The sequence below is a fragment of the Streptomyces ferrugineus genome (assembly GCF_015160855.1).
In the GTDB taxonomy this organism is placed as follows: Bacteria; Actinomycetota; Actinomycetes; order Streptomycetales; family Streptomycetaceae; genus Streptomyces; species Streptomyces ferrugineus.
Window position 1 is genome coordinate 6498240 of sequence record NZ_CP063373.1, and the last position, 57671, is coordinate 6555910.

Here is a 57671-nt window from a genome sequence, read left to right on the forward strand (position 1 = left end):
CAAGGCCGACGCCGCCCGATCCAGGATCTCTCCGGCGACGGTGCGCGCCGTCCAAGAGGCGCTGGCCTTGGCGGCGGCCGGCTCATGAAGCCCGTCGGCGCAGCTCCGCACGGAACGCCGCCGGTGTCAGCTCCGTGTGCTGATGAAAGAACTTGGAGAAGTTCGCGGCATCCGGAAATCCCACCGCCGCCCCTACCCGCCCTATCGGCATGTCCGTGTGGGCGAGCAGTCTCTTCGCCTCCAGGATCACGCGCTTGTCGATGAAGCCCTTGGGCGTCTGGCCGGTAGCGGCACGGACCGCGCGGACAAGGGTGCGGCGCGAGTAGCCGAGCTGGTCGGCGTACGCGCTGACGCTGTGGTTCGTGGCGAAGCCCTTCTCCACCGCGTCCCGGAACAGGGTGAAGGTCGTGTCGGCCCGTTGGCGGGCGGCTTCCGCCGAGCTCGCGGCGAGGTGGGCCAGGCGCAGCAGAAACGCCGTCAGCGAGTGGCGCAGCACCGCGGTGTGCAGGCTCAGGGGCAGGGTCGTGGTGTCCTCGTACTCGCGTTGGAGTTGGGCCAGTGCCGAGCGGAGCGCGGTGAGCTGGGCTGCGTCGGGGTGGAGCAGGGGTGGGAGGTCGTAGCGGTAGAGGCCGGTGGCCTCGACCGTGGCACGGGGCAGGAAGCCGGGCTGCATGGTCAGGACGGTGCCCTGGTACTCGCTGGTCCGTGAGAAGCGGTGCACCTGTCCGGGGCGGATCCACAGCAGGTCGCCGGCGCTCGCCTCGTACTCCGTGAAGTCGATCATGTGGCGTACGGGGCCCTCGCCGAAGAGCATCACGACGTGGAAGTCGATGCGGTGCACGCGCTCCAGCGGCGCGTCGGTGGCGTGCCAGGTGCGGCCCGTGCCCATCTGGCCGACCTGCATGCCGACGCCCAGGACGCTCAGATCGACCGGGAAGGGGAACGTCCGGATCGCGTCGCCGCCGCCTTCAGCCGTTGTGTCCGCCATGTCCGTCTCGTGTCGTCTCAGTCGTGCGGGGTTCACGCTCAGTCGTGCGCGGCGTTCGCCGTGGTGTCCCACTTTCACCACAGCCTGGCACACACCGACCTTCCCTCTCAAAAGTCAGACTTTTACTTTTGAACGCGTTGGACCAGCCACTTCGCTCCGATCAAGGACTTTTTGAAGATGAGCACGCAGACACCGGACAGCTTCGAATGGACCGAACTCGACCGGCGTGCCGTCGACACGGCTCGTCTGCTCGCGGCCGATGCGGTACAGCGGGTGGGCAACGGTCACCCGGGCACCGCGATGAGCCTGGCGCCGGCCGCGTACACGATCTTTCAGAAGGTGATGCGTCACGATCCCGCCGATCCCGAGTGGACCGGTCGGGATCGTTTGGTTCTCTCCCCCGGCCACACCTCGCTGACCCTCTACACCCAGCTGTTCCTCGCCGGGTACGAGGTGGAGCTCGACGACCTCAAGTCGTTCCGGACCCATGGCTCGAAGACACCGGGTCACCCCGAGTACGGGCACACCGCGGGCGTCGAGACCACCACCGGCCCGCTCGGCCAGGGTGTCGCCAACGCCGTCGGCATGGCGATGGCCGCCCGCTACGAGCGCGGCCTGTTCGACCCGGACGCCCCCGAGGGCGAGTCCCCGTTCGACCACACCATCTGGGCGATCGTCTCCGACGGCGACCTTCAGGAGGGCGTCTCCGCCGAGGCCTCCTCCCTCGCCGGCCACCAGAAGCTCGGCAACCTCGTCTTCCTCTACGACGACAACCACATCTCCATCGAGGGCGACACCGCGACCGCGTTCTCCGAGGACGTGCTGAAGCGGTACGAGGCGTACGGCTGGCATGTGCAGCGGATCGAGCCCGCGCTGGGCGGCGACATCGACGTCCACGCGCTGTACGCGGCGCTCAAGGCGGCGCAGGCCGAGACCGGGCGCCCCTCGATCATCGCGATGCGCACGATCATCGCCTGGCCCGCCCCGAACGCCCAGAACACCGAGGCCTCCCACGGCTCCGCCCTCGGCGCCGACGAGATCGCCGCGACCAAGCGCCTCCTCGGCTTCGACCCCGAGCAGACCTTCGAGGTCGCCGACGAGGTCCTCGCCCACACCCGCCGCGCCCTGGACCGGGGCGCCGAGGCCCACGCCGCCTGGGACAAGCAGCTCGGCACCTGGCGCGCCGCCGACCCCGGGCGCGCCAGGCTGTTCGACCGGATCGTCGCCGGTCAGCTGCCCGAGGGGTGGCAGGACGCGCTGCCGGTCTTCGAGGAGGGCAAGGCCCTCGCCACGCGCGCGGCCTCCGGCAAGGTGCTGCAGGCACTGGGTGCGGTGCTCCCCGAGCTGTGGGGCGGCTCCGCCGACCTCGCCGGCTCCAACAACACCACCATCGACAAGACGAGTTCGTTCCTGCCGAAGGGCAACCCGCTGCCCGGGGCCGACCCGTACGGCCGTACCGTCCACTTCGGCATCCGCGAGTTCTCGATGGCCGCCGAGATGAACGGCATCGCCCTGCACGGCAACACGCGTGTCTACGGCGGCACCTTCCTGGTGTTCTCCGACTACATGCGCAACGCCGTGCGCATGTCCGCGCTGATGCAGCTGCCGGTGACGTACGTCTGGACGCACGACTCGATCGGCCTCGGCGAGGACGGCCCGACCCACCAGCCGGTCGAACACCTGGCCGCCCTGCGTGCCATCCCGGGCCTGAACGTCGTCCGTCCCGCCGACGCCAACGAGACCGCGATCGCCTGGGCCGAGATCCTCAGGCGGCACTCCACCGACCCGGCCCCGCACGGCCTCGCGCTCACCCGCCAGGGTGTGCCGACGTACGCGCCCAACCCGGACGCGGCGAAGGGCGGTTACGTCCTTCAGGACTCCTCCACCGAGACCCCCGAGGTCGTCCTCGTCGCCACCGGTTCCGAGGTCCAGCTCGCCGTCGCCGCGCGCGAGCGGTTGGAGGCCGAGGGGATCGGTACCCGGGTGGTGTCCATGCCGTCCGTGGAGTGGTTCGAGCAGCAGCCGCGGGCGTACCGCGAGAGCGTGCTGCCGCCGGCCGTGAAGGCGCGGGTCGCCGTCGAGGCCGGGATCGGGCTCACCTGGTACCGGTTCGTGGGCGACGCCGGACGCATCGTCTCCCTCGAGCACTTCGGCGCCTCCGCCAACGCCGGGACCCTGTTCGCCGAGTACGGCTTCACCGCCGACAACGTCGCCGCCGCGGCCCGGGAATCCCTGGCCGCCGCGCGTGGTTGATCCAGCCGCCAGAAAGAAGATGATCACTGTGACCACCGAAGCGACCGCCACCGCGGGCACCCTCGAGCACCTCTCCGACGAGGGCGTCTCGATCTGGCTGGACGACCTGTCGCGCAAGCGGATCGAGTCGGGCAACCTCGCCGGACTCATCGCGAACAAGCACGTCGTGGGCGTCACCACCAACCCCTCCATCTTCCAGGCCGCCATCGGCTCCGGCGAGGGCTACGAGGAGCAGCTCGCCGACCTGGCGGTGCGGGGCGTCACGGTCGACGAGGCCGTGCGCATGATGACCACCGCCGACGTGCGTGCCGCCGCCGACATCCTGCGGCCCGTGTACGACGCCACCGACGGCCGGGACGGCCGGGTCTCCATCGAGGTCAACCCGCGTCTGGCCCACGAGACGGCGGCCACGATCGCCGAGGCCCGCCAGCTCGCCTGGCTGGTCGACCGGCCCAACGTGATGATCAAGATTCCGGCGACCAGGGCCGGACTGCCCGCCATCACCGAGGTCATCGGCCAGGGCATCAGCGTCAATGTCACGCTGATCTTCTCCCTGGAGCGCTACCGCGAGGTCATGGACGCCTACCTGTCCGGTCTGGAGAAGGCCGCCGCGAAGGGCCTGGACCTGTCCGCCATCCACTCCGTGGCGTCCTTCTTCGTCTCCCGCGTCGACACCGAGATCGACAAGCGGCTGACAGCGATCGGCACGGGCGAGGCGCTCGCCCTCAAGGGCAGGGCCGCGCTCGCCAACGCCCGCCTCGCCTACGAGGCGTACGAAGAGGTCTTCGAGGGCGACCGCTGGATCGCCCTCACCGGTGCCCGCGCCAACAAGCAGCGTCCGCTGTGGGCCTCGACCGGTGTGAAGGACCCGGCCTACAAGGCCACCCTGTACGTGGACGAACTGGTCGCCCCCGGCACCGTCAACACGATGCCCGAGGCCACCCTGAACGCCACCGCCGACCAGGGCGAGATCACCGGCGACACGGTGACCGGCGGCTATGCGCAGGCCCGCGCCGACCTGGCCGCGGTGGAGACGCTCGGCATCTCCTACGACGAGGTGGTCACCCGTCTGGAGGACGAGGGCGTCGCCAAGTTCGAGGTGGCGTGGCAGGACCTGTTGAACGCCGTGAAGAAGTCGCTCAGCAGCAAGCAAGGGAGCTGACGCAGCATGACCTCCGACTGGGACAACCCCCTCCGCGACCCCCGGGACCGCCGTCTGCCCCGTATCGCGGGCCCGTCCGGGCTCGTCATCTTCGGCGTCACCGGCGACCTGTCCCGCAAGAAGCTGATGCCGGCCGTGTACGACCTCGCCAACCGCGGATTGCTGCCACCGGGCTTCTCGCTCGTCGGGTTCGCCCGGCGGGACTGGGAGGACGAGGACTTCGCGCAGATCGTGCACGACTCGGTGCGTGAGCATGCCCGTACGGAGTTCCGCGAGGAGGTCTGGCAGCAGCTCTCCGAGGGCATGCGGTTCATCCCGGGCGACTTCGACGACGACACGGCGTTCGACCGGCTGCGCCGGACGGTCGAGGAGCTGGACAAGGCGCGCGGGACGAGCGGCAACTACGCCTTCTATCTCTCGGTGCCGCCGAAGTTCTTCCCGAAGGTCGTGCGGCAGCTCAAGAAGCACGGCCTGGCGGACGCCCCCGAGGGGTCCTGGCGGCGGGCGGTCATCGAGAAGCCGTTCGGGCGCGACCTGGCGAGCGCCCGGGAGCTGAACGCGATCGTGCACGACGTGTTCGACCCGGAGCAGGTCTTCCGCATCGACCACTACCTGGGCAAGGAGACCGTCCAGAACATCCTGGCGCTGCGGTTCGCCAACCAGATGTTCGAGCCGATCTGGAACCGGTCGTACGTCGACCATGTGCAGATCACGATGGCCGAGGACATCGGCATCGGCGGCCGGGCGGGCTACTACGACGGCATCGGCTCAGCGCGTGACGTCATCCAGAACCACCTCCTGCAGCTGATGGCGCTCACCGCCATGGAGGAGCCGGCCGCCTTCGACGCCGGGTCGCTGCTCACCGAGAAGCTCAAGGTGCTCAAGGCGGTCAAGCTGCCGGAGGACCTGGGCGCGCACACCGTGCGCGGACAGTACGCGGCGGCCTGGCAGGGCGGCGAGAAGGTGCTCGGGTACCTCGACGAGGACGGCATCGCCCCGGACTCCAGGACCGACACGTACGCCGCCGTCAAACTGAACGTCGACAACCGGCGCTGGGCGGGCGTGCCGTTCTATCTGCGCACCGGCAAGCGGCTGGGGCGGCGGGTGACGGAGATCGCGGTCGTCTTCCAGCGGGCGCCGCACTCCCCGTTCGACTCCACCGCCACCGAGGAGCTGGGCCAGAACGCGATCGTGATCCGCGTCCAGCCCGACGAGGGCGTCACGGTGCGGTTCGGCTCCAAGGTGCCGGGCACCTCGATGGAGATCCGGGACGTGACGATGGACTTCGCCTACGGCGAGTCGTTCACGGAGTCCTCGCCCGAGGCGTACGAGCGGTTGATCCTGGACGTCCTCCTCGGGGACGCCAATCTGTTCCCCCGTCACCAGGAGGTGGAAGAGTCCTGGAAGATCCTCGACCCGATCGAGGACTACTGGGACACGCACGGCAGGCCGGCGCGGTACGCGTCCGGCAGCTGGGGGCCCGAGGAGGCCGACGAGATGCTCGCACGAGACGGACGGAGCTGGCGCAGGCCATGAAGATCGACCTGACCGACACCACTGCAAGCAAGATCAACAAGGCGCTGGTGCAGGGCCGCCACGCCATCGGCACCCCGGCCGTGGGCATGGTCCTGACGATGATCATCGTCACGGACGAGGAGAACGCGTACGACGCCATCAAGGCGGCCGAGGAAGCCTCGCACGAGCACCCCTCGCGCACCCTGGTCGTCATCAAGCGGCACGCCCGCACCCCGCGCGAGCGCACCCGCTCCCATCTCGACGCCGAGGTGCGGGTGGGCGCCGACGCCGGCACCGGCGAGACGGTCGTGCTGCGGACCTACGGCGAGGTGTCCGACCACGCCGACTCGGTGGTGCTGCCGCTGCTGCTGCCGGACGCCCCGGTCGTCGTGTGGTGGCCGGTGGACGCGCCGGAGAACCCCGCGAAGGACCCGCTGGGGGCGCTGGCGCAGCGCCGGATCACCGACCTGTACGCCACCGAGACCCCGCTGGCCGACCTTGACCTGCGGGCCCGCTCCTACGCGCCCGGCGACACCGACCTGGCCTGGACCCGGCTCACCCCCTGGCGCTCCATGCTCGCCGCGGCCCTGGACCAGGCCCGGGTGCCGATCACCTCGGCGGTCGTGGAGGCCGAGGCCGACAACCCGGCCGCCGAGCTGCTGGCCCGCTGGCTGGAGGCCCGCCTGCACGTCACCGCCGAGCGGGTCGTCACCGCCGGACCGGTGGTCACGGGCGTGCGCCTGGGCACCGAGAACGGCGAGATCGTCATCGACCGCCCGGAGGGCCCGCTGGCCACGCTGCACCTGCCGGGCCAGCCGTCGCGCACCCTCGCGCTGAAGGTCCGCACCACCTCCGAACTCATCGCCGAGGAGCTCAGGCGCCTCGACCAGGACGAGATGTACGCCATCGCCCTGCGGGGCGAGGGCACCAAGGAGACCCCCTCTCATGTCTGAGAACGCCCGGCTCACCCGGCGCCCCGAGTGGACCGCCCTGGAGGACCACCGCGCGGACGTGCTCCAGCGCCCGCGGCTGCGTGAGCTGTTCGCCACCGACCCCACCCGCGCCGAGCGGTACGTGGTGCGCGTGGGCGATCTGCGGATCGACTACTCCAAGCACCTGATCAACGACGAGACACTCGCCCTGCTCGCTGAACTGGCCGTCGCCACCGATGTGTTCGCACTGCGCGACGCCATGTTCCGCGGCGACAGGATCAACGTCACCGAGGACCGGTCGGTGCTGCACACCGCGCTGCGGGCGCCGCGGGAGGCGGTGATCGAGGTGGACGGCGAGAACGTCGTGCCCGAGGTCCACGCGGTGCTGGACAAGATGAGCGCCTTCGCCGACCGCGTCCGCTCCGGCGAGTGGACCGGCCACACCGGCCGCCGTATCCGCAATGTCGTGAACATCGGCATCGGCGGCTCCGACCTCGGTCCGGCGATGGCGTACGAGGCGCTCCGCCCCTTCACGGCACGGGACTTGACGTTCCGGTTCGTCTCCAACGTCGACGGCTCCGACCTGCACGAGGCGGTGCGTGACCTCGATCCGGCTCAGACGCTGTTCATCGTCGCGTCCAAGACGTTCACCACGATCGAGACCATCACCAACGCCACATCGGCGCGCTCCTGGCTGCTGGCCGGGCTGGGCGGCGAGGAGAAGGCGGTCGCACGGCACTTCGTCGCGCTGTCGACGAACGCCGAGAAGGTGACGGAGTTCGGGATCGACCCGGACAACATGTTCGAGTTCTGGGACTGGGTCGGCGGGCGGTACTCGTACGACTCGGCCATCGGGCTCTCGCTCATGATCGCCATCGGGCCGGACCGCTTCCGGGAGATGCTCGACGGCTTCCACACCGTCGACGAGCACTTCAGGACCGCCCCCGCCAAGGACAACGCCCCGCTGATCATGGGCCTGCTCGGCATCTGGTACAGCAACTTCCTGGGCGCCGAGTCACACGCGGTGCTGCCGTACTCGCACTACCTGTCGAAGTTCACGGCGTATCTCCAGCAGCTGGACATGGAGTCCAACGGCAAGTCGGTGGACCGCGACGGCCGGATCGTGGGCTGGACGACCGGTCCGGTGGTGTGGGGCACGCCCGGCACCAACGGGCAGCACGCCTACTACCAGCTGATCCACCAGGGCACCCGGCTGATCCCCGCCGACCTGATCGGCTTCGCCCGCCCGGCCGCCGAGCTGAGCGACGAGCTCAAGGCGCAGCACGACCTGCTGATGGCGAACCTGTTCGCCCAGGGCCAGGCGCTCGCCTTCGGCAAGACCGCGGACGAGGTGCGCGCGGAGGGCGTGCCCGAGGAGCAGGTCCCGCACCGCACCTTCCTGGGCAACCACCCCACCACCACGATCCTCGCCCCCGAACTGACCCCGTCGGTCCTCGGCCAGCTCGTCGCGCTCTACGAGCACAAGGTCTTCGTGCAGGGCGCCGTCTGGCACATCGATTCCTTCGACCAGTGGGGCGTGGAGCTGGGCAAGGTCCTCGCCAAGCGCGTCGAACCCGCCCTCTCCCAAGGGGCCGAGGTCCCCGGTCTCGACCCGTCCACCGCCGCCCTCGTGGCCGCCTACCGCTCGCTCAAGAACGCATCGGACGCGCTGGGCGTCCAGGAGGAAGTGAACTGACATGCAGATCGGCCTTGTTGGTCTCGGCAAGATGGGCGGCAACATGCGCGAGCGTCTGCGCAACGCCGGCCACACCGTCGTCGGCTACGACACCAACCCGGAACTGTCCGACGTGGCGAGCCTGGCCGACCTCGTTGACCGGCTCGACGCGCCGCGCACGGTCTGGGTCATGGTCCCGGCCGGCGGTCCCACCCAGCTCGTGATCGACCAGCTGGGCAGCCTGCTCAAGCCCTACGACACGGTGGTCGACGGCGGCAACTCCCGCTGGACGGACGACGAGAAGCACGCCAAGGAGCTGAGCGCGCACGGCATCGGCTTCGTCGACGCGGGCGTGTCCGGCGGCGTGTGGGGGCTGCAGAACGGCTACGCGCTGATGGTCGGCGGTGAGAAGGAGCACGTCGACCGGCTGAAGCCGATCTTCGAGGCGCTCAAGCCGGAGGGGCCGTACGGCTATGTCCACGCGGGCAAGGTGGGCGCCGGGCACTTCGCGAAGATGGTCCACAACGGCATCGAGTACGCCATGATGCAGGCCTACGCCGAGGGCTGGGAGCTGCTGGAGAAGGTCGACTCGGTGGACAACGTCCGCGAGGTCTTCCGCTCCTGGCAGGACGGCACGGTCATCCGGTCCTGGCTGCTGGACCTCGCGGTGAGCGCGCTGGACGAGGACGAGCACCTGGAGAAGCTGAAGGGCTACGCACAGGACTCCGGCGAGGGCAGGTGGACCGTCGAGGCGGCCATCGACCACGCGGTGCCGCTCCCGGCGATCACCACCTCCCTCTTCGCGCGGTTCGCGTCCCGCCAGGACGACTCCCCGCAGATGAAGATGATCGCGGCGCTGCGCAACCAGTTCGGCGGCCACGCCGTCGAGTCGAAGGAGTAGCCCGCCGTGGGGGATCTCCTTCTGGTCCGCCACGGTGAGACGGAGTGGAGCAGGTCGGGCCGGCACACCAGCCGGACCGACCTGCCCCTCACCCGGTCCGGCGAGGAACAGGCCAAGTCCCTCGCCCCGCTCCTGTCCGGCCGGACCTTCGCCCTCGCCCTGACCAGCCCCCTGCGGCGGGCGGTGCGCACCGCCGAACTGGCGGGCGTGACCGGCGCCGTACCGGACCCGGACCTGCGCGAGTGGGACTACGGCGGCTACGAGGGCGTCACCACCGCCGACATCCACCGCACCCGCCCCGACTGGTACCTGTGGACCGACGGAGCGCCGCCCGGTCCGGACGGTCACCCGGGCGAGTCGCCGGCCGAGGTGGGGGCGCGCGCCGACCGGGTGCTGACCCGGGTGGCCGCCGCACTGCCCGACGGCGATGTGATCCTCGTGGCGCACGGCCACTTCCTGCGGGTCGTGACGGCCCGCCGACTGGGGCTGGCCCCGGCGGACGGGCGGCTGTTCCAGCTGGCGACGGGTACGGTGAGCCGTCTTTCGACGGAGCACGGATGGCCCGTCGTCGCCGAATGGAACCTCCGGGCATAGCCGGTTGACATCGTGAAAACAGGCCCGCCAGAGTTGCGGCCGATGGAGATCAACGATCTGACACCGGCCGAACTGAGGGTGTGGCAGGCCTTTCCCAAGGGGGAGGCCGTGGACTTCCGCGACGCGGCAGACCAACGGACCGTACGTGCCGCGGTGTTGAGGGCCCTGCTGCTCGACGGCCCGGTGGTGAGCGGTGAGGTGGCCGCCCTCAAGGTGGCGGGCGCGCGCGTCACCGGCGTACTGGACCTGCGGTATGCGACGGTCGAGAGCGTCGTGCGGCTGAGCCACTGCCACTTCGAGGACGTTCCGGACCTCTCCGGCGCCCAACTGAAGTACCTCAACCTGTCCGGGTCCCGCCTGCCCGGTCTGGCGTCGGCGCGGATCCGGGTCGACGGCGGACTGCGACTGACGGACTGCCGGTTCACCGGGCCGGTACGGCTCGGCGGTGCGCAGATCGCCGGGGCGCTGTATCTGGAGGGCGCCGAGATCACCGCGCCCGAGGGGACCGCGGATCCGGTGCTCCAGCTCCACCAGGCGACCGTCGGGGAGGACCTGTGCGCGTCCCGGCTGCGCACGCGCGGCGAGAGTCGGCTCGACGGCGCCACGATCAGCGGCTCGCTCCGGCTGGAGGACGCCGACCTGCGTCATCCCGGCGGTTTCGTCCTCAACGCCGAGGCCCTGGAGGTGGGCGCCAACGTCCTCGGCAGACGGCTGAGCTCCCAGGGCCGCATCGACATGCGCGGCGCCCGCATACCCGGCCGGCTCGACCTGCTGAGCAGCCGGCTGTCCAACCCGGGCGGCACCGCGATGCGCGCGAGCAGCTGTGTCATCGGTGAGGTGTGGCTGCGCAGGGGTCCGCGGATCGAGGGCATGCTCAACCTGCGCCGCTCCCAGATCGAGCACCTCAACCTGGAGCCGGAGATGCTCCCGGACCAGGTCCGCATCCTCGACCTGACCTACACCTCGCTCACCCCGCATGTGCCGCCCGAGCAGCGGCTGCCCATGCTGGAGCGGGACGAGGGCAGGTTCGACCCGCACGGATACGAGCAGTTGACGGCGTCCTACCGCCGCACCGGCGACGACCACGCCGCCCGCCTGGTCCAGCTCGCCAAGCAGCGCCGCCATCGCACCACACTGCCCTGGTACGGCCGACTGTGGGGGCGGGTCCAGGACGCCACCGTCGGCTACGGCTTCCGGCCGATGCGCGCGCTGGGCTGGCTGCTGTCGCTGCTCGCCGTCGGCTCGGTCACGTTCGCGCTGCACGCGCCCGCGCCGCTGAAGCCGGACGAGGCACCGCACTTCAACCCGGTCTTCTACACCCTCGACCTGCTGCTGCCGGTGATCTCCTTCGGACAGGAGCCGGCGTTCGCCCCGGACGGCGGGCAGCAGTGGCTGTCGTACGTCCTGGTACTGGCCGGCTGGATCCTGGCCACCACGGTCATCGCCGGCGTCACCCGCACGGTCAGCCGCCAGTGACGGCCCTCGCGGTGTGCTGCGCGGCCAGCCGCACCGGTGCGTTCCGGGCGCCGTAGCCCCGGTAGCCGTCCCGCTGCACCAGCTCGAAGAAGACACGGCCGACGGTCAGGGTGTAGCAGTGCCGGAACTCGCCGTGTGCGTCACGGTCGTAGAGGATGCCGAGTTCGCGGTACGTCTCCAGCTCGCCGTCCGCGAACTCGTGCCGCGCCGCCAGGTCGTCGTAGTAGTTGGCGGGGATCGGCAGCAGCCGCCCGCCCGCCTCCCGGAACCGGCGGGCGGCCGCGACGACGTCGTCGGTGGCCAGCGCGATGTGCTGGGCGTGCGCGGTGTCGTCGGTGGGCGCGGCCCCGACGCCGAGGGCGATGCGGACGCTGCCGTCGGGGTTGGTGACGGCGCGGCTGCGCATCAGGCCGTACGGGTCGGCGACGTCCACGCTCTCCTGGGCGTGCAGGCCGAGGACGCTGCGGTGGAAGAGGGCGGCCTCGTCGTAGTGGTGCCAGGGCTGGGTGAGGGCGAGGTGGTCGATCCGGTGGATGCCGGCGGCCGCGGGCTCGTGCGCGATGTCGGCGAAGTCGGCGCGCCAGTCGGGCAGTTCGGGCCGGTCCGTGGCGCAGAAGAAGAGTTCCGTGCCGTCGGGTGCGGCGACGGCGTCGAGCGGGGCGTCCCCGGTGGCGCGGCGGCGGGGCAGGACGGGTGCCAGGAGGGCCTCGGCGCGGCGGGCGGCGCCGGTCGGGTCCGGCGATTCGAGGCCGATCGCGGCGAGGTTGGTGCCGTCCCGGCGGGCGGCGCCCGAGGTGTTGAGAAGGACCCGGGCCGCGCCCTGCTGCCAGAGGTCGACCGGTTTGCCGCGGTGGCGTGCGGTGCGGGCGAAGCCCAGGGCGCCGAGCACGGCCGCGACCGGTTCGGCGTCGGGCGTGAGAAGTTCGGCGAAGGCGACGCCGGTGGGCACGACGGGCGCGGGCGGGTCGGCGACACCGAGTTGCTCCTGGAGGACCAGCAGGGAGCGGTGGGCGTCCACGGCCGTCGGGCCGGCGTCGGCCTGGCGGAAGACGTCGTTGAAGACCTCCAGGGAGAGCGGGCCGTCGTATCCCGTGTGCAGGACATGGCGGACGAGTCCGGCGACGTCGAAGCCGCCCTGGCCCGGGAAGCATCGGTAGTGGCGGCTCCACTGGAGGACGTCCATCGCGAGCAGCGGGGCGTCGGCGAGCTGGAGGAAGAAGATCTTCTCGCCGGGGATGTCCTGGATGCCCTTGGGGTCGGAGCCCCGGGAGAGGATGTGGAAGCTGTCCAGGCAGGTGCCGAGCGCGGGGTGGTCGGCGGCCTCGACGATGCGCCAGGCGTGGGTGTACGTGTTGACGTGCCGTCCCCAGGCGAGCGCCTCGTAGGCCACCCGGATCCCGGACTCCTGGGCCAGTTCGGCGAGTTGGCGCAGCTGGTGCGCGGCGAGCGCGTCGTCGTCCACGGCGAGCGGATGGACGCTGGAGCAGACGAGCACGGTGTCCGCGCCGAGCCTGCGCATCAGCTCGAACTTGTGCCGGGCGCGCCGCAGATTGCGGGCGAACGCCTCGGCGGGCACGGCCTCGATGTCCCGCATCGGCTGGTAGAGGTCGATGGTGAGGCCGAGGTCGGCGCAGCGGGCGCGGATCTCCTCGGGGGTCAGCGGGCTCGCGAGCAGATCGTTCTCGAAGATCTCCACACCGTCGAAGCCGGCCCGGGAGGCGGCCGTGAGCTTCTCGGTGAGGGATCCGCTGAGGGAGACGGTGGCGATGGACGTACGCATGCCGGTACCTCTTCCTACCTCGGGGTTCCTACGGCTCCGGCCAGTTCGGCGATGTCCGCGAGCATGCGCGCGCCGTCCGGCTCCCGGCCCGTGAACAGGCGGAAGGCGTCGGCCGCCTGGAACACGGCCATCCCACCGCCGTCCAGGGCGGCGCAGCCGGCGGCTCGGGCGCTGCGCAGCAGCTCGGTCTCCAGCGGGCGGTAGACGACCTCGGCGACCCACAGCCGCGGGTGCAGCAGTTCGGCCGGCAGGGGCAGGCCGGGGTGGGCCGCCATGCCGGTCGGGGTCGCGTGCACGAGACCGTCGGCCCGGCCCAGCAGCGCGGGCAGCGCGTCCGGGGTGGCGCCCACCGCGCGGCCGGGGCCGAAGTGCCGGTTCAGCGCGGCGGCGAGAGCGACGGCCCGTTCGCTCAGCGCGTCGACGACGGTGACCCGCTCGGCGCCGAGCGTGAGCATGGCGTGCGCGACGGCCGCGCCCGCTCCCCCGGCGCCGAGCTGCACGACCCGCTCCAGCGGCACGTCGGGCAGCCCGCGCGCGAAGGACGCGGCGAATCCGGTGACGTCCGTGTTGTGGCCGACGGCCCGGCCGTCCTCGAAGACGACGGTGTTGACCGCGCCCAGCGCCTGGGCCTGCGGGGCGAGCTCGTCGAGGTGCGCGATGACGAGCTGCTTGCAGGGGTGGGTGATGTTCAGCCCGTCGAAGCCCAGGTCGCGGGCGGCCCGCACCAAGTCGCCCACCGCCTCGGGCGGGACGCCGAGCGCGTCGATGTCGATGAGCCGGTACAGACAGCGCAGACCCTGCCGGTCGGCCTCCCGCTCGTGCAGCGCCGGGCTGAGCGAGGGGCCGATGCCGGCACCGATCAGCCCGACGAGATACGAGTCCTTGGTGTCCTTGGCCACCGGGGGACCTCCTGAAGGCTGACTAATGTACGAACCGGTGAGTTACTAATAGCAGGCGGACCTGGGCTTGTGAAGGCCCGTCCCGGCACACGAGGCGAGCGGCCTTCTACAATCACCGGCATGACCAGCGTCGAAGAGCCGGCACGCGCGAACGGGCGGATCCGTGACGCCGCCCGCACCAAGGCCGAGATCCTCGACGTCGCGACGCAGGAGTTCGCCCGCGCCGGTTACGACGGCGCCCGCGTGGACGAGATCGCCGCCCGCACCCGCACCACGAAGCGGATGATCTACTACTACTTCGGCGGCAAGGAACAGCTGTTCACGGCCGTGCTGGAGCGGGCGTACGCCGTGATCCGGGAGGCCGAGCAGGAGCTCGACGTCGAGCATCTGGACCCGGTCGCGGCCATCCGCCGGCTGGCCGAGCTGACCTTCGACCACCATGAGCAGCACCCGGACTTCATCCGCCTGGTCAGCATCGAGAACATCCACGGCGCCCAGCACATCGCCGCCTCCGAGAAGCTCGGCAGGATCGGCTCGCCGGCCCTGGACGTGATCCGCCGGATCCTGGAGTCGGGGCAGCGGTCGGGCCTGTTCACGGCCGACGTCGACGCCGTCGACCTGCACGCGATGATCAGCGCCTACTGCTTCTTCCGGGTCTCCAACCGGCCCACCTTCGGCGCCCTGTTCGGCCGTGACCTGGTGGACCCGGCCCGGCGCGAGCACTACCGCGCGATGCTCGGCGACATGGTGATCGCGTATCTGACCGCGGAACGCACCGCGGACTGAAGTCGTACGACACCAGCTCTTGACACCCGGGAAACGTGAGCGCACGATCCCTAGCCATCCGCCACTAACTATCCAGTGGGTTAATTAGCCGCGATGGGAGCACCCCTGTGTCCGTCCCCGACACCCATGCCGGCCAGCCGAGGAAGGCGGCCATGGCTGCCTGGATCGGCAGCGCCCTGGAGTACTACGACTTCTTCATCTACGGCAGCGCGGCCGCGCTGATCTTCCCCGAGGTCTTCTTCGACGAGTCCGACCCGGCCACGGCCACCCTGCTGTCGCTGGCCACGTTCGGTGTGGCGTACGCCGCCCGGCCGATCGGCGCGCTGTTCCTCGGTCACTTCGGTGACCGGCTGGGCCGTAAGAAGATCATGGTCTTCACGCTGATCCTGATGGGCGTGTCGACGTTCCTGATCGGCTGTCTGCCCACCCGCGACCAGGTCGGCACCCTCGCCCCCGCGCTGCTGGTGCTGTGCCGGGTCCTCCAGGGCGTCTCAGCGGCCGGCGAGCAGGCCAGCGCCAACTCGATGACCCTGGAACACGCGCCACCGCACCGGCGCGGCTTCTTCACCAGCTTCACGCTGAGCGGCACCCAGGGCGGGCAGCTCCTGGCCACCCTGGTCTTCATCCCGATCGCCGCGCTGCCGGAGGAGCAGCTGATGGCGTGGGGCTGGCGGGTGCCGTTCTGGATGAGCGTCGCGGTGGCCGTCGTCGGCTATGTCATCCGCCGCAAACTGCAGGAGACACCGGCCTTCGAGCAGCAGGCCGCCACCGAGGGGGTCGCCAAGCTGCCGCTGGCGCTGCTGATGCGGGAGCACTGGGCGAACGTGCTGCGGGTGGTCGCGGGTGCGCTGGTGGCCTCGGTCAGCACGATCTTCACGGTGTGGGCGCTGTCGTACGCCACCAGCGACTCGGTCGGGATGGACAGGTCCGCCATGCTGTGGGTGGGGGCCCTCGCCAACCTGGTCGCGCTCGGCGCGATCCCGCTGTGGGCGACGCTGTCGGACCGCATCGGCCGTCGCCCGGTGTTTCTGATCGGCGCGGCCGGCAGCGCGGTGACGATGTTCCTGTACCTGTGGGCGATCTCCACCGGCTCCTACCCGCTGACCCTGCTGCTTGGCATCGTCGCCTTCGGTGTGGTCTACAGCGCCGCGAACGGCGTGTGGCCCTCCTTCTACGGCGAGATGTTCTCCACCCGGGTCCGGCTGTCCGGCATGGCCATCGGCACCCAGATCGGCTTCGCGGTCGCCGGATTCGCGGTCACCTTCGCCGCGCGGATCGCCGGCCCGAACGGCGACGACTGGTCGGCGGTGGCGCTGTTCACGGCCGCGCTGTGCGTGCCGCCGGTCGTGGCGGCCCTCTCCGCCCGCGAGACGGCGAAGGTACCGACGGAACGGCTCGGCGAGCGCGTGGCCCGGGAGGCGGCCGAACGGCAGACGGTGACGGCCTGAACCGGCACGGAATCCCCCTAGGGGGTGTGGTGAGAGTCCCGTGCGGTGCCCGCGCCCGCCGCGGCAGCGGCTGCTGTCACAGCCGGTGCGGTGAGGGTGCGTGCCGACCGCGACACAAGCCGCTGCCGCGGCGGGCGCGAGTGCTGTGCGGGACTCTCACCACACCCCTTGGTCCCCGGACGCCGTGACGGCTCCGGGGACCGGGTGTGTCAGCCCGAGACCAGCAGGTCCGTCCAGGTCCGGGCGATCCGGTCCAGCGAGAAGCCCTCCCGCACCTGACTGCGGGCCAGCTCCGCGGCGGACCTCCAGTCGTGCTCGTCCAGCACGGCTATCGCCTCGGCGATCGCCTCGGGGCTGTCATGGATCCACCGCCGGTCATAGATCTCGTCCGCGCCGGGCCACGGCAGCAGCGAAGGCACCGCACCGGAGGCCATGCCCTCGGCGGGCGCGAGGTGGAAGCTCTCGTCGTCGCTGGTGGACAGCACATGTCCGACCCGGCGCAGCCAGCCCGCCACGTCCGGCCCGAAGGTGTCGAAGACGACGGCGCCTTCGAGCAGCGGCGAGGTCTGCATCCGGCGCAGCACGGCGTCGTAGTGCGCGCGTTCCTCGGGCTTGTTCCAGATCCACCAGTACTCCCAGGGCGGCTTGGACTTGACCGACAGATGCCAGCGCGGGTCGTGGGCGCGCAGCGCCTCCAGTACGTCGAGGCCGAGGTCGAGGCGTTTGCGGCTGGGCGCGATGCCGATCATGCCGAGGCGGTGGTGGGCGCCCGGCGCCTTGGGGCGGTCGAGCTGGTCGGTGTCGACCCAGTTGGGCACGACGACGACCTTCGAGGCGGGCCAGCCGGTGTGCTCGCGGGTGCGGCGGGCGTAGTACGGGCTGACGCACACCACGCGGTCGACGGCGTCGATGTCGACCTGGCGGGGCCACGGGGCGTCCAGTTCGAAGCGGTGCAGCCGTACGATCAGCCGGCTGCCGCGCCGCTTGTGGCGGCTGTACCAGACGGCGGCCGGTCCGCACCACTCGACGACCACCACGTCGGCCCAGTCGGCGAGTTCACGACTGGCGTCCGGGTCGTGCCGGGCCAGCGCGGGCCAGGCGTCGACCCGGACTTCGAGGCCGGGCAGCGAGCGGAAGTGGTCGAGCAGGCGGGTGAGGAACTTCAGGTCGTGCCCGGCGACACCGACGCGCAGGGGCCGCTGCCGGCCCGCCACGCCGGTGGGCGGGGCGGGGAAGGCGCGGTCGAGGTGGGCGCGCCAGCGGGCGGCCGCTCCGTCGAGGGTGTACTGCCGGGCGGCCTCGCGGCAGCGGTCGGCGGCGAGGCGCCGTGCCTCCGGCTCGCGAACCGCTCGCGCCACGGCGTCTGCGGCGTCGTCGAGTGCGGCGCGTCCCGGCACGAACAGCGGGTAGTCGGTGCCGAGCAGCGCCTCGTGCGCCGGAGTGCGGTTGAGTACGACGGGCAGGCCCAGGGCGCCGAACTCAAGGACCTTGGTGGACAGTTCGAGGCTGGAGTCGAGCACCGGGTCGCGCCAGCCGAGGCCCAGGTCGCAGTCCGCGGCGATGCGCATGGCGTCCTCGCGGGGCTGTCCGCCGTGGTGGTGGACGCCGGGTGTGCTCGCCAGGGCCCGCGCCATGTCGTCCCGGAAGTCGGGATGGGCCGCGTCGTCGTGGATCTTGTCGCCGACGGTGTGCAGTTCGGCGGGGACGCCGCGCTCGGCGAGCAGCCGCGGCAGCCGGGTCATGGGCAGGGTGTTCCAGCGGGGGGCGAACTTGCCGGTGTAGACGAGCCGCAGCGGCTCGTGCGGTCCGTCCCGCTCCGGCAGCTCGAAGCCCGGCTCGGGCACGGCGGGCGGGCTGAGCACGCACTTGCCGCAGGCCTCGGGCACCCAGGTCTCCAGGAAGCAGCGCAACTCCTCGGTCTGGCACAGCAGTCGGTGCGATGCCTCCGCGATGCGGCCGAGGTCCGCGCGGGCGGCCTCCGTCATCTCGGCGGCCGACTGCGGGATGTCGGTGAGGTAGGCCCAGATCCGCCCGTCGAACACGCCGTCGGCCACGATCCGGGTGACCAGCCGCCGGCCGCGCAGCACCAGCAGGTCGCAGGGCTCGTCCTCGTCGAGCCGGGTGAGCACCTCCGAGGCCTGCACCGGCGACATCGGCCGGTCGGCGAGCCCCGGCAGCAGCCGCTCCTCGTGCGGGCGCACCAGGCCGACCCGGGGCAGCTCGGCCAGCGGATCGGTCAACCGGCCGGTGCGCACGGGCGACTTGAGCACGAGCCTGCTCTCGCAACCCGCCCGGGACAGCGCCTGCACCGTCGACTGGGCCCAGACGGCGGAGCCGTCGATGAGGTTGAGGTCGACGTCGCCGTAGACGAGCGCCCGCAGCGCACGGCTCATGGCGGCTCCTTCCCGCGTCATGACGGCTCCTTTCCGCGCACGGCGAACAGCCGGTGCCCCTGCCCCGCCCAACTGCCGGGCTCGGTACCGGACAGGTGCAGCTCGCGGCGCACCAGCAGCGGACGCAGCGACGGTACGAAGACGTAGTCGTCGGCGGCCGGCGTGTGGCCCACCGCGTCGGCGCCGGAGTACTCCTGGGCGCACATCAGATCGAGCAGCAGGGTGTCCGGCCGGTCCTCGGTGAGGTCCGTCCAGTCGGCGACCCAGGGCGCCAGGGGCCGCCCGAGGCGTACCGTTACGCCGGCGGCGGTGAGTTCGTCCAGTCCCGCCGGATCGGGCACGACGACCTCCACCGGGCGGTGCACCTGGCCGAGCACCTGGCCGACGAGCCGGGCGACATCGGTACGGTCCCGGGGCGCGGCCAGCACCGCGACGCGCCGCACGTCCAGCGGATCCGGGGCACCGGTCAGCCGCGCGAGCCGGGACAGCCGTACCCGGGTGCTGTCCGCGCGGAACACCTCGCGCAGCCGCTCCCTGCCCTGTGCGGCCGGGTCGAGCCGGGCGAGCCGTACTCCGGTGTCGGCGTCGATGACGGCGTCCCAGGCGAGCCGGCCGAGGCCGGGCGCGACGGTGGCGGGAACGTCCCGCCACAGCACGGCCGACCGCCCCAACGCCCTGGTTTCGGCGAGGAGTTCGGCGAGCGTGCGGTCGAGGTCGGGGGCCAGTCCGGTGCCGGTGAGCCACCAGGGTCCGTCGCCGACGCAGGCGCTGAGCTGTACGACCAGGGCGTCGGGGTCGGTGCGTCGCAGCAGCAGCTCGCCGTCGTGCGGCAGCAGGCGGTTGACCACGGCGTCGGCCGCGAAGTCCGCGGCGGTGGCGGGGGTGAGCACACCGGCGACGACGAGGCGGTCGCGCGGTGCCACGGTCAGGGCGCGATGGGCGAGATGGAAGCGGCCGTCGGCCGGTGCCTCCGGCTCGGACCGCGGCTTCGGCGCGTCGGCGGGCGCCGACCCGGTGGTGCGACGCCGGCCGCGCCACAGGCCGTACAGCTCCCCGGGCAGCCGTACCGCACTCCGCTTCGGCGAGCGCGCGGCCGTCACCAGGGCCTTGCCGACCCGCAGCGAGGTCGAGCCCTCCAGCATGGCCACCCGGGCCTGCAGCACATCGACCCGGTCCCGGGCGGCCCGCAGGGCGGCGGCGAGCTGCTCCCTTTCCCGTACGGTCGCGGCGAGCCGCTCGGCGAGTCCGTCCTGCCCGGAGGCCTCCCGGTTGCGCTCCGCCTCCTCGGCGGCCGCTTCGAGATCCAGTACCCGGGCCCGCAGGGAGCGGGACGCGAGGTCGGCGAACACGTACTCGTCGGCGATCCGCAGCGCCGTGGCACGGCCGTCGGAGGGGACGGGCCGGCCGAAGAAGTCGTGCGGCGGCAGGAGTTCGTCGGTGCGGGCGATGACCGCGCCCGCGTGCAGATGGACGTAGTCGAGGGGCGCGGCCCGCAGGACCTGGCAGCGGTGGGCCACCAGATGGTCGAGGAGCCGGTGGTAGGGGAGTTCCGTTCCGGCGTGCCCGAACACGATCAGCCCGCGCGCACCGGGCCGCATCCGTGCCAGTACGGCGCGACACGCGTCCTCGCCGCCGTGCAGCTCGGGGTCGGGCCCGTACGACAGGATCACCAACTCCCCGTCTGCCACGGGTTGTTGGCCGTCCTCGCGCAGGGTGACACCCGGCGGCAGATGCAGATAGGGCTCCAGGCGCAGGCCGCCGCCGGTCGCGTCCACCACCGTGGTGACGGCGTCGAGGTGCGGATGGAGCAGATCGGTCAGGCGCATCAGCGGGTCCTCGTGAAGACGTGGAAGCCGACCCGGTTCTCCCGGAAGCCGTACGGCCTGGAGAGGGTGTGCCGCAGGCCGAGCGGCTCGAGTTCGGCGCGGTAGGCGGTGAGCGGGCGGTGCACGATGTGGGCGCCGCGGGGTGTGCGACGGCCGGTGTCCTCGTCGGTGACGATCAGCCGGCCGGCGACGCGGACGAGGGAGGCGAGGTTGCGCAGCCCGGCCGCCCACTCCTCGTCGTCCGGCACGTGGAACAGGACGTCCACGCAGACCACGGTGTCGTACGGCCAGGCACTGCGCCACTCGTCGAGCGTGGCGACGGCGTAGCGCGGGCCGCCGCCCCGGTCGCGGGCGTGGTCGACGGCGGTCGCACTGGCGTCGAAGGCGTCGACCCGATGGCCGCAGCGGGCCAGGGCGCGCGCGAAGTGGCCCTTGCCGCAGCCGGCGTCGAGCACGAACAGGGGGGCGGTGGGGCTGGACAGGTCGCCGATGAGCGAGAGCAGGGTGCCGAGCCGCTGGGCGTAGAAGAGCTCGTTGCCGGCGCGGTCGAGCCCGATGTGCCCGCCCGAGGTCAGCTCGTCGTGCTCGGCGTGGCGGGCCTCCCAGTACGCCCGCGCGCTGTCGCGCGGCATCGTCCGGTCAGCCATGGCGCTCCAGCCACCCGGTGATCACGCGGGCGATCCGGCCGCCCGCCCGGCCGTCCCACAGGGGCGGTCCCTCCGGGGGCGCCGCTCCCCCGCCGTCCAGCAGCTTGCGCAGCGCGGGCACCAGTTCCCCGTGCCGGACCAGCCGGTTGGTGCCGTGGGTGACCGTGACCGGGCGCTCGGTCGTGGTGCGCAGGGTCAGACACGGCACGCCCAGAACGGTCGTCTCCTCCTGGACGCCGCCCGAGTCGGTGATCACCGCGGCGGCACCGCGCACCAGGCTCATGAACTCGACGTAGCCCAGCGGATCGAGGAGGTGGACGCCCGGCGTGTCCGCCAGGCCCGCCGCGCTCAGCGCCGCCCGGCCGCGCGGGTGCAGCGGTACGACGAGGTCGAGGTGGCGGGCGGCGTCGGCCAGGACGCGGGCGGCGGCCGCGGCGGACTGGGGGTCGTCGACGTTGGCGGGCCGGTGCAGGGTGACGACGCCGTAGCGCTCGGGCAGCCGGTGTGCGGCGCGGGCGCCGGCCGCGTCGAACTGCTCCAGATGGGTGAGCAGGGTGTCGATCATCGGGTTGCCGACGAGGTGGATCCGCTCGGCGGCGACGCCCTCGCGGGCGAGATGGCCGACGGCCTCGGGGCTCGTGGCGAACAGCAGCTCCGCCAACTGGTCGACCAGACGCCGGTTGACCTCCTCCGGCATCGCCATGTCGAAGCTGCGCAGGCCCGCTTCGACATGCGCGACCGGGACGCCGAGCTTGGCGGCGACGAGCGCGGCGGCCAGCGTCGAGTTCACGTCGCCGTACACCGTGACCAGGGCGGGGGCGCGGGCGGCGAGCTCGCCCTCCAGGGCGACCAGGAGGTCGGCGGTCTGGCGGGCGTGGCTGCCGGAGCCCACGCCGAGGTCGGTGTCGGGTCGGGGCAGGCCGAGTTGCCGGAAGAAGATGTCCGACATGCGTGCGTCGTAGTGCTGGCCGGTGTGGACCAGCACCTGGTCGCAGCCTGCCGCGCCGAGGGCGGCGACGACCGGTGCGGCCTTGACGAAGTTCGGCCGGGTGCCGACGACGTGGAGTACGCAGCCGTTCATGGTGCTTCACCGCCTGGGTCCGATGGCTCGGTCAGGAATATCTTTGCCATATGTCCAGAAATGTGCCGCTTGCCCTTAGTCTCGCCGCCTCGGTGGCCGTTGGCGAACTGCGTCAGGATCCGCGGCGGGCGGCGCTGCTCGCGGTGCGGCTGCTGCCGGGAGGCGCGCGGCGCCGGCTGCGGCCGTTCGAACGGCGGGTCGCCGGGCGTGCTCGTGCCGCGGGGCCGGTGGCGACACCGTCCGCCGCCCGGGTGCCCGCACCCACGGGCCGACCGTTCCGTCCCGTGCCCGATCGGGTGCTCCATCTGGTCACCAACGGGCTGCCGTTCCGGCACGCCGGTTACACCGTGCGCACGCAGAAGCTCGCCGAGGCCCAACTGGCGGCCGGGCTCGACCCGCATGTCGTGACGCGGATCGGGTTCCCGGTGACGGCGGGCGTGCTGGACGCCCGCCCCACGCAGTACGTGGGCGGGGTACCGCAGCACCGGCTGCTGCCGCCGCGACTGCCGTACGGGCAGGGCCCGGCGCTGGCGCGCAACGCCGAGCTGGCCGCACGGCTGGTGGAGCGGCTGCGGCCCGCCGTACTGCATGCCGCGTCCGACCACGGCAACGGGCGGGTGGCCCTCGCCCTGCGGGAGACATTCGGACTTCCGGTGGTCTACGAGGTGCGGGGCTTCCTGGAGGAGACGTGGCTGACGCAGGCGCCGGGCCGGGGCCGGGACGACGAGACGTACCGGGCGCGGCGCGCCCTGGAGACGTACTGCATGCGCGAGGCCGATCTGGTGCTGACGCTGGGCGAGGCGATGAAGGCCGAGATCGTGGGCCGGGGGGTGCCGGAGGAACGGGTGCTGATCGCGCCCAACGCCGTGGACGACGACTTCCTGGCCCCGCCGCCGGACGGAGCCGCGCTGCGTGCCCGGCTCGGCATCGCCGCGGACGAGCTCGTCGTGGGCACGGTCGGCAGTCTCACCCCGCTCGAGGGCATCGGCACATTGCTCCATGCGGGTGAAGAGCTACGGCGGCGTGGTGTGCCGCTGCGGTTGCTGATCGTCGGGGACGGGCCGGCGCGTCCGGCGCTCGAGCGACTGGCCGCCCGGCTCGGCCTCGACGACGGGACGGCACTGTTCACCGGTCGCGTGCCGCATTCCCAAGTCCGGGAATTCCACGCCGTGTTGGACGTGTTCGCGGTGCCGCGCACCGACGAGCGGGTCTGCCATCTGGTGACTCCGCTCAAGCCCGTCGAGGCGATGGCGAGCGGTGTTCCGGTGGCGGCCAGTGACGTCGCCGCGCTCCGGGAACTGGTCGAACCGGAGGTGAGCGGGAGGCTGATCAAGGCCGAATCACCACATTCCTGGGCTGATGACCTCGAAATACTCCTTTACAGTCGAAAACGGCGCGCTGAGTGGGGAGCAGCAGCCCGCGCGATGGTCGCGCGTGACCGCACCTGGAAGCGGGTCGCCGCCACAACCCGTGAGGCGTACCGCACCCTTGGCAGCCTTGATGCGGGGTGAGTCCCTATGCAGGTCGAACAGACCGGACCACTCGGGGAAGCAGAACGGCCCGACCACGTGGATCTCGCGGTGATCGGGCTCGGTTACGTCGGACTGCCGCTCGCGCGTGAGGCGGCGTCGATCCGGCTGAAGGTGCTGGGCCTCGACCGCGACCCGCGGGTCGTGGAAGGGCTCAACACCGGGCACTCCCATGTCGACGACGTCTCCGACGAGGACGTCCGCCGGATGCTGGCGGCCGGGTTCGCGGCGTCCACGGACGACGCCTGTCTGGCCCGTGCGCAGGCGGTCGTCATCTGTGTGCCGACCCCGCTCGGCAAGGACGGCGGGCCCGACCTGGGCGCGGTCACCTCGGCCGCGCGGACCGTGGCGCGCCGGCTGCGGCCCGGACAGCTCGTCGTGCTGGAGTCGACCACCTATCCGGGGACGACCGAGGAGGTCGTACGGCCGCTCCTGGAGGAGTCGGGGCTGCGGGCCGGCGTGGACTTCGCGCTGGCGTTCTCGCCCGAGCGCATCGACCCCGGCAATACCGCACACGGCCTGCGCACCACGCCGAAGGTGGTCGGCGGCTGCACCCCGTCCTGTGCGGCGCGGGCGGTCGCCTTCTACGGCAAGCTCGTCGACACCGTCGTCCAGGCGAAGGGCACGCGCGAGGCCGAGATGGCCAAGCTGCTGGAGAACACCTACCGGCATGTGAACATCGCCCTGGTCAACGAACTCGCCGTGATCAGCCACGAGTTGCATGTCGACCTGTGGGACGCCATCCGCTGCGCCGGCACGAAGCCCTTCGGGTTCCAGGCCTTCCGGCCCAGCCCCGGAGTCGGCGGGCACTGCATACCCATCGACCCCAACTACCTGTCGTACAAGGTGCGTTCGTCGCTCGGCTACGAGTTCCGGTTCGTGGAGCTGGCCCAGGAGATCAACCGGCGGATGCCGGAGTACGTGGTGCGCCGCGTCCAGGACCTGCTGAACACCGCGGGCCGGCCGCTGCACGGCTCCCGGGTGCTGCTGCTCGGGGTCACCTACAAGCCGGACGTGGCGGACCAGCGCGAGTCGCCGGCGGTGCCGGTGGCGCGGCTGCTGCGGGAGCGGGACGCCGAGGTCTCCTTCCACGATCCGTATGTGCGGCTGTGGTCGGTGGACGGGGTGAGCGTCCCGCGTGTCCCCGACGTCATGGCGGCGGTGCGCGAGCACGAGCTGACCATCCTGCTGCAGGACCACTCGGCCTACGACCTGCCGGCCCTCGGCGACGCGGCCCGGCTGCTGTTCGACACCCGGGGGCGGATCCTCCGGCCCGGGGTCGAGGTGCTGTGACCGGCCCCTTTCTCGCGGCCGTCGTTCTCGGGGCAGTCGTTCTCGGGGCAGTCGAAAGGTACGTGCTCTGATGCGGATACTCGTCGTCACCGTCGTCCACCACCCCGAGGACGCGCGGATCCTGCACCGGGAGATCGCCGCCCTGCGGCAGCACGGCCACCGGGTCGTGTACGCCGCTCCCTTCGCCGCTCGGGAAGTGGCGCCTCGACCGTACGTCGAGGGCATCGACCTGCCGCGGGCCGCCGGCCGGGACCGCCGGTCGGCGCTGCGCGCGGCCCGCGCCCTGCTGGCCGAGCGGGGACCCCAGGCCGACGTCGTCCTGCTGCACGACCCGGAGCTGCTGCTCGCCCTGCCCGGCACCCTGCGCCGCTGGCGGCGCGACGGGCACGCACCGGTCACCGTGTGGGACGTGCACGAGGACACCGCGGCGGCGCTGGTGATGAAGCGCTGGCTGCCCCGGCCGCTGCGGCCGCCGCTGCGGCTGGCCGTACGGGCGGCGGAGCGGCTGGCGGAGCGGCAGCTGCGGCTGCTCCTGGCCGAGGACGCCTACCAGCGGCGCTTCCGCCGCCCGCACCCCGTGGTCGCCAACCTCGCGACGGTGCCGCCGGAGCCGCCCGAGCCGCCGGGTGACGAGCGGGTCGTCTACCTCGGGCACCTGTCGCGGGCGCGGGGCGCGCCGGAGCTGATCGAGACGGCACGGCTGCTCACCCCGGACTTCCGGGTCGAGGTGATCGGCGGGGCGGACCCCGACATGCGGGGCCCGCTCACCGAGGCCGACCGGGAGGGCGTGCTGCGCTGGCACGGCTATCTGCCCAACGACCGCGCCCTCGCCCTGCTCTCCGGCAGCGTGGCCGGCCTCTCCCTCCTGCGCGACCAGGCCAACTACCGCCACTCACGGCCCACCAAGGCCGTGGAGTACATGGCACACGGTGTCCCCGTGGTGACCACGCCGACCCCGCTCGCGGCCGAGCTGATCGAACGCTACGGCTGCGGCCTGGTCGTCCCCTACGAGGATCCGGCCACCGCGGCCCAGGCCGTACGGCATCTGCGCGCCGACCGCCAGCTGCGCCGCCGCGCGGCCAGCCGCGGCTGGGAGGCGGCGCTCTCCGACCTCAACTGGGCCGATCGGGCGACGGAGTTCGTGATGTGCCTGGAGTCCTGGGCGAAGGAGGCGTCCGCGAGCCGGACTACGGCCGGGCGTTCGACCAGCCCCGCCGGCACAGCACCAGCCGGTAGCCGTCCGGGTCCGCGATCGTGACGCCCCATTCGTTCCAGTAGGGGTTGGGTGAGGGGACCCGCTTGCCGCCGTGTTCCTCCAGCCGGGCGACGACGTCGTCCGGCACGCGGCCGTCGACGTAGACGACGAGAAGGTCCTCCTCGGTCGGCCGGGGTTCGACGGGGTGGGCGGGCTCGTGGACTGGGGGTGTGTTGAAGGTCCCGTGCGGTGCCCGTGGTGTTCGGTGCGTGCCCTCGGCGTGCCGGACGAAGGCCCTTGTAGCGGAGCTACTTGGGCCTTTGGCCGGTGCGGCGAGGGTGCGTGCCGGGCGCCGCGGGTGCTGTGCGGGACCTTCAACACACCCCCTGGTTCCAGATGCCAGTCGGCGTCCGGCCAGCCGAGCATGAGCAGATCGTGCCCACCGGGTTCGGGGCCGCCCTCCGCCCGCCACACCACACCGAGTCCCAGCCCCTCGCCCCAGAAGCGCTCCGCCGCGGCGAGGTCGCGGGACGGGCGGGCGATGCGGATGTGACTGCGGCCGTTGAGCGGCATGGTGCCCTCCATTTGGCGTCCTGTGCTGCGTCGATCCGCTCGGCAGCGTAGGCAGGTCAAGTGCGCCCAGGCCATCGGCCTTCAGCCCTCCGCCCCGCGCCCTAAGCCCTCCCGCCTGTCGCACTCCCCGTTGACAGGTGACGTTTCACGCAAGAACATCGGCCGGAACGAGCAGAAAAGAACAGCGCTGCGGCACAGCGACCCATGGCTCTCCCGTTCTCCCGCAGAAGGACATGAGTGGTGCGCATCTTTTCCCGCAAGTTGGGCCGCCTGCTGGCCTGCGCCCTCACGGTGGCGCTGCTGCCGTCGACCGCCCAGGGCTCACCGGAGTCGGACGCGACGACAACGGTCTCCGAGTCGCGTGGCACGGTGACCCTCGACACCCCGGGCTACTCCGTCTCGATCTCCGGCCGCACCGGCGGCCAACTCGCCCTGACGACCCGGAGATCGGGCCGCACCGTGCTGGCCACCGGTCCCGAAGCCCTCCGCTTCCGCACCGGCGACACCTGGCAGCACACCACGCGGCTCACCGACTGGAGCTGGCGGGGCGGCGTGCTCACTCTGACGGCGGACACCACCCTCGCGGGCGCCCGGATCGAGGCCCGTCTGACCCCGGCCCCCGACCGCTACCGACTCGACTGGGACGTCACCGGCGCCGAGGCCACCGAGCTCGGCCTCACCTACGACCTCTCCTCCGCCGGCCACTGGTACGGCCACGGCGAGACCGCCACCACCTCCGACGGCCCGTACACCGACCAGCCCTGGCCGCTGGACGCGGGGCGGGTCGAGGCGGAGGACTTCAGCGCGGCGTCGTACCAGATGGTGGACCCCTTCTGGTTCACGGCGAGTTCGGCCGGCCTGTACGTCGACACCGGCGACACGATGGACGTGTCCCTCAACGCGGCCGGCGACGGGCTCGGCCGCTTCACGGTCGAGTCGGGGTCGACGTACCGGGCGACGGTGTTCGTGGAGTCGACCCCGCGCGCCGTGTACCGCGACTACATCGGCATCGTCGGCAAGCCGCGCCAGAGCGACGCGACCTACGAGCAGTACGCCAAGCCGCTGTGGAACTCCTGGGCGCAGTTCTACACGAAGGTCGATCAGGAGAAGATCCTGGACTACGCGACCGACCTGCACGACAACGGACTCGAGGGTCACACCGTCCAGCTCGACGACAAGTGGGAGTCGAACTACGGCAACATGACCTTCGACCCGAAGGCCTATCCCGACCCCAGGGCGATGTCCGACCGGATCCACGACCTCGGCTACGACTTCGGCCTCTGGGTCACCCTCTGGATCAACCTCGACTCGACGAACTACCGGTACGCGGCGGACCGCGACTACCTGCTCCGGGACGCCGCCGACCCCACCAAGCCCTGCACGGTCACCTGGTGGAACGGCACGGCCGGCATCGTCGACCTCGCCAACCCCGAGGCGAGGGCCTGGTACCAGGGCAACCTCCGGAAGCTGATGGACACCTACCGGGTCGACGGCCTGAAGTTCGACACCCGCTTCTTCGACGACCACTGCGCGGGCCGCGACGGCCACACCCGCACCGACTACCAGCGCCTGGGCTCCGAACTCGCCGACGCCTACGACCTCCAGGGCGCCGGCATCCGGGTGCACTGGAGCAGGGCAGCGCACGAGTCCGGCTTCGTCACCCGGCAGATCGACAAGGGGACCGGCTGGAACTCCCTGAAGGCGTCCGTCACCCAGAACCTCGCCCTGTCCACGATCGGCTACCCCTTCGTCGAGACGGACATGATCGGCGGCTCCCTCAGCCAGCCCGCCCCGACGAAGGAGGTCCTGGTGCGCTGGGCGCAGTCGGCGTCGTACATGCCGCTGATGTACGCCTCCATCTCCCCCGTGGACACGATCGACCCGACGACGGGCCAGAAGGTGGACTACGACGAGGAGACCGTGGCTCTGTACCGGGAGTCGATCGCCCGTCACGAGCGACTCGCGCCGTACATCTGGGACCAGGTCCAGCACACCCTGGAGACCGGCGACCCGATCATGCGCCCCCTGTTCTTCGACTTCCCGCAGGACGAGGCGGGTTACACGATCGACGACGAGTGGATGCTCGGCCCTGCGGTGCTCGCGGCGCCCAACCTCACCGCGTCCGCGTCGCGCGACATCCATCTGCCGCCCGGCACCTGGTACGACGTCAGCCGCGGCCGGACGATCAAGGGCCCGGCGACACTCGAGTCGTACCCGACCCCGCTCGCCGTCACTCCCGCGTTCGTGAACCTGCGCGCCAAGGGCGCCGACCGGGCGCTGCGGGCACTGCGCTAGCTGTACTCGGCCGGGAGGTTGGTGACACGCCCGCTACCGGTTGTTGATCATGGAGGGACCTCCGGGCGTAGTGGAGATTGCCGTCTTCACTCACCTCGGAGGTCCTGGTGGCCCACGCTAATGCCCGGCTGACCTTTCACGGCAGATGCCTGCTGGTGCGTCGCGTTGTCTTCGACCGGCGCCCGGTCGCGCACGTCGCCAAGGAACTGGGAGTCTCCCGGCAGTGTGCTCACCGCTGGGTCAATCGCTATCGGGTCGAGGGCTGGCCGGGGCTGCACGATCGCTCCAGCCGCCCCCGCACCTGCCCCACACGCACGCCGGCCGAGGTCGAGGAGCGTGTTCTTCAGGCCCGCCGACGCCTGCGCCGGGGACCCGAGCAGATCAGCGAGGCCACCGGGGTTCCGGCCCGGACCGTGACCCGGATCCTGCGCCGCCACCACATGCCGCCCCTGGCAGCCTGCGACCCGCTCACCGGGCAGGTCATCCGGGCGGTGCGCAAAAGCGCCGCACGCTACGAGTACAACCAGCCAGGCGGCCTGGTCCACGTGGACGTGAAGAAGCTCGGCAAAATCCCCGACGGCGGCGGCTGGCGCGCCCACGGCCGCAGCGAGGACGTCCGCGGCCGCGGCATCGGCTACGACTACGTGCACGCCGCCGTGGACGACCACTCCCGCCTGGCCTACGCCGAAATCCTGGCCGACGAGAAAGGCGTCACCTGCGCCGCGTTCCTCACCCGCGCGGCCGCGTTCTTCGCCGGCCACGGCATCGCCCGCATCGAGCGCGTGATGACCGACAACGCCCGCAACTACCGCACCTCCGGCTCCTTCCGCGACGCCTGCCAAACCCTGGGCGCACAGCAGAAGTTCACCCGGCCCCACTGCCCATGGACCAACGGCAAGGTCGAACGCTTCAACCGCACCCTGCAGGCCGAATGGGCCTACCACCAGGTCTTTGCCAGCAACACCGAACGCGCCGACGCACTCGCACCCTGGCTGCAGTTCTACAACACTGGCCGCCGACACACCGCGCTCGGCGGCCAGCCACCAATCAGCCGACTGTCACCAAAGTCATGACCGGGTACAGCTAGCCGAGGAGGGGGCGCTTCGCGCGTACCGGCCGGATTCAGGGGCGGCCGGCACGCGCGAGGCGGGCGGGATGCGGAACTCAGCCCCGATTCGCGTCCTTCGGCACCCCGTACACCCTCTCCACCCGCAGCCGCAGCACCAGCCGCCCGTCCCTGACCATCGCCGCCCGGTAGTCCTCCCAGTCGGGGTGCTCGCCCACGACGTCCCGGTACAGCCGGACGAGTTCCTCGACCGTCGCGTCGTACGGGTCCCGCGCGACCGGCGACAGATCGGCCGTGCCCTCGGCGACCGCGTACGCCCATCGGTCGCGGGTCGTGACGTGGTACGACGCCCGGGGGTCCCGGCGCAGGTTGCGGGTCTTGGCGCGGTCGTCGGTGATCGAGACGCGGATGATCCGCTCGTCGGGGTAGTAGGTGTGGCTGACGTTCGACAGCTGCGGCCGGCCGTCGCGCTTCAGGGTGACCAGCACCCCGCCGTGGCCCTCGGAGAGCAGCGCGAGCAGTGCGTTCTGCGTGGTGTCCTGAGTCATGACTACATCAACCCTGGCGAGCGGGTCCGCCATTCCCGCGTAGACACTGTCTACGCGATCATGGTAGACACTGTCTATGCACACATCCGGTGAACCCGACAGGGGACTGCGCACCCGGCTGGTCGACGTCGGCGTCGAGCTCGTGGCGCGGGAGGGCGTCCAGGCGCTCACCCTGCGGGAGATCGCCCGCCGGGCCGGCGTCTCGCACGGTGCCCCGCGCCGCTACTTCCCCACCCACCTGGAGCTGCTCTCGGCCATCGCGCGGCGCGGCTTCGACGAGCTGGGGCAGCGTGCGACGGCGGCGGTCGGCGACGGAGCGGCGAGCCCGCGGGCGCAGCTCGGCGTGCTGGCGCGGGTGTATCTGGAGTTCGCGCGGGACAACCGCGGGATGTACGAGCTGATGTTCCGTCACGATCTGCTGGAGAGCGGTCACTTGGGGCTCCGGGACACCAGCCTCCCGCTCTTCGGCCGGCTGGTGGAGCTGGCCGGCCGGGTGCGCCCCGACGCCGACGCCCGGCTCCTCGCCGGCGCGCTGTGGGCCGGACTGCACGGCATCGCCCAGCTGTGGGGCTGGGGCAGTCTCCAACTGGCCACGGGTACCGACGACTTCGCACCCCTGCTGCGGTCGGTCCTGGAGGCGCACCTCGGGCCGGAGGACGGGTGAAGGCGCGCCTCACCCTTGCGAGCAGCGTCGTCGGAGCCGTGGTCGTCGCCCTCGACGGCACCGTCCTGACCGTCGCCCAGCCCGCCCTGCGACGCGACCTCGGCGCCTCCGTCGCGCAGGTCCAGTGGACCAGCACCGGCTATCTCATCGCGGTGGCGAGCCTGTTGGTGTTCGCGGGACGGCTCGGCGACCGGTACGGGCACCATCGGCTCTTCGGCATCGGCATGGTCGGCTTCGGAGCCGCGTCGGCGGGGATCGCCCTGGCGCCCGGTGTGGGATGGGTGATCGGGCTGCGGGTCGCGCAGGGCGTGTTCGGGGCGCTGTCGCAGCCGGCCACGCTCGGGATGTTGCGGGCCGCCTACCCGGCCGAGCGGCTGCGGACGCCGATTGCCGTCCGGACCGCGGCGATCGGGGTGGCGGCCGCTGTCGGGCCGGTGCTGGGCGGTGCGCTGGTGGCGGGGCCGGGCTGGCGGATCGTGTTCCTGCTGAACGTCGTGCCCGCCCTCGCCCTCGGCGGGCTCGCCCTCGCCGTACGACCCCCGCGACCGGCCTCCCCCGTCCGGCTCGACCTGCCCGGCGCCCTCCTTCTCGCGGTGACCCTGGCCTGTCTGGTCCACGCGCTCGTCGCCCTGCCGGGCTGGGTCTGGACCGCCGCGACCGCGCTGGTCACCGGTGCCGCCCTCGCCCGGCACGAGCGCCGTACCGCGAGCCCGCTGCTGTCGCCCGACGTCATCGGCTCCACAGCCGTCGGGTCCGCGCTCGGCATGCTGGTGGCCGCGTCGGCGGCGCTGTCCGGCACTCTGTTCGCCGGTACGTTCCTGCTGCAGGGCGCCCTCGGTCTGGACCCGTTCCGCAGCGCCCTGGTCAGCCTGCCGCTGGCCGGCCTGATGGTGCTCGCGGCCGCCACGTGCGCGGTGCCGCTGCGCCGGTTCGGCGCCCGGCGCACGGCCATCGCCGCGACGGCGATCCTCGCGCTCGGGATCCTCGTCCTGTCCCGCGCCTCGGCCACTGCCCTGCTCTGCACGGCGTTCGCCCTGGTGGGGGCCGGGTTCGGCACGGTGATGGTGACGGCGACCCATGTCGTCGTACGCGAGGCGGCCGTCGAGTCGGCCGGGGTCGCGGGCGGGCTTCAGCAGACCGCGATGAACCTCGGGCCGGTGCTGGGCGTGGCCGCCGCGGCCGCGCTCATGGGCTCCGACGGTGACGCCGGGCCGCCGCTGGGTGTCCTCGCCGCGCTCGCCCTGGCCGGGGCGGTGCCGGGCCGTGCGCTGCCGGGGCGGCCCGCCGCACCGATGGACGATCATGGCGGTTCAAAGGACCGTACCCGTGTTCCTGCGCAACGATGAGGTCAGAGGCCGTTCCGGCGGGGTAGGCCGGAGCGCACCCTCGTCGTACGCATTCGTGAGGAGAGCCATGGCACAGCTGACACAAGAGGTCGACCCGGGTGAGGTCGGGCTGGATCCGAAGGCGCTGGACCGCCTCGACCAGTACTTCGCCCACTACGTCGACGAGGGGCGGCTGCCCGGCTACCTGGTGTCCGTCGCCCGCGGCGGACGCGTCGCCCATCTCTCCGTGCGCGGCCACCGGGACATCGCGGCCGGGTTGCCCGTCGAGTCCGACACGCTGTGGCGGATCTACTCCATGACCAAGCCGGTCACCTCGGTCGCCGCGCTGCTGCTGGTGGAGGAGGGCAAGCTGTCGCTGGACGACCCGGTGGGCCGCCATCTGCCGGGATTCGCCGAGCCCCGGGTGTATGTCGGCGGGTCCGGCGCCGAGATGGTGACCCGTCCCGCCGAGGGCCCGATAACCGTCCGGCATCTGATGACCCACACCGCCGGGCTGACGTTCGCCTTCTACCGCACGCATCCCGTCGACGCCCTGTACCGCGAGGCGAATCTGGAGTCGGCGGTGCTGCCGGGCTCCGACCTGGCCGGGACGGTCGACGTGTACGCGAGCCTGCCGCTGCAGTTCGAGCCGGGCACACAGTGGAACTACTCGGTCGCCACCAATGTGCTGGGCCGGGTCATCGAGGTGGTGTCCGGGCAGCCGCTCGACGCGTTCTTCGCGGAGCGGATCTGCGGCCCGCTGGGGATGACCGACGCCGGATTCTGGGTGAGCGACGAACAGGCGGGCAGGCTGGCCGAGTTGTACGGCGAGACGGAGGACGGCGGTATCGAGCCGATCCCCGGCCTCCCGCTGCGCGGCCGTCCGCGCTTCCTGTCCGGCAGCGGCGGTCTGGCGGCCTCCGCGCACGACGTCCACCGCTTCATGGAGCTGCTGCGCCGCCGCGGCGAACTCGACGGCACCCGGCTGCTGGCCCCCGAGACCGTGGACCTGATGACGTCCAACCACCTGCCCGGCGGCGCCGATCTACGCGCCTTCGGCAGCCGCCCCGCCCACGACGAGCCCGGCAACGACGGCATCGGCTTCGGCCTCGGCGTGTCCGTCGTGATCGACCCGGCCCGCACCAAGGCCCCGTCCGTGCTCGGCGCCTACGGCTGGAGCGGGGTGGCGACCACCACGTTCTGGGTCGACCCGCGCCACGACCTGACGGTGCAGTTCATGACGCAGGTGCGGCCGAGGACCTCGCACACGATGTTCCAGGACCTCAAGCGGCTGGTGCACGAGGCCGTCACATCGGCCTGAGCCCGGCGTCGGGTCACTCGCCCGGAGCTCGGTCACACGCGGTTGGCCTCCGGGCGCGGGGCGTCGGCCGCGAACCGGCCGACGCTCAAGGGGCTGACGTCCACGAAGGGCACGCGGCCGAGGTACAGGTCGCGGACGACCTCGCCGACGGCCGGGCCCTGGAGGAAGCCATGGCCGGAGAAGCCGGTGGCGTACAGGAAGCGGGACACGGAAGTCGCCTCACCGATCAGCGCGTTGTGGTCCGGGGTGACCTCGTACAGACCCGCCCAGCCTCCCGTGCGGCGCAGGTCGAGCAGGGCGGGGGCGCGACGCTCCATGGCCTCGGCCAGGCGGGGGATCCAGCGGTCGTGGGTGTCGGTGGCGAAGCCGGGCCGCTCGTCGGGGTCGGACATGCCGAGGAGGAGGCCGGGGCCCTCGGTGTGGAAGTAGAGGCTGGTGGCGAAGTCGATGGTCATGGGCAGCCGCGGCGGCAGCCCGGCGACGGGTTCGGTGACCGCGATCTGGCGGCGCAGCGGCACCACCGGCAGGTCCACGCCGACCATCGCCCCGATCGCCCGTGACCAGGGGCCGGCCGCGCAGATCACCGTGTCGGTGCCGATCCGGCCGATGGTCGTCGTCACCGCGGTGATCCGGTCGCCGTGCAGTTCGATGCCGGTGACGTCGTTGTGCCGTAAGATCCGCGCGCCGTACGCGCGGGCCGCGGACGCGTAGCCCTGGACGACGGATTCGGGGGTGCAGTGGCCGTCGTCCGGGGAGAACGCGGCGGCCAGCAGCCCGTCGGTGGTGATCAGCGGGGACAGCCGCCGCGCCTCGGCGGGGTCGATCATCCGGCTCGGCACACCGAGGGAGTTCTGCAGTCGGACGCCCGCCTCGAAGCCGGCGACCTCCTCCGGAGTCGAGAGCAGGAACAGATAGCCGACCCGGTGCAGCCCGATGTCGTGCCCGGTCTCCTCCTCGAACCGGGCGAACGCCTCCAGGCTGCGCGCCCCGAGCTGGACGTTGAGTTCGTCCGAGAACTGCGCGCGCACCCCGCCCGCCGCCTTCGAGGTGGAGCCGGAGGCCAGTTCGTCCCGCTCGACGAGGACGACGTCGCGTACGCCCGCGCGGGCGAGGTGGTAGGCGATGCTGGTGCCCATCACACCGCCTCCGATGACGACGACGCTCGCGTGTGTGTTCACAGACCCACCTTCCTGGAAGCCGTCGGTCGTTCCCTCTTCCTCTCCGGATGGGCCTCGCGGCAATCAGGACAGATGCGCGACCGCGTCCAGATGGGGCAGGTGGTGGTCCAGGCGCTCCCGCTTGGTGCGCAGATAGGTGATGTTGCTCTCGCACGGCGGGATCAGCAGCGGCACCTGCTCGGCCACCTGGATGCCGTGCCGCACCAGGGCGTCCCGCTTGCGCGGGTTGTTGGACATCAGCCGGACGGAGTCGACGCCCAGGTCGTGCAGGATCTCGGCGGCGACCCCGTAGTCCCGGGCGTCCACCGGCAGGCCGAGCGCGAGGTTGGCCTCGACCGTGTCCAGGCCCTCCGCCTGCAGGGCCATCGCGCGCAGCTTGGCGAGCAGGCCGATGCCGCGTCCCTCGTGGCCCCGCAGATAGACGACGATGCCCGAGCCGGCCGCGACGACGGCGCGCAGCGCGGAGGCGAGCTGGTCGCCGCACTCGCAGTGCTGGGAGCCGAAGGCGTCGCCGGTGAGGCACTCGGAGTGCAGCCGGGTCAGCACGTTGTCGCTGCCTATCTCGCCGTGGACGAGGGCCACTTGCTCGTCGCCGCGGTCGTGGTCGAGGTAGCCGATCGCGCGGAATTCTCCGTACACGGTGGGCAGCGGTGCATTCACCACGCGTTCCACGCCGGAACGCTGCGTCCGCGGTGCGGACTTCTTGCCGAGGACGCCAATTTTTTCTGTCATGATTCTTCAGTTCCTAAGCAGAGACGAAAGGCCGTGAAAAGATGAGTGGTTCGCAAACGCGGCCGGCGGCACACTCGCTGGTGCCGGCGGACACCACCGAAGACGTACGGACGCGGGGAGCGGGCGTCTCACGCCAGGTGGCGGTCCTGCCCGTCGGAAGCTTCGAGCAGCACGGTGCGTTCCTTCCGCTGGCGACCGACACGCTGGTCGCCTGCGCCGTCGCGCGGGAGATAGCCGCCGCGCACCCGGTACAACTCCTCCCTCCGGTGACGATCTCCTGCTCGCACGAGCACGCGGCCTGGCCGGGGACCGTCAGCATCTCCTCCGTGACCCTTCATGCGGTGATACGGGACATAGCGGCTTCGCTCCGCCGGTCGGGTGTCGACGCCCTGGTGCTGGTCAACGGGCACGGCGGAAACTACGTACTGGGCAACGTCGTTCAGGAGTCCTCCGCGCGCGGCGAGCGAATGGCACTGTTCCCGGCCCCGGAGGACTGGGAGGCGGCTCGGGAGCGGGCGGGGGTGGAGACCTCGCTGCTCACCGACATGCACGCGGGGGAAATCGAGACCTCCATCCTTCTGCACGCTCATCCCGAATTGGTCCGGCCGGGATATGAGACTTCCGATTTCGTGGCGGACGACCGCCGTCATCTGTTGACCCTCGGTATGTCCGCCTATACCGATTCCGGTGTCATTGGCCGTCCTTCGCTGGGTTCCGCGGAAAAGGGGAAGCGGCTGCTGGCGAGCCTCGCGGATTCCTTCGGCGCGTATGTGTCACTGCTGACCTCCGCGGACGATTCCGTACCGGACACGGGAGACGCACGAAAATAGCCGCTGGGCTCCGGGTCCGCCATGGTCACGGCGGGCCCTTCGCCCGCGCGCAGGCCGGTGTACCAGCGGGCGACGAGGACGAGGAGCCCGGGCAGCGCGGCCACGAAGCTGAGCACGCCGTACACGACGGCGACGGCGAGTCCGGTGGTCGCGCCCAGCCCTGCGGCGCCGAACGCCCAGGCGGTGACGCCCTCTCGGGGACCCCAGCCGCCGACGTTCAGGGGCAGGCCCATCGCGAGCAGCGCCAGGACGGCGAGCGGCAGCAGAACGGCGACGGAGGCGTCGGACCCGGCGACCCGGGCCGCGAGCACGAACATCCCGAGGTGCCCGGCGAGCACGACGGCGGAGGAGACGGCGACACCGGGGCCGTTGCGACGGGACAGCAGGGCCTCGCGTGCCTCGGTGAGCGTCGTGCGCAGAGCCGTCGGGCCGCTCCGGCCGCGGCGTGACGGCGCCCGGTTCATGCGTACGGCCGCCACGACGGCGAGCGTGCCGACGCCTGCGAACAGGATCAGCGGGGTGATGTCGCGGGCCTCGTTCAGCACCGGGGACGGCATGGTCAGCAGTACGACGGCGCCGACGGCCGCGAGGACGAGCTGACCGGCGGTGCGCTCCAGCACGACCGCGCGGACGCCGCGCCCCAGGTCACCGGCGCTCTGCCCGTGCCGCACGGCCCGGTGCACATCGCCGAGGACGCCGCCGGGGAGGGCCGCGTTGAGGAACAGCGCCCGGTAGTAGTCGCCGACGGCCGGCCAGAGCGGCAGCCGGATCCGCAGCCCCCGGGCCACCAACTGCCAACGCCAGGCGCTGAACACGGTGGTGACGGCCCCGATTCCGAGCGCCGCGACCAGCGCCGGGGCGTCGATCCGCCGCAGCCCGTCGAGGAAGACGCCGGTGCCCAGCCGCCAGAACAGCACGACGAGGATGACGACGCCGACGGCCGTGCCGAAGTGGGTGCGGATGGTCGGGGTGTTGAGGCGGGTCAGGACGGTGCGGAAGGAAGTGCGGGGGCGGGCCGGGTCGGCCGGCTCGGGGCGGGGCTCGGTGACGATGACGCCGATGCGGGAGGGGGAGACGGCGACGGGGTGGGAGACGGGGGCGCCCACGGGGGCCGTCGGGGCCGGTGCGACCCCCGCACGCGCCATCAGAGCCCGCTCGGACACGGCTGCGTCCGTGGCTGCCGTCGGCCTCTCCACGACCGCGACACCCACGCCCGCCACCGGCCCGCTGGTCTCGTCCGAGCGGCCCGCTCGCCGGCCTCGCGGCTTGGCGCCGCGGCGCTCGGCGCGTGTCCACGCCACCGTCTCCACGCTCATGACGCCCCGCCCGTCGGTCGGCACAGTGCGAGCAGGTCGCTGTGGTGGACGACCACGCGCAGTTCGCCGGCCTGGCAGGCGGCGAGGCGTTCGGTCAGATAGCGGTCGGCGCGCTCGCGCAGTTCGGGGCGCTGCTCGACCGCCGCGCCGACCCAGCCGCGCAGCCACTGGGCGGTGAGCGCCGACTCGCCGGGGCCGAGCCGCCAGGGGCTCGGATGGACCTGGACGGTCGCGCCGTGTTCGGAGAAGGCCTCGGCCGCCGCCGTGACCGCGTCCGGGCCCAGCAGACCCGAGCGCCGCTGGTGGGCGTTGAACGCCTCGGCGATCTCCCTGTCCAGCGGGTCGGACGGGGTGAGTTCGACGCGCCCGGCGACGGAGAGCGTCAGCAGCGCCGGGCAGCCGGCGCCCGCGCAGGCGGTGGCGAGGGTGTCGATCTCCTCGCGGGTGAGGACGTCCAGCAGTGCGGACGCCGTCACCAGGGAGGCGCCGAGGAGGGCGTCCGGGGTGAGGCGGCCGATGTCGCCGCGGCGGGTCTCGACCGTGACGCGGCTGCCGTCGGCGGACGAGCGCGGGGAGGCGACGGCGGCGAAGTGCAGCAGGTAGGGGTCGCGGTCGTGCAGGACCCAGTGCTGGGCGCCGTCCAGGTGGGGCGCGAGCCAACGGCCCATCGAGCCGGTGCCGCAGCCCAGGTCGTGGATGACCAGTCCGCCGGCCCGTCCGGGGAGGTTGGCGAGCCGGATGCGCAGCGGGTCGAGCAGGTCGTGTGCCCGCGCGGCCGAGTCGGGGCCTTCCCGCAGTTCCAGCCACTCGGGGGCGTAGCGGGGCGGGTCGTCCGGCCCGGCGTCCCTGAGCCGTACGGTGGCCCTCCCCCGGCCTTCGGCCGGGGGAACCCCCATCTCGCTTCGCTCGCCGGGGCCGACAGTGGGACCGGCGCCGAGGATCACGGCGTCCGTGTCTCCTGCCGCCGGTACGGACACACCGCTCATGTCACCCTCCGCTGAAACGATCCCGCGCCCCGGTCCGGGCTTCCCGGCGGCACCCGTGGCGTCCCTCGGGCCCGGCTGGACGGGGATCGTGCCCCCGCCCTGTGTCGTCGCCGTCTTCCTCATGCCGCCCTCCGGGGTTCGTTCGGCAGTCGGCCCAGTACCGAGGCCAGGCTGCGGGCCGTGCCGGCCCAGCCGTTCAGAGCGGCCCGGCGTCCCCGGGCCGCCGCCTTCAGTCGGCGTCGTACGTCCGCCTCGCCGAACCAGCCGCGCAGCTCGGCGGCGATGGCGGCGGGGTTCTCCGGCGGGACGAGGATGCCGGGGACACCGCCGTCGGGGGCCCGGCCGACCGCCTCCGGCAGTCCCCCGACGTCCGTCGCGAGCACCGGGATGCCGCGCGCGAGCGCTTCGGTCACCGCCATGCCGTACGTCTCGGCGTAGGAGGTGAGCACCATGAGGTCGGCGGAGTTGTAGCTGGCGTCGAGTTCGGCGCCGGCCTGCGGGCCGGCCAGGATCAGCCGGTCGTTCAGGCCGTGCCGCGCTATGAGGGACCGCAGTTCGGCGACGTACTCGGGGTCCTGGTTCAGCCCGCCCACGCACACGCAGCTCCACGGCAGGTCGGTCACCGCCGCGAGCGCCTCGACCAGCCGGTGCTGTCCCTTGCGCGGCGTCACGGCGGCCACGCACAGCAGGCGGGAGACGCCGTCGGTGCCCGCGGCGAGGGGCGCGATGTCGGCGCCGGGGGCGGCGACATGGACCCGCTCGGGGGCGAGGCCGTGATGGGAGACGAGGCGGCGTACGGCCCAGTCGCTGGTGGCGATCACCGCGGGGACGGCCCGCAGCACCGTGCGCTCCAGGGCGTCCAGCTCCGCCGCGACGGCGGGCTCCAGTCCCGTCTCGTCGCCGAGCGGCAGATGGACGAGGACCGCGAGACGCAGCCGCTGCGCCTCCGGCACGATGATCTCGGGTACGCCGCAGGCGACCAGCCCGTCCAGCAGGACGACCGTCCCGTCCGGGAACTCGCGCAGCGTCCGGGCGAGTTCCGCACGGGCCGCCGCACCGGGACGCGGCCAGTCGCCGTCCACCGGGTGCTTGTGCACCTGCCAGCCGAAGCCGGGCAGGTCCAGGCAGACCCGCCGGTCGTAGGCGTTGCCGCCGCTCGGCGCGGCCGGGTCGTCGATGCCGCCCGGCAGGACGAAGTGCACGGAGCGCAGGGACATGGGGATGATCTCGGCGTTCTTCAGGGCGGAGTGCTGCACGGGCAGGTAGCCGAGCCTTGCCGGGACCGCCCGGTCCATGGTCGTGTCGGTCACAGCGCACGCTCGTAACTCGCCCAGGCGACATGCGACTCGTGCAGTGTGACGGTGAGACCCGCGAGGCCCTTGGCGCCCTCGCCCAGCGCGCCCTTCTCGATCCGCTCGGCGAGCCGGTCGGCGATGACCTTGGCGAGGTACTCGGTGGAGGTGTTGATCCCGGCGAAGTCGGGTTCGTTGTCGAGGTTTCTGTAGTTCAGCTCTGCGACGACGGCACCCAGTTCCCGTGTGGCCAGTCCGATGTCGACGACGATGTTGTCGTCGTCCAGCTGCTCGCGCCGGAACGTGGCGTCCACCAGGAACGTCGCTCCATGCAGACGCTGCGCGGGTCCGAAGACCTCGCCGCGGAAGCTGTGGGCGATCATGATGTGATCGCGGACGGTGATGCTGAACAACGGACACCCTCCAGGTGCGGTGCGCTCCTCATCCCCCGCTGATCGCTGCCGGGGATGTCGTGTAGTACGGCTCTTCGCTTCCCCGTGTTCAGCCGCCTCTCACCCTTTTCTCAGGTCAGGCGGTCTTGTCGTCCCCAATTGAACGAGTCCGTCAGGGGGTGTCCGTGTAGCTGACGCGGTGACAGAGAGCCTGGATCTCCCCCGAGGCGAGCTTGGGCATCACCTCGGGCAGTTCCTCGAACGCGCTTTCTGATGTGACGAGCGCGTCGAGGGCCGGGTCGGCGAGCAGTTCGAGGGCGAGGGCCAGCCGGTCGGCGTACGTACGGCTGGCGCGGCGGGCCGGGGAGACGGTGCCGACCTGGCTGCTGCGGATGGTGAGCCGCCGGGAGTGGAAGGCCTCGCCGAGCGGCAGGCCGACCTTCCGGTCGCCGTACCAGCTGAGTTCGAGGACGGTGCCCTCGGCCCTGAGCAGTTCCAGGGAGCGGGCGAGTCCCTGCTCGGTGGCGCTGGCATGGACGACCAGGTCGCACTCGCCGAGCGCGTCGTTCGGCGCGGCGAAGTCGACGCCGAGGGCCTCGGCGACCGCGGCCCGGCCCGGGTCGGCGTCGACCAACTGCAGCCGTACGCCCGGGAAGCGGGCCAGCAGCGCGGCCACCGAGCAGCCGATCATGCCGCCGCCTACCACGGCGATCCGGTCGCCGACCAGCGGCGCGGCGTCCCAGAGCGCGTTGACGGCGGTCTCGACGGTGCCGGCGAGGACGGCTCGTTCGGCGGGCACGGTGTCCGGTACGACGGTGACGGCGCTCGCGGGGACGACGTAGCGCGTCTGATGCGGATGGAGGCAGAAGACGGTGCGCCCGACGAGCGCGTCCGGCCCCTCCTCGACCACTCCGACACTCAGGTAGCCGTATTTCACGGGAGCGGGGAACTCGCCCTCCTGGAACGGTGCGCGCATGGCCGCGTGCTGGCTCTCGGGGACCCCGCCCCGGAACACGAGCGTCTCGGTGCCCCGGCTGACACCGGAGAAGAGCGACCGCACCACCACGTCGCCCTCGCCCGGCTCCGGAAGGTGGGTCTTCCGGATCTCTCCTTCACCCGGAGAGCTGAGCCAGAACGCGCGTGCGGTGCGGTTCATCGGGATCCTCCTGAACGATCGTGAAGCTGTGCACGTACCGAGGTGTGCACAGGTCGCGCACAGTACGCGGCCTTGATCGACTCTGTCATCCGGCCGGAGGAATGTGCGGTGGCCCTGAACAACACGTACGAAGCAAGGCTGGTCCAGCAGGAGACCGCTGTGGGAGCGGGCGTGCAGATCCTGTTGCTGGCCCTGCTCGGTTCGGTGATCGGTCTGGGGCCGGCGGGCTGGCTGACCGGCCTCGTCTTCGCCGTCTCCACATGGGCGCTGCTGTCGGTGGCCCTGCACCGGTCCAGGCTGCGCTCCTTCGGGCCGGCGAACCGGGTCACCCTCGGCCGGGCGACTCTGGTCGGCGGCGTGACGGCGCTGGTGGCGGACTCCTTCCGGAGTTCCCCGCCGGTGACGGTGTTCGTCGGGCTGACGGCGGTGGCCCTGATCCTCGACGGCGTGGACGGCAAGGTGGCCCGCCGGACCGGCACCTCGACAGCCCTGGGCGCGCGGTTCGACATGGAGGTCGACGCGTTCCTGATCCTGGTGCTGAGCGTGTACGTCTCGATGTCGCTCGGCCCCTGGGTCGTCCTCATCGGCGCCATGCGCTACGCCTTCGTCGCCGCCGCCCGCGTCTGGCCCTGGCTGAACGCCGCGCTCCCCCCGAGCACGGCCCGCAAGACGGTCGCCGCGATGCAGGGCGTGTTCCTGCTCCTGGCCGCGTCCGGCTACCTTCCGCACGCGGCGACCTTCGCGGTGACGGCGACGGCGCTGGCGGCGCTGGTCTGGTCGTTCGGGCGGGACATCATGTGGCTGTACCGGACTTCGCGGGTTCAGCGGGTCGCGGTGCGGCGGGAGGTGCGGGAGCTGGTGGCGTCCTGAGTGTCAGCCGGATGCCTGCGGCGCAGGTGCGGGGTGTGTGGGGGTGCGCGTAGCGCCTTTGGGTGCGTTGTGGGTCGGGGCCGTGGCGGGGGGTGTCCGTCCTCGGACCGGCGGTTGGCGTTGGGCAGGGTGCTGACCGTTCCTTGACGCCGGCCACTGCGGGCGGACACCCCCCACCACGTCCCCTTCCCGCCGTACGCGACTGCGGGTCCACTCCGCTCCGCATTCAGCTGCGGGTCCACTCCGCTCCCCTTCAGCCGCGGGTCCACTCCGCTCCCCTTCAACTGCGGGTCCACTCCGCTCCGCATTCAGCTGCGGGTCCGCTCCCTCCGCTTCAGCTGCGAGTCCACTCCGCTCCCCTTCAGCCGCGGGTCCACATCGCTCCGCCTCAGCTGCGGGTCCACTCCGCTCCGCATTCAGCTGCCGGTCCGCTCCCTCTGCTTCAGCTGCGGGTCCACTCCGCTCCCCTTCAGCCGCGGGTCCACTCCGCTCCCCTTCAGCCGCGGGTCCACTCCGCTCCCCTTCAGCCGCGGGTCCACATCGCTCCGCCTCAGCTGCGGGTCCACTCCGCTCCGCATTCAGCTGCCGGTCCGCTCCCTCTGCTTCAGCTGCGGGCATGCGTGCCGCCTGGGGCGGCACGGGTGGGCGCAGGCGGCACCCCGTCAGCGCCGGGCCGCGCGACCCACCCCCGCCCAGCCCCCACGCCGGGTCAGTCACAAGTGCGCCGCCCCTATCTCCGCGGCAGCACACCGATCGCCGCAAGCGGTACGGCCGCCAAGACCAGCCAGGGCACGGCGGCGGGCAGCCCGGTGTCCAGGAGCGTCCCCGTCGCCGAGCTGCCGATGAGGACGATGAGGCCGGAGATCGAGGACAGCGCGCCGGTGTAGAGGCCGAGGCGGCCCTCCTCCGCGAGGTCGGGGACCCAGGCGCGCGCGACCGGTGCGACGAGCATCTGGCCGAGGGTGAGCAGGATGACGAAGCCGGCCGCGGGCAACAGGCCCGCCGTGCCGGTCCAGTCGGCGGGACGGGCGACGGCGACGGTCGTGAAGCCCGCCGCGATCAGGAGCAGTCCGGCCACCATGGACCGGCGCAGGGTGAGCCGGTCCCCCACCCAGCGGGTGACGGGCAGCTGGGCGATCACCACCAGCAGCGAGGACAGGGCGAACAGCCAGGCCAGCGCGGACTGGGAGCCCGTGGCGCGCTCCACCTCGTCGGGGAGGGCGAGGTAGAGCTGGTTGTAGGCGAGCAGATAGGCGCCGTAGGCACAGCACAGCGCGAGGAAGCGGCGGTTGCGCAGCAGCTTCCCCAGGCCGCCGCGCAGCCGCACGCCCCCGCGCCCGGGTATGTGCTGCGGCAGCAGCCACGCGTGCCCGGCGAGGACGAGCACGAAGATCCCGGCGCCCGCGAGGCACACCGTGCGGAAGTCCACCGGCAGCAGCAGCGCGCCCAGCAACGGCCCCACGAACGCGCCCGCCTGACCGGCCACCGTCAGCAGCGCGAGGACCCGGGTGCGGGAGCCGGCCCCCGACTCCTCCCACAGCACCGCCTGCCGGGCCACCTCCGACTCCACCGCCGGTGAGAACAGCGCGGCGGCGAACCCGATCAGCAGTACCGCCCCGATCACCGCCCAGGTCTCCCGCGCATGTCCCAGCCAGGCGAATCCGGCGATCCGCAGTACGCAGCCCGTGAGCACGACCGGCCGGATGCCGTACCGGTCGGCCAGCGCGCCGCCCACGACGAACAGCCCTTGTTGGCTGAACGTCCGCAGCCCCAGCACGAACCCGACCAGCCAGCCCGCCATGCCGACGGCCTGCCCCAGGTGCTCGGAGAGGAAGGGCAGGACCGCGAAGAAGCCGATGTTGAAGGCGAGTTGGGTGAGGATGAGCAGACGCAGGAGCGGGGAGAGGCGGGGGCGGTCCGCGGTCGCCCTGCGCAGGCCGAGGGAGAGCGAGGTCATCGGGTCGCCACCACCTTCCTTGTGTCCGGCTGCTGTTCGGGCGCCCTCGTGACGGGCTCGGGGCCGCTCTCCCGGCGCCGTGTCCCGCCGGCCGCCGTCACCGCCAGCGCGCCCAGCAGGGCGAGTACGGCGGCGGGGGCGAGGACCGCCCAGGGGGCGCGCTCGGCGTAGGGCTGGTTCTCGGCGAGGAGCAGGCCCCACTCCGGTGCGGGAGGCTGGGCGCCGAGGCCGAGGAAGGCCAGCGAGGCGAGCGCCAGGGCGATGCCGGGCAGGCGGAGCAGGGCGTGGCGGGTGACGGGCGGCACGATCGCGGGGAGCAGTTCGTGGCGCAGGAGGTAGCGGCGGTCGGCGCCCAGGGCTCGGGTCGCGGTGAGGTGGAGGGCCGCGCGTTCCTGCCGCAGCAGCGCCGAGGTGTGGGCGGCGAGCGGCGCCCAGGCGACGGCGGCCACGGCGAGCGCGGGCGTGGTGGTTCCGCTGCCGACGACCGCGGTGACGAGCAGGGCGACGAGCACCGGCGGCAGCGCGGTGACGGTGTCGACGAGCGGGCCGGACAGCCGGGGCAGCAGGCCGAGCGCCAGGCCGGTGAGGAGCGTGGCGCCGGTGATCGCCAGGGCGAGAAGGAGGGTGTCCAGGGCGCCGTGGCCCACGCGGGCGAGGACGTCCCTGCCGAGGGCGTCGGTGCCGAACGGGTGCGCCCAGGACGGGGCCGCGAGTCGCTCGGCGGTGTCGAGGGCGAGGGGGTCGCGGGGCAGCCCGAGGGCGACGACGGCGACGAGCAGGCCGCCGTATGCGAAGGGCGGGAACCTGCGGGCGGGTGGGGTCGGGCGGTGCAGGGACGGCAGGGCGCCGTCGCGCAGGGCGGGGCCGATGAGCAGGCGGGTGAGGAGGTGGGCCGCTCCGGCGGCGGCCGCGGCGAGCAGGACGAGGGCGAGGGTGCCGGCCTGGAGGACGGGCAGGTCCTGGGCGAGGGCGGCCTGGAGGGTGGTGCGGCCGAGGCCGGGGATGTCGAAGATCTGCTCGACGGTGACCGAACCGCCGGTCAGGCCGACGACGAACAGGCCGGTGTTGGGCAGCAGTCCGGGCAGGCAGCGGCGCAGGGCCTGGCGGGCGACCGTACGGCCGGGCAGTCCGCGTGCGGTGGCGGCCTGCGCCCAGGGCTCGGCGAAGGCGCCGGGCAGCAGGTCGTCGAGGAGCCGGCCGAGGACGGCACCGGCGGGCAGGCCGAGGGCGAGGGCGGGCAGGATCGTCCACCGGAAGCCGTACCAGCCGAGGGCGGGCAGCCAGCCGAGTTGCACGCCGACGACGGTGGCGAGGACGGATGCGGTGAGGAACTCGGGCAGTGCGGCGAGGACGGCGGAACCGCTGCCTGCCGCCCGTCGTCCGCCGAGCTGCCGCCGAGCCCCGAGCCACAGGGTGCGGGCGCAGATCAGCGCGGCGGTGACCACGGCGACCGCCAGGGCCACCGCCATCAGCAGCAGGGACACGCCGAGGGCCTGGAGCACGGCGGGCGTGACCTCGCCGCCGGAGAGCCAGGACCGTCCGGCGTCCCCGTGCCACAGCCCGCCCAGCCAGTCACCGAGCAGGGGGAAGGGGCCGGCGTCCAGGCCGAGTTGGGCCCGGATGTCCGCGAGTACCTCGGGGGTGGGGTCGCGGTCCGCCGAGCGGGCCTTGAGGACGGTGAGCGCCGGGTCGGTGTGCGACAGCCAGGGCAGCACGCCGATGGCGCACACCAGGGCGGCCGCGATCCCCGCACGCCACAGGAGCATGACTGCCTGGCGCCGCACGGGTCAGCGCCGGGTGCCGATGCCGACGAGGGTGCGCTCGTACGGGTCGAGGAGCGCGCCGCTGACGGAGGTGCCGACGCCGGTGATGACGCGCTGGTGGATCAGCGGTACGACGGCGTCGGTGCCCAGGACGCGGGCCTCGGCGGCCATCGACGCCTCCTGCCGCTCGCCGGTGTCGACCGCCTTCTCGGCCTTGGCGACGGCCCGGTCGACGTCCTTGTCGCACAGCTGGGCGATGTTGTAGCCGCCGTCGCAGGTGTAGTCGCTGGCCAGGACGGAGACGGGGTCGCCGGTGTCGACGAGGGTGTTGCGGGCGAGGACGAAGGCGTCGAACCTGCCGGCCAGCGCGTCGCTCTCCAGCCGCGAGTACTCGCGCACCTCCAGCGTGACGTCGAACCCGGCCTTGTCCAGCTGCTGCTTCAGCACCTGGGCGACCTCCGGCAGTTCGGGCCGGTTGTCGTAGGTGGCGAGCGTGATGCGGGTGCCCTTGGGCTTTCCGGGCTCGGCCCGCCCGACCGGCTCGCTCCGCCTGCCCTCGGCCCAGGTGACGGCGGGCCCGTAGATGCCGGCGCCGGCGTCGGCGTATCCCTCGTAGACGTCCTTGGCGAGCGTGGAGGTGTCCACGGCCTGCCGGGCGGCGGCGCGCAGCGCGGCGTCCTTGAAGGGGCCCTTGCCGGTGTTGAGCAGCAGGCTCGTGGTGCGGGTCGTGGCGGTCGCCTCGCGGGTGGCCTTGTCGAGGGTGGCGGCCTGGGCGACGGGGATCGCCTCGGCGAGGTCGACCTGGTCGGTGCGCAGGGCGCTCGCGCGGGCGATGCCGTCGGCGACGAACTTGACGTCGATGCCGGTGGCCTGGGCGCGGCCGCCCCAGTAGTCGTCGTAGCGGTCGAGGGTGGCGGCGGTGGCGCCCATCACCTTGGTGAGCTTGAACGGCCCGGTGGCGGTGCCGACCGGGTCGACCTCGCCCTTCGTGTCGTACGCCTTCGTGGAGAGGACGGCGAGGGCAGGGCTGGACAGCCGCAGTGGCAGGACGGGGTCGGGGTTCTCGGTGGTGATCCGTACGCCGGTGGCGCCGTCGGCCTTCGCGGTGAGGGTGACGCCGGAGAGGGCGGCCGGCGCCGGCTTGGCCTGTGTGGCGTGGGTGAGGGCGGCGGCGACCGCGGCCGGGGTGACCTCGGAGCCGTCCTGGAAGGTGGCCTCGCGCAGGGTGAACAGCCAGGTGCGGTCGTTCTCCTGGCGCCAGGAGGCGGCGAGGGCGGGGGTGGCGGCGCCGTTGGCGTCCAGCTCGGTCAGGCCCTCGGTGACGCCGAGGCGGGTGAGGGTGGTGGAGTCGGCGCCGTACGGAGAGAGGTTCTCGGCGGGCGGGAAGGCGAGGGCGACGCGCAGGCGGGAGCCGGCGTCGGTGCCGTCGGCGGAGTCGGTGCCGCCGGAGGCGAAGCAGCCGGCCAGCACCGGAGAGAGGAGGAGGGCGAGGAGCGGGCGGAGTCGGTGTCGGTGTCGGGGTCGCACGGGCTATCGCTCCATCGGTATCTCGAAGTGGACGACGCCGGAAGCGCCCTCCGGCTCTTCGCGTTCGTCGTGCACGACCTTGCCGCGCGAGCGCCAGAAGGCCTCGGCACCGGGCACGTTGGGGTCGGTGTGCAGATAGACGGCGCGGTAGCCGCCGTCCGCCGCCGCGAAGGACAGCAGTTCCTCGACCAGCCGCCCGGCGAGGCCCCGCCTGCGGTGCTCGGGGCGGACGTAGACGCGGCGCAGCTGCGCGGTCTCGCCGGAGGGGTAGCGCTCGGCGAGATGGCGCGGGTTCGGCGGGTGGGCCGGGCCGCGGGAGTCGAGGGCGGCCGTGGCCACGACACCGTTGTCGCGCGGGTCTATCGCGACGAGGAGCGTGTGGCGGGGTGAGACGAGGTAGGCGGCGGCCGGGTCGATGATGTCCGCATGCCAGCGGGGCACATAGCCGGTGCCGAAGTCGCGGTAGACGGTGTCGAGCATCACGGCTCGCGCACCGTCCAGGTCGTCCGGGCTCGCCGCCCTGATGCTGTAGTCGTGCACTTGCACATCATATGCATTAAGCGCGGGGCGTGATCACCTCACCCCTACTGGCCCCTCAACCCCCTTCCGGCCCAAGCGATTTGACAGTGATCGCGGCCACGACCAACCTACCCACATGACATCCATTTTCAAAAAGGCTACTCTGGCCATGGAGGCGGTTCGCTGATGCGTATTGCGTTCGTCGGCAAGGGCGGCAGCGGCAAGACCACCCTGTCGGCACTCTTCTCCCGCCACCTGGCCCGCTCCGGCGCACCCGTGCTGGCCATCGACGGCGACATCAACCAGCACCTGGCCGAGGCGCTGGGCCACGAGGGCGACACCCTGGACGCCCCGCCCCTCGGCGCCCATGTGCGGGACATCAAGGAGTACCTGCGCGGCACCAACCCGCGCGTCCCCTCCGCCGACGCCATGATCAAGACCACCCCGCCCGGCCGCGGCTCCCGACTGCTGCGCCTCCTGGGCGACGACGAGCTGCACACCCGGCACGTCCGGCGCGTGGGCGACGTACCGCTGATGGTGACGGGCGAGTTCGACGAGAGCGACCTCGGGGTGGCCTGCTACCACTCCAAGCTCGGCGGGGTCGAGCTCTACCTCGGCCACCTCGTCGACGGCCCCGGCGAATACGTGGTGGTCGACATGACGGCCGGCGCGGACGCCTTCGCGTCGGGCCTGTTCACCCGCTTCGACATGACCTTCCTGGTGGCGGAGCCCACGCGCAAGGGCGTCTCGGTCTACCGCCAGTACCGCGACCACGCGCGGGAGTTCGGGATCCGCGTCGCGGTCGTCGGCAACAAGGTGACCAGCGAGGACGACCTGCTCTTCCTCAAGGAGGAGGTGGGCGACGACCTCCTCACCCACCTGCACCACTCCTCCTGGATCCGCGCCGCCGAACAGGGCCGGGAACAGGGCGAACTGGAGTCCCCCAACGTCCACGCCCTGAACGTCCTGCGCGAGACGGTCGACGCGCTGCCGAAGGACTGGGCCGCGATGCACGGCCACGCCGTCGAGTTCCACCTGCGCAACGCCCGCGCGTGGGCGGACGACAGGACGGGCCATGACCTGGCCGCCCAGGTGGACCCGGACTTCGTGCCGGGCCCGACGGCACTGCTCTGAGCCCCTGCCCTTCCCTGCCCCTCTTCTCCTCCCCACCCCGAACGGAAAGACCCGCACATGTCTCTCGACGTCTCCCCGAAGCTCCTCGCCGAAGCCGAGCACGGTGACATCCGCGAGCAGGACTTCGTGGACACGGTCCGCACCTCGCTGCCGTACGCGTACGACCTGATCGCCTCCCTCGCCGCCGAACTCAAGGGCGGTACGGCCGAGTTCACCGACAACCAGACCCCTCCCCCGTCGGAGAAGGAGCGCGGCCAACTCCTGCGCGCCCTCGCCAGCGACGCGATCCGCGGCAGCCTGGAACGCCACTTCGGGGTGACGCTGGCCTTCCAGAACTGCCATCGGGTGGCGGCGTTCCGTCCCGAGGTACGGGATGGGCAGACGTATGCGCGGTTCACCTCGGTGCGGGCGCAGGTGCTGAATCAGTCGCCGGAGTTCCGGGACTGCTGAGTCCCGGACGTCGGGCCGCCGGCGGAGCCCCCTTGCGGGCGGCCGACGCGCAGGCTGCGAGGTGTTGGGTGGGGTAGGACTGGCGTTCGGGGGCCGGAAGTAGTAGTTCAGGCCGAGCCGGTCGAGGGGGGACGCCATCGTCTCCAGGTCGCCCCCGCCCACCCCGACGTGTGGTCGTGCGCCGGTCTACCGCGCGGCCGTGGTCATCGGCGCCGGTGCGTAGCCGGTGGGCCGGGCCGTGAAGGTGCCGCGGCCCTGGGTGCGGCTGCGCAGGCGGGTCGCGTAGCCGAACAGTTCGGCCAGCGGCACGGTCGCCGTAACGACCGCCGCGCCCGCCCGGGTGTCCGAGCCGGAGACCCGGCCGCGCCGTGCCGCCAGGTCGCCGAGGACGGTGCCCACCGCGTCCTCGGGCACGGTGACCGTGACCTCGACGACCGGCTCGAGCAGGACCATCGCACACGAGCGCAGGGCCTCGCGCAGACCGAGTCGGCCGGCGGTGCGGAACGCCGTGTCGGAGGAGTCCTTCACATGCGTCGCCCCGTCGGTGAGGGTGACGCGCAGCCCGGTCACCGGGTGACCGCCGAGCGGGCCCTCGGCGAGGGCGTCCCGGCAGCCGGCCTCGACGGCACGGACGTACTCCTGCGGTACGCGCCCGCCGACGACGGCCGAGCGGAACTCGAAGCCGGCTTCCGCGGGCTGCACCTCCAGGACCACATGCGCGAACTGCCCTGCCCCACCGTCCTGTTTGACATGCCGGAAGACGAAGCCGAACACGCCTCGGCCGACGGTCTCGCGGTAGGAGACCCTCGGGCGGCCGACGTTGACGTCCAGGCCGACATCCCGCCGGATCTTCTCCACCGCGACCTCCAGATGCAGTTCGCCCATGCCGGACAGCACCGTCTGCCCCGTCTCGGCGTCGGTCCGCACGACCAGCGACGGATCCTCCTCCGCCAGCCGGGCCAGCGCGGTGGCCAGCCGGTCGGTGTCGGTGGACCTGCGGGCCTCGACCGCGACGGACACCACGGGTTCGGCGACACCGGGCGGTTCGAGGACGAGCGCGGCGTCCGGTGCGCACAGGGTGGTGCCCGCGCGCGCCGACTTCAGCCCGACCACGGCCACGATGTCCCCGGCGACCGCCCGGTCCACGTGCGCGTGCCGGTCGGCCTGGATCCGCAGGATCCGCCCGATCCGCTCGGTGCGCCGCGCGCCCGTGTCGAGCACCGTGTCCCCCTTCTCGACGGTTCCCGAGTACACCCGCAGGTAGGTGAGCCGCCCGGTCGGCGTGGCGCTCACCTTGAACGCCAGCGCCGCGAACGGGGCCGACGGATCGGCGGGCCGCTCTTCTTCGGCCGACCGCTTGTCGTCGGCGCCGTCGCGCACACCCCGTACGGCAGGCACGTCGAGCGGCGACGGCAGATAGGCCACGACCGCGTCCAGCAACGGCTCGACGCCGCGGTTGCGGTAGGCCGAGCCGCACAGCACGACCACGCCCTCACCGCTGCGGGTCAGCTCCCGCAGGGCGAGCTCCAGCGTCTCCGGCGCGAGCGTCGACCGCGCGCAGAACTCCTCCAGCGCGCCGGCGTGCAGCTCGGCCACCGCCTCCTCCAGCAGCCGCCGACGCCGGTTCGCCTCCTCCCGCAGTTCGGCGGGCACTTCTTCCGCTACGAACGTCTCGGCGCCGTCGGCCCACACCAGCGCCCGCATCCGTACGAGATCCACGACACCGCGGAATCCGTCCTCCGCGCCGATGGGGAACTGCACCACCAGCGGCGCCGGATGCAGCCGTTCCCGGATCGACGCCACGGCCGTGTCCAGGTCGGCGCCCGCGCGGTCCAGCTTGTTGACGAAGGCGATCCTGGGCACGCCGTGCCGGTCGGCCTGCCGCCACACCGACTCGCTCTGCGGCTCGACGCCCGCGACGGCGTCGAACACCGCGACCGCGCCGTCGAGGACACGCAGCGAACGCTCCACCTCGTCGGCGAAGTCGACGTGCCCGGGCGTGTCGATGAGGTTGATCCGGTGACCGTCCCAGGTACAGCTCACCGCTGCCGCGAAGATGGTGATGCCACGGTCGCGTTCCTGGGGATCGAAGTCGGTGACGGTGGTGCCGTCGTGGACCTCGCCGCGCTTGTGCGTGGTGCCGGTGGCGTACAGGATCCGCTCGGTGACAGTGGTCTTGCCGGCGTCGACGTGGGCGAGGATGCCGAGGTTGCGGACGACGGCGAGGGTGTTGAGGTTGGTGCGCACGGCCCTTGGCCTTTCGGATGTTCCGGAGACGGAAAGGGGTCAGCGCGATTCCGCGACGAGGCGTACGGACGATGCGTACGGACGAGGCGTACGCGCACGCGACCATGGCCTGCCGTCCCGTCAGCGTGCGGGCGTGACAGGGGCGTTGACGTCGACGTGCTCGGGCGCTCTCAGGCGTTCGTCGCGGTCATCCGGTGCCGGCCGCGCAGCGGGCACCGGGCGGACGAGGACACGAGGATCACGTCGTACCGGTCGTACCAGGACGGGGAGACGACGGCAGCGGTGCGGTCAGGCACGGCCCGGCTCCCCTCGACTCGTCACGACGACGCGCCGTCGCGTGGTGGGCGGCGCGTGATTGCGTGGTGAGTGTAGGGAGCCGGGCGGGGTCGAGGCATGTGATTTTTCCGCCGTCACCGGGCCGGGAGGGGACCTGCCGTGTCGGCTCGGAGTCGTCGTCGATCGTGATGGCCGACGCGGGGCACACCGCGGCCGCCTCGCGGGTGGCGGCGTGCAGGTCCGCCGCGGGGGTGGGGTCGATGAGGGTGACGATGCCGTCGTCGTCGCGTTGATCGAAGACGTCGGGCGCGATCAGTACGCACTGTCCCGCGCCGCAGCAACGGCCCTGGTCCACGTTGACTTTCACGGGTGTCGCCCTTTTGCCGTTGGCGGGTCGGTGGGCGAGCCGTCACCACCGCACCGGCACGGTGCGCAGTCCGCCGACGAGGAGACCCTCCACTCGCTGCAACTCGTCGACCGGCACGTCCAGTCGAAGGGTCGGCAGCTTGCGCAGCAGGACGTCGAGGGTGACCTGGAGTTCGGTGCGGGCCAGGCTCTGTCCGAGGCAGGAGTGGGGCCCGGAGCCGAAGGTCAGATGGGGGTTCGGGGACCGGGACAGCACCATGTCGTCCGCGTCGGTGAACACGCTCTCGTCGCGGTTGGCGGCGGGCATGCTGCACACGACGGTCGTGCCACTCGGCAGCAGCTCGCCGTCGACCTCGACGTCCTCGGTGAGATAGCGCCGGATGCCGAAGCCGAGGTTGGCGTCGAAGCGCAGCGCCTCGTCGACGGCCGTGCGCACCAGGGCGGGGTCGGCCAGCAGCCGCTCCCAGCGGGTGCGGTCGGTGAGCAGCATGGCGACCATCTTGCCGATCATGTTCGCGGTGGTCTCGTGCCCGGCGACCAGCAGCCCCATGGCGGTGCCGAGCAGCTCGTCGTCGGTCAGCCCCCGGCCCTCCCCCTCGCTCTCCCCGATCACCATGCTGATCAGGTCCTCGCCGGGATCGGCGCGTGTCGCCGCGATGTGCGCCGACATGTACTCGGCGAACTCGCCGTACGCCGCCCGGGTGTGTTCGGCGGTGTAGCGGCTGACGTTGAGGAAGGCGTCGGACCAGTGCGAGAAGCGGTCCCGGTCGGCGGCGGGGACGCCCAGGATGTCGCAGATGACGTAGACGGGCAGCGGGAAGCCGAGGGCGGCCTTGAGGTCGGCGGGCTGTCCGTGCCGGACCATGTCGTCGACGAGGCCCTCGGCGGTGCGCACCATGCCGGGGCGCAGCGCGGTCATGCGTTTGGCGGTGAAGTACTTGCCCACCTGCCGCCGCCAACGCAGGTGCGGCTCACCGCGGTCGGGCAGGGAGAACGCCGTGCTTCCGTCGGCGGCGGGACCACCGGCTCCTTCGGGGGCGATCCGGGCGGCGCCCGTGTCCTCGGCGGTCGGCCGGACGAAACGGGCGTCGGACAGCAGGGCTTTGACGTGGTCGTAGCGGGTCAGATAGGTCGCCTTGTCACCGCTGGGCAGTTCGACGGTGGCCACCGGGCACTGACGGCGCAGTCGCTCCCATTCGACCGGCGGCGCCAAGGGGTTGTCACTGGGCAGCGGCAGCCTGAGGAGGTCGTTCTCGCGCATCTGTCATCACCTTGCGTGGGGGTGGGAGGTGGGTGAGCGACGCGGAAGCGTTCACAGCACGGCACGCTACGCATGTTGTGCATCATGCATCAAGTGTGCATGATGCACTTTCCGTGTATGGCGCAATCTCACCGTAGGGTGGGGGGATTCGGGGAGTCGGGGACCTGGCCGTGCGGCCGGGAAGGAGGTCGGCATGGATGCCCGAGAGGCCGCGGAGCGCATCGAGCGGGAACTGCTCATCCTCACCCGCCACAAGGAGATGCGGGCACCGCGGGGCTCACGCGGCGGGGATCCGCTGGACCAGAGCGCCTATGTGCTCCTCAACAGACTCGAGGCCCAGGGCCCCATGTCCATCCCCGACTTCGTCGAGGCCTTCGGGCTGGCGGCGTCGACCTTCACCCGCCAGACCTCCGCGCTGCTGCGCAACGGCCTGGTGGAGCGCACCCTCGACCCGGCCGGCGGGGTGGCACGCAAGTTCCGCATCACCGAGGAGGGCCTCAGGCTCCTCACGGAACAGCGCGCCGGCATCGTCACCGGCCTGTCCACGGTGGTGGCCGACTGGACGCCCGAACGCCTCGACCGCTTCATCGCCGACCTGCGCCGGTTCAACACCGACATCGAACGCATCACCGGGCGGCCCTGGCCGAGGAACACGGAGGACGGACACGACGGCGCCCCCGAGGACCCGTCCGCGCTGAGTGCCGCGTTGTCCGACCACGACTGACGCAACCCGCTCATGCGGGCCGAGGCGGTGCAACTACTGCCTTCGATGGCGCGCCTGGGCTCTAGAGGTCGGCTACGAGAAGCCGATAGCCGGCATCGACTGCTTCGCGGTCGAGCAGGTCGGCATGGCGTTGGTGCCACCGGCCGGAGGACAGGTCGTCGGACAGCCGGGCCAGTCCCGGCCGGATGACCTCGTCGCCGGTCTGGGCGAACATCGAGATGCCGGCCCGCACTTGCGGGTCGAGGTATGCCTCGGGCCGGCGCCAGAAGGCGGCGAGGAATCCGTCGGTGCAGTCGTGCGGGATGGGGACGGTCTCGATGCGGGCGCCCCCCAGCAGCGTGACCAGTCGGTCGACCGCGATGGCTCGTGTGTCGTCGCATGCGGCCGCCTCGGGCAGGTACTCGTCCAGCAGCCAGAAACCGTGGTTGACGTCGGGGTCGAAGGTGAGGACGACGATCCGTCGCCGGGCGATGCGGCGGAGTTCCCCGATGCCGGCTTCCAGGTCGCTCCAGTGGTGCACGGTCAGGAGGGCCATCGCCGCGTCGGCCGAGTCGTCAGCGAGAGGGATCGACTCCGCGGCTGCTTCCAGGGCCGGCGCGGATCCGGCCGGGCGCTGGGCGATCATCACTGAGCTGGGTTCAACGGCCAGTACCGTTTGTGACGGTTCGTAGGAGCCGGTGCCGGCTCCTACGTTGATCACGGTGGCAGGGTCACCGAGGGCTCGATGGATCCTGGCGGCGATTCGGGGATCCGGTCGCCGGGTGACGGCGTAGGTCGCACCGATGCTGTCGTAAGTCGCCAAGGTCATTTCCCCTCTGCTGTGTGATCGTTTCGCACGGTGGGGAACGGCTCGCTCAGCGCGGCCTCACGACGGCCAGCGCCAACGGTCCCCGCTCGGATCGCCAACTCCGCGTGCTGAGCCCGTAGTTGGATGAGCTTCCGGTCTCAGAAGGCGGACTGACCCAAAGTCGGCCGTGTGTAATTTAGGCTAGGCTAAGCTAACAAAATCTTGAGCGTTCTGATCCGTGCGGAGTGCCGTCAGGGGAGGGAATCGCCCATGGTCCTGCCGACTGTCGAGTCCTATCCCATGCCGGACCGCTCCGCCCTTCCCCGCGCGCATGCCTCATGGAGGATCGAACCTGCGCGCGCGGCGCTGCTCGTCCACGACATGCAGAACCACTTCGTCGGGGTGTTCCCGACGGGGCGCTCCCCCGTGGTGGAACTCATCGACAACGTCGCGGCGCTGCGTGAACTCGCGGACACCCTGGGCATGCCGGTCGTCTTCAGCGCGGAGCCGGCCGGACAGGCGCCGCGGCAGCGCGGGCTCGTTGCCGACATATGGGGTCCGGGCATCGGGGACGAGCCGGAAGCCGCCGCGATCATCGCGCCCCTGACGCCTCGCCCCGGCGAGCACCTGCTGGCCAATGTGCGCCACAACGCCTTCCTGCGCAGCCATCTCAGCAGGCTGCTGCGTTCGAAGGGCCGCGACCAGCTGATCATCTGCGGTGTGTACGCGCACCTCGGCGTCCTGCTGACGGCGGCGGACGCCTTCATGAACGACATCCAGCCGTTCGTCGTCGCCGACGCGGTGGCCGACTTCTCCGCCGAGGAGCATTCCCTGGCACTTCGGTGGGCCGCGCGCAGCGGCGTGGTCCGCACGACGGACACCCTGCTGCGCGACCTTCTCCTGCACAAGGAGCGGCGGAACGCTTGACGCCGTCACGCGACGGCGCCGGACGGACGCCGGGGACGGCGGACCAATGGGATACGACGAGAGACGGAGACCATGACCATACGGGCCGCGGTGGCCGGAGCCAGTGATGTTGCCGGCGGGGAGATCCCGCGCCTCGCGCTGTCGCATCCGGGAGTGGAGATCCGCGCGTTGACCGCGCGCGGCAGCGCAGGGCGGACGCCCGGGGACAGGGATCCCTCCCCCGGCAAGGTCCGTCCGCCGGAGGAACTGCGGGGCGCCACCATCGTCGTCAAGTACGGCGGCCACGCCATGGTGGACGGCGGCCTCCAGCAGGCGTTCGCCCAGGATGTCGTGCGGCTGTGGAACGCGGGTGTGCGCCCGGTCGTCGTACACGGCGGCGGACCGCAGATCAGCGAGATGCTCGCCCGTCTCGGCCTGGAGAGTCGCTTCGAGGCGGGCCTCAGGGTCACCACCCCGGAGACCATGGACGTGGTCCGCATGGTGCTGACGGGCCGGGTCCAGCGGGAGCTCGTCGGGCACATCAACGCGCATGGGCCTCTTGCCGTGGGGATGACGGGCGAGGACGCGCACACCATGACCGCCGTACGACGGTCGGCCTGGGTGGACGGCCGACCGGTGGACATCGGCCTGGTCGGCGACATCGTCGACGTGAACCCGCGCGCGGTGCGCACACTCCTGGAGCAGGGACACATCCCCGTGGTCTCCCCCGTGGCACGCGGTGACGACGGGCAGATCTACAACGTGAACGCCGATCTCGCGGCCTCCGCTCTGGCCGTGGCCCTTGGTGCCGCACGCCTCGTGGTGCTCACCGACGTG

The 57671-nt window shown here is 72.1% G+C and carries 47 protein-coding genes and 4 pseudogenes (2 of these 51 cut by a window edge); 26 read left to right on the top strand and 25 right to left on the bottom strand.

The window, feature by feature from the left end:
• Window positions 1-88, top strand: partial view of a hypothetical protein gene (locus tag IM697_RS29305; RefSeq protein WP_194039098.1) — the end only. The gene continues 965 nt to the left of window position 1, outside the view; the window shows 88 of its 1053 coding nt (coding positions 966-1053); the start codon falls outside the window, past its left edge; it ends in the stop codon at window positions 86-88.
• On the opposite strand, the gene IM697_RS29310 is transcribed toward IM697_RS29305, so the two are convergent.
• On the bottom strand, window positions 83-988 hold the full coding sequence (locus IM697_RS29310; RefSeq protein ID WP_194039099.1) for a helix-turn-helix domain-containing protein: 906 nt from the start codon (window positions 986-988) through the stop codon (window positions 83-85). The two genes, IM697_RS29305 and IM697_RS29310, sit on opposite strands and share 6 nt — an antisense overlap.
• Window positions 989-1165: 177 nt before the next feature.
• Here IM697_RS29310 and tkt point away from each other — a divergent pair, with 177 nt between their 5' ends.
• From tkt to IM697_RS29350, 8 genes are read left to right on the top strand one after another with little or no spacing between them, the layout of a single operon-like run.
• Window positions 1166-3241 (top strand): transketolase, encoded by a 2076-nt coding sequence (gene tkt / locus IM697_RS29315; RefSeq protein ID WP_194039100.1) that lies wholly within the window; start codon window positions 1166-1168, stop codon window positions 3239-3241.
• 19 nt (window positions 3242-3260) lie between these two features.
• Window positions 3261-4403: a transaldolase gene (gene tal, locus IM697_RS29320; protein ID WP_194039101.1), complete on the top strand. Its 1143-nt coding sequence runs from the start codon at window positions 3261-3263 to the stop codon at window positions 4401-4403.
• A 6-nt stretch (window positions 4404-4409) separates the two neighbouring features.
• On the top strand, window positions 4410-5939 hold the full coding sequence (gene zwf / locus IM697_RS29325) for a glucose-6-phosphate dehydrogenase (protein WP_194039102.1): 1530 nt from the start codon (window positions 4410-4412) through the stop codon (window positions 5937-5939).
• Window positions 5936-6871, top strand: a complete 936-nt coding sequence (opcA, locus tag IM697_RS29330; RefSeq protein ID WP_194039103.1) for a glucose-6-phosphate dehydrogenase assembly protein OpcA — start codon at window positions 5936-5938, stop codon at window positions 6869-6871. The genes zwf and opcA overlap by 4 nt, the downstream gene beginning before the upstream one ends.
• Complete coding sequence (gene pgi, locus IM697_RS29335) at window positions 6864-8546, top strand: glucose-6-phosphate isomerase (RefSeq protein ID WP_194039104.1); 1683 nt, start codon at window positions 6864-6866, stop codon at window positions 8544-8546. Before opcA ends, pgi begins: the two co-directional genes overlap by 8 nt.
• Before the next feature lies 1 nt (window position 8547).
• Window positions 8548-9426, top strand: coding sequence for a phosphogluconate dehydrogenase (NAD(+)-dependent, decarboxylating) (gene gnd / locus IM697_RS29340; protein ID WP_194039105.1), 879 nt, complete (start codon window positions 8548-8550; stop codon window positions 9424-9426).
• 6 nt (window positions 9427-9432) lie between these two features.
• On the top strand, window positions 9433-10020 hold the full coding sequence (locus IM697_RS29345; protein WP_194039106.1) for a histidine phosphatase family protein: 588 nt from the start codon (window positions 9433-9435) through the stop codon (window positions 10018-10020).
• 42 nt (window positions 10021-10062) lie between these two features.
• The gene (locus tag IM697_RS29350) at window positions 10063-11496 is read left to right on the top strand and encodes a pentapeptide repeat-containing protein (RefSeq protein WP_194039107.1); all 1434 of its coding nucleotides are present in this window, start codon (window positions 10063-10065) and stop codon (window positions 11494-11496) included.
• Here IM697_RS29350 and IM697_RS29355 read toward each other — a convergent pair.
• Both IM697_RS29355 and IM697_RS29360 read right to left on the bottom strand, forming a co-directional pair.
• Complete coding sequence (locus IM697_RS29355) at window positions 11483-13276, bottom strand: bifunctional sugar phosphate isomerase/epimerase/4-hydroxyphenylpyruvate dioxygenase family protein (protein WP_194039108.1); 1794 nt, start codon at window positions 13274-13276, stop codon at window positions 11483-11485. The two genes, IM697_RS29350 and IM697_RS29355, sit on opposite strands and share 14 nt — an antisense overlap.
• Before the next feature lie 14 nt (window positions 13277-13290).
• A complete protein-coding gene (locus IM697_RS29360; RefSeq protein ID WP_194039109.1) occupies window positions 13291-14175 on the bottom strand; it encodes a shikimate dehydrogenase in 885 nt (294 codons plus the stop codon).
• Between the two features lie 120 nt (window positions 14176-14295).
• Between IM697_RS29360 and IM697_RS29365 the strand changes: the two genes are divergently transcribed.
• Window positions 14296-14961: a TetR/AcrR family transcriptional regulator gene (locus IM697_RS29365; protein ID WP_194039110.1), complete on the top strand. Its 666-nt coding sequence runs from the start codon at window positions 14296-14298 to the stop codon at window positions 14959-14961.
• A 107-nt stretch (window positions 14962-15068) separates the two neighbouring features.
• Window positions 15069-16409 carry an MFS transporter gene (locus tag IM697_RS29370; protein ID WP_194039111.1) on the top strand — a complete coding sequence of 447 codons (1341 nt, stop codon included), beginning with the start codon at window positions 15069-15071 and terminating at the stop codon, window positions 16407-16409.
• Window positions 16410-16618: 209 nt separating this feature from the next.
• Here the strand turns inward: IM697_RS29370 and IM697_RS29375 are convergent, their stop codons facing one another.
• From IM697_RS29375 to wecB, 4 genes are read right to left on the bottom strand one after another with little or no spacing between them, the layout of a single operon-like run.
• A complete protein-coding gene (locus IM697_RS29375; RefSeq protein WP_228044218.1) occupies window positions 16619-18823 on the bottom strand; it encodes a glycosyltransferase in 2205 nt (734 codons plus the stop codon).
• Complete coding sequence (locus IM697_RS29380; protein ID WP_194039112.1) at window positions 18820-20628, bottom strand: hypothetical protein; 1809 nt, start codon at window positions 20626-20628, stop codon at window positions 18820-18822. Before IM697_RS29380 ends, IM697_RS29375 begins: the two co-directional genes overlap by 4 nt.
• Entirely contained in the window at window positions 20628-21275 is a 648-nt protein-coding gene (locus tag IM697_RS29385) for a class I SAM-dependent methyltransferase (RefSeq protein WP_194039113.1), read from the bottom strand. Before IM697_RS29385 ends, IM697_RS29380 begins: the two co-directional genes overlap by 1 nt.
• Window positions 21268-22356, bottom strand: a complete 1089-nt coding sequence (wecB, locus tag IM697_RS29390) for a non-hydrolyzing UDP-N-acetylglucosamine 2-epimerase (RefSeq protein ID WP_194039114.1) — start codon at window positions 22354-22356, stop codon at window positions 21268-21270. Before wecB ends, IM697_RS29385 begins: the two co-directional genes overlap by 8 nt.
• Before the next feature lie 62 nt (window positions 22357-22418).
• Here wecB and IM697_RS29395 point away from each other — a divergent pair, with 62 nt between their 5' ends.
• The 3 genes from IM697_RS29395 (at window position 22419) to IM697_RS29405 (ending at window position 26436) form a co-directional block, all read left to right on the top strand.
• Window positions 22419-23867 carry a glycosyltransferase family 4 protein gene (locus IM697_RS29395; RefSeq protein ID WP_228044219.1) on the top strand — a complete coding sequence of 483 codons (1449 nt, stop codon included), beginning with the start codon at window positions 22419-22421 and terminating at the stop codon, window positions 23865-23867.
• Between the two features lie 6 nt (window positions 23868-23873).
• The gene (locus IM697_RS29400; RefSeq protein ID WP_194039115.1) at window positions 23874-25178 is read left to right on the top strand and encodes a nucleotide sugar dehydrogenase; all 1305 of its coding nucleotides are present in this window, start codon (window positions 23874-23876) and stop codon (window positions 25176-25178) included.
• 70 nt (window positions 25179-25248) lie between these two features.
• Window positions 25249-26436, top strand: coding sequence for a glycosyltransferase (locus IM697_RS29405; protein ID WP_194039116.1), 1188 nt, complete (start codon window positions 25249-25251; stop codon window positions 26434-26436).
• Here the strand turns inward: IM697_RS29405 and IM697_RS46015 are convergent.
• A pseudogene (locus tag IM697_RS46015) lies at window positions 26366-26596 on the bottom strand (VOC family protein); the annotation flags it as partial. The gene IM697_RS29405 and the pseudogene IM697_RS46015 overlap by 71 nt on opposite strands.
• A 165-nt stretch (window positions 26597-26761) precedes the next feature.
• Window positions 26762-26946 (bottom strand): annotated as a pseudogene (locus IM697_RS46020) (VOC family protein); the annotation flags it as partial.
• A 240-nt stretch (window positions 26947-27186) separates the two neighbouring features.
• Here IM697_RS46020 and IM697_RS29410 point away from each other — a divergent pair.
• Window positions 27187-29241 carry a glycoside hydrolase family 31 protein gene (locus tag IM697_RS29410; RefSeq protein ID WP_194039117.1) on the top strand — a complete coding sequence of 685 codons (2055 nt, stop codon included), beginning with the start codon at window positions 27187-27189 and terminating at the stop codon, window positions 29239-29241.
• 107 nt (window positions 29242-29348) lie between these two features.
• Window positions 29349-30314 (top strand): IS481 family transposase, encoded by a 966-nt coding sequence (locus IM697_RS29415; RefSeq protein WP_194049558.1) that lies wholly within the window; start codon window positions 29349-29351, stop codon window positions 30312-30314.
• A 91-nt stretch (window positions 30315-30405) separates the two neighbouring features.
• Here IM697_RS29415 and IM697_RS29420 read toward each other — a convergent pair whose 3' ends face one another.
• Window positions 30406-30855, bottom strand: coding sequence for a PPOX class F420-dependent oxidoreductase (locus tag IM697_RS29420; RefSeq protein ID WP_194039118.1), 450 nt, complete (start codon window positions 30853-30855; stop codon window positions 30406-30408).
• A 76-nt stretch (window positions 30856-30931) separates the two neighbouring features.
• Between IM697_RS29420 and IM697_RS29425 the strand changes: the two genes are divergently transcribed.
• The 3 genes from IM697_RS29425 (at window position 30932) to IM697_RS29435 (ending at window position 34165) form a co-directional block, all read left to right on the top strand.
• A complete protein-coding gene (locus tag IM697_RS29425) occupies window positions 30932-31519 on the top strand; it encodes a TetR/AcrR family transcriptional regulator (RefSeq protein ID WP_194039119.1) in 588 nt (195 codons plus the stop codon).
• A complete protein-coding gene (locus IM697_RS29430) occupies window positions 31516-32865 on the top strand; it encodes an MFS transporter (protein WP_194039120.1) in 1350 nt (449 codons plus the stop codon). The genes IM697_RS29425 and IM697_RS29430 overlap by 4 nt, the downstream gene beginning before the upstream one ends.
• Window positions 32866-32932: 67 nt before the next feature.
• Entirely contained in the window at window positions 32933-34165 is a 1233-nt protein-coding gene (locus IM697_RS29435; protein ID WP_194039121.1) for a serine hydrolase domain-containing protein, read from the top strand.
• Window positions 34166-34197: 32 nt separating this feature from the next.
• Here the strand turns inward: IM697_RS29435 and IM697_RS29440 are convergent, their stop codons facing one another.
• Entirely contained in the window at window positions 34198-35301 is a 1104-nt protein-coding gene (locus IM697_RS29440; RefSeq protein ID WP_407699661.1) for an NAD(P)/FAD-dependent oxidoreductase, read from the bottom strand.
• 105 nt (window positions 35302-35406) lie between these two features.
• The gene (gene ribA / locus IM697_RS29445; protein ID WP_194039123.1) at window positions 35407-36075 is read right to left on the bottom strand and encodes a GTP cyclohydrolase II; all 669 of its coding nucleotides are present in this window, start codon (window positions 36073-36075) and stop codon (window positions 35407-35409) included.
• 41 nt (window positions 36076-36116) lie between these two features.
• On the opposite strand from ribA, the gene IM697_RS29450 reads away from it, so the two are divergent.
• Complete coding sequence (locus tag IM697_RS29450) at window positions 36117-36905, top strand: creatininase family protein (RefSeq protein WP_194039124.1); 789 nt, start codon at window positions 36117-36119, stop codon at window positions 36903-36905.
• 149 nt (window positions 36906-37054) lie between these two features.
• On the opposite strand, the pseudogene IM697_RS45045 reads toward IM697_RS29450, so the two are convergent.
• From IM697_RS45045 to IM697_RS29470, 5 genes and pseudogenes are all read right to left on the bottom strand, one after another.
• Window positions 37055-38221: pseudogene (locus tag IM697_RS45045) on the bottom strand (lysylphosphatidylglycerol synthase transmembrane domain-containing protein); the annotation flags it as partial.
• Window positions 38218-39330 carry a class I SAM-dependent methyltransferase gene (locus IM697_RS29455; RefSeq protein WP_194039125.1) on the bottom strand — a complete coding sequence of 371 codons (1113 nt, stop codon included), beginning with the start codon at window positions 39328-39330 and terminating at the stop codon, window positions 38218-38220. The gene IM697_RS29455 and the pseudogene IM697_RS45045, both read right to left, overlap by 4 nt.
• Entirely contained in the window at window positions 39327-40517 is a 1191-nt protein-coding gene (locus IM697_RS29460; protein ID WP_194039126.1) for a glycosyltransferase family 4 protein, read from the bottom strand. Before IM697_RS29460 ends, IM697_RS29455 begins: the two co-directional genes overlap by 4 nt.
• Window positions 40514-40912, bottom strand: coding sequence for a 6-pyruvoyl trahydropterin synthase family protein (locus tag IM697_RS29465; RefSeq protein WP_194039127.1), 399 nt, complete (start codon window positions 40910-40912; stop codon window positions 40514-40516). The genes IM697_RS29460 and IM697_RS29465 overlap by 4 nt, the downstream gene beginning before the upstream one ends.
• Window positions 40913-41063: 151 nt before the next feature.
• On the bottom strand, window positions 41064-42047 hold the full coding sequence (locus IM697_RS29470; RefSeq protein WP_194039128.1) for a zinc-dependent alcohol dehydrogenase: 984 nt from the start codon (window positions 42045-42047) through the stop codon (window positions 41064-41066).
• A gap of 108 nt (window positions 42048-42155) precedes the next feature.
• Here IM697_RS29470 and IM697_RS29475 point away from each other — a divergent pair, with 108 nt between their 5' ends.
• Window positions 42156-42917 (top strand): CDP-alcohol phosphatidyltransferase family protein, encoded by a 762-nt coding sequence (locus IM697_RS29475; RefSeq protein WP_194039129.1) that lies wholly within the window; start codon window positions 42156-42158, stop codon window positions 42915-42917.
• A gap of 730 nt (window positions 42918-43647) precedes the next feature.
• Here the strand turns inward: IM697_RS29475 and IM697_RS29480 are convergent.
• The 4 genes from IM697_RS29480 to IM697_RS29495 are packed head-to-tail and all read right to left on the bottom strand — an operon-like array spanning window position 43648 to window position 48704.
• Entirely contained in the window at window positions 43648-44874 is a 1227-nt protein-coding gene (locus IM697_RS29480) for an MDR family MFS transporter (protein ID WP_194039130.1), read from the bottom strand.
• On the bottom strand, window positions 44871-46640 hold the full coding sequence (locus IM697_RS29485) for an ABC transporter permease subunit (protein WP_194039131.1): 1770 nt from the start codon (window positions 46638-46640) through the stop codon (window positions 44871-44873). Before IM697_RS29485 ends, IM697_RS29480 begins: the two co-directional genes overlap by 4 nt.
• 21 nt (window positions 46641-46661) lie before the next feature.
• Window positions 46662-48164 (bottom strand): ABC transporter substrate-binding protein, encoded by a 1503-nt coding sequence (locus tag IM697_RS29490; RefSeq protein WP_194039132.1) that lies wholly within the window; start codon window positions 48162-48164, stop codon window positions 46662-46664.
• Window positions 48165-48167: 3 nt separating this feature from the next.
• Window positions 48168-48704 carry a GNAT family N-acetyltransferase gene (locus IM697_RS29495; RefSeq protein ID WP_194039133.1) on the bottom strand — a complete coding sequence of 179 codons (537 nt, stop codon included), beginning with the start codon at window positions 48702-48704 and terminating at the stop codon, window positions 48168-48170.
• Between the two features lie 165 nt (window positions 48705-48869).
• On the opposite strand from IM697_RS29495, the gene IM697_RS29500 reads away from it, so the two are divergent.
• A complete protein-coding gene (locus tag IM697_RS29500) occupies window positions 48870-49817 on the top strand; it encodes an ATP-binding protein (protein WP_194039134.1) in 948 nt (315 codons plus the stop codon).
• Window positions 49818-49874: 57 nt separating this feature from the next.
• Window positions 49875-50267 (top strand): SCO5389 family protein, encoded by a 393-nt coding sequence (locus tag IM697_RS29505; RefSeq protein WP_194039135.1) that lies wholly within the window; start codon window positions 49875-49877, stop codon window positions 50265-50267.
• Between the two features lie 186 nt (window positions 50268-50453).
• Here IM697_RS29505 and fusA read toward each other — a convergent pair whose 3' ends face one another.
• From fusA to IM697_RS29520, 3 genes and pseudogenes are all read right to left on the bottom strand, one after another.
• Complete coding sequence (fusA, locus tag IM697_RS29510) at window positions 50454-52514, bottom strand: elongation factor G (RefSeq protein WP_194039136.1); 2061 nt, start codon at window positions 52512-52514, stop codon at window positions 50454-50456.
• Window positions 52515-52965: 451 nt separating this feature from the next.
• Window positions 52966-53157: pseudogene (locus IM697_RS45050) on the bottom strand (ferredoxin); the annotation flags it as partial.
• A 42-nt stretch (window positions 53158-53199) separates the two neighbouring features.
• Window positions 53200-54417, bottom strand: coding sequence for a cytochrome P450 (locus IM697_RS29520; RefSeq protein ID WP_194039138.1), 1218 nt, complete (start codon window positions 54415-54417; stop codon window positions 53200-53202).
• 193 nt (window positions 54418-54610) lie between these two features.
• Here IM697_RS29520 and IM697_RS29525 point away from each other — a divergent pair, with 193 nt between their 5' ends.
• A complete protein-coding gene (locus IM697_RS29525; protein WP_194039139.1) occupies window positions 54611-55141 on the top strand; it encodes a MarR family winged helix-turn-helix transcriptional regulator in 531 nt (176 codons plus the stop codon).
• Window positions 55142-55202: 61 nt separating this feature from the next.
• Here the strand turns inward: IM697_RS29525 and IM697_RS29530 are convergent, their stop codons facing one another.
• The gene (locus tag IM697_RS29530) at window positions 55203-55949 is read right to left on the bottom strand and encodes a methyltransferase domain-containing protein (RefSeq protein ID WP_228044221.1); all 747 of its coding nucleotides are present in this window, start codon (window positions 55947-55949) and stop codon (window positions 55203-55205) included.
• Between the two features lie 249 nt (window positions 55950-56198).
• Between IM697_RS29530 and IM697_RS29535 the strand changes: the two genes are divergently transcribed.
• Complete coding sequence (locus tag IM697_RS29535; protein ID WP_194039140.1) at window positions 56199-56855, top strand: isochorismatase family protein; 657 nt, start codon at window positions 56199-56201, stop codon at window positions 56853-56855.
• 288 nt (window positions 56856-57143) lie between these two features.
• A protein-coding gene (gene argB / locus IM697_RS29540) for an acetylglutamate kinase (protein WP_265582752.1) crosses the window boundary here: on the top strand, window positions 57144-57671 show its 5' portion. 312 nt of this gene lie beyond the right edge of the window; 528 of the gene's 840 nt are visible here — the first part of the coding sequence; the start codon lies at window positions 57144-57146; the stop codon falls past the right edge of the window.

Excerpts from the sequence above, each read along its gene's own strand:
- IM697_RS29310 (WP_194039099.1), bottom strand. The coding sequence starts at position 988 with ATGGCGGACACAACGGCTGAAGGCGGCGGCGACGCGATCCGGACGTTC.
- tkt (WP_194039100.1), top strand. The coding sequence starts at position 1,166 with ATGAGCACGCAGACACCGGACAGCTTCGAATGGACCGAACTCGACCGG.
- tal (WP_194039101.1), top strand. The coding sequence starts at position 3,261 with ATGATCACTGTGACCACCGAAGCGACCGCCACCGCGGGCACCCTCGAG.
- zwf (WP_194039102.1), top strand. The coding sequence starts at position 4,410 with ATGACCTCCGACTGGGACAACCCCCTCCGCGACCCCCGGGACCGCCGT.
- opcA (WP_194039103.1), top strand. The coding sequence starts at position 5,936 with ATGAAGATCGACCTGACCGACACCACTGCAAGCAAGATCAACAAGGCG.
- pgi (WP_194039104.1), top strand. The coding sequence starts at position 6,864 with ATGTCTGAGAACGCCCGGCTCACCCGGCGCCCCGAGTGGACCGCCCTG.
- gnd (WP_194039105.1), top strand. The coding sequence starts at position 8,548 with ATGCAGATCGGCCTTGTTGGTCTCGGCAAGATGGGCGGCAACATGCGC.
- IM697_RS29350 (WP_194039107.1), top strand. The coding sequence starts at position 10,063 with ATGGAGATCAACGATCTGACACCGGCCGAACTGAGGGTGTGGCAGGCC.
- IM697_RS29355 (WP_194039108.1), bottom strand. The coding sequence starts at position 13,276 with ATGCGTACGTCCATCGCCACCGTCTCCCTCAGCGGATCCCTCACCGAG.
- IM697_RS29365 (WP_194039110.1), top strand. The coding sequence starts at position 14,296 with ATGACCAGCGTCGAAGAGCCGGCACGCGCGAACGGGCGGATCCGTGAC.
- IM697_RS29375 (WP_228044218.1), bottom strand. The coding sequence starts at position 18,823 with ATGACGCGGGAAGGAGCCGCCATGAGCCGTGCGCTGCGGGCGCTCGTC.
- IM697_RS29380 (WP_194039112.1), bottom strand. The coding sequence starts at position 20,628 with ATGCGCCTGACCGATCTGCTCCATCCGCACCTCGACGCCGTCACCACG.
- IM697_RS29385 (WP_194039113.1), bottom strand. The coding sequence starts at position 21,275 with ATGGCTGACCGGACGATGCCGCGCGACAGCGCGCGGGCGTACTGGGAG.
- wecB (WP_194039114.1), bottom strand. The coding sequence starts at position 22,356 with ATGAACGGCTGCGTACTCCACGTCGTCGGCACCCGGCCGAACTTCGTC.
- IM697_RS29400 (WP_194039115.1), top strand. The coding sequence starts at position 23,874 with ATGCAGGTCGAACAGACCGGACCACTCGGGGAAGCAGAACGGCCCGAC.
- IM697_RS29405 (WP_194039116.1), top strand. The coding sequence starts at position 25,249 with ATGCGGATACTCGTCGTCACCGTCGTCCACCACCCCGAGGACGCGCGG.
- IM697_RS29420 (WP_194039118.1), bottom strand. The coding sequence starts at position 30,855 with ATGACTCAGGACACCACGCAGAACGCACTGCTCGCGCTGCTCTCCGAG.
- IM697_RS29425 (WP_194039119.1), top strand. The coding sequence starts at position 30,932 with ATGCACACATCCGGTGAACCCGACAGGGGACTGCGCACCCGGCTGGTC.
- IM697_RS29435 (WP_194039121.1), top strand. The coding sequence starts at position 32,933 with ATGGCACAGCTGACACAAGAGGTCGACCCGGGTGAGGTCGGGCTGGAT.
- IM697_RS29440 (WP_407699661.1), bottom strand. The coding sequence starts at position 35,301 with ATGGGCACCAGCATCGCCTACCACCTCGCCCGCGCGGGCGTACGCGAC.
- ribA (WP_194039123.1), bottom strand. The coding sequence starts at position 36,075 with ATGACAGAAAAAATTGGCGTCCTCGGCAAGAAGTCCGCACCGCGGACG.
- IM697_RS29450 (WP_194039124.1), top strand. The coding sequence starts at position 36,117 with ATGAGTGGTTCGCAAACGCGGCCGGCGGCACACTCGCTGGTGCCGGCG.
- IM697_RS29455 (WP_194039125.1), bottom strand. The coding sequence starts at position 39,330 with ATGAGGAAGACGGCGACGACACAGGGCGGGGGCACGATCCCCGTCCAG.
- IM697_RS29470 (WP_194039128.1), bottom strand. The coding sequence starts at position 42,047 with ATGAACCGCACCGCACGCGCGTTCTGGCTCAGCTCTCCGGGTGAAGGA.
- IM697_RS29480 (WP_194039130.1), bottom strand. The coding sequence starts at position 44,874 with ATGACCTCGCTCTCCCTCGGCCTGCGCAGGGCGACCGCGGACCGCCCC.
- IM697_RS29485 (WP_194039131.1), bottom strand. The coding sequence starts at position 46,640 with ATGCTCCTGTGGCGTGCGGGGATCGCGGCCGCCCTGGTGTGCGCCATC.
- IM697_RS29500 (WP_194039134.1), top strand. The coding sequence starts at position 48,870 with ATGCGTATTGCGTTCGTCGGCAAGGGCGGCAGCGGCAAGACCACCCTG.
- IM697_RS29505 (WP_194039135.1), top strand. The coding sequence starts at position 49,875 with ATGTCTCTCGACGTCTCCCCGAAGCTCCTCGCCGAAGCCGAGCACGGT.
- IM697_RS29520 (WP_194039138.1), bottom strand. The coding sequence starts at position 54,417 with ATGCGCGAGAACGACCTCCTCAGGCTGCCGCTGCCCAGTGACAACCCC.
- IM697_RS29525 (WP_194039139.1), top strand. The coding sequence starts at position 54,611 with ATGGATGCCCGAGAGGCCGCGGAGCGCATCGAGCGGGAACTGCTCATC.
- IM697_RS29530 (WP_228044221.1), bottom strand. The coding sequence starts at position 55,949 with ATGACCTTGGCGACTTACGACAGCATCGGTGCGACCTACGCCGTCACC.
- IM697_RS29535 (WP_194039140.1), top strand. The coding sequence starts at position 56,199 with ATGGTCCTGCCGACTGTCGAGTCCTATCCCATGCCGGACCGCTCCGCC.